We start from the raw sequence: 57671 nt of genomic DNA, 5'->3' as shown, positions 1-57671 counted from the left end.
CCGCCGAGAACCTCGCCCGCCTCAAGGGCATCTCGCGCCAGGAGATGGACGAGTTCGGCGTGCGCTCGCAGAACCTCGCCGAGGAAGCCATCAAGAACGGCTTCTGGGAGCGCGAGATCACCCCGGTGACGACGCCGGACGGCACCGTGGTCAGCAAGGACGACGGCCCGCGCGCGGGTGTCACCGTCGAGGGCGTCCAGGGTCTCAAGCCCGTCTTCCGCCCGGACGGACTCGTCACCGCCGGCAACTGCTGCCCGCTGAACGACGGCGCCGCGGCCCTCGTGATCATGAGCGACACCAAGGCGCGCGAGCTCGGCCTGACCCCGCTGGCCCGCATCGTCTCCACCGGCGTCACGGGCCTGTCGCCCGAGATCATGGGCCTCGGCCCGGTCGAGGCGTCCCGCCAGGCGCTGAAGCGCGCCGGGCTCACCGTCGACGACATCGACCTCTTCGAGATCAACGAGGCCTTCGCCGCCCAGGTGATCCCGTCCTACCAGGACCTCGGCATCCCGCTGGACAAGCTGAACGTCAACGGCGGCGCCATCGCGGTCGGCCACCCCTTCGGCATGACCGGCGCCCGCATCACCGGCACGCTGATCAACAGCCTCCAGTTCCACGACAAGCAGTTCGGTCTGGAGACCATGTGCGTCGGCGGCGGCCAGGGCATGGCGATGGTCATCGAGCGGCTCAGCTGAGACCTCGGCCGAACTCTTGACCGGGGTCTCGACCGGAACCTCGGCCAAAGAGGCCCCGGACGGCCGGAGCGCTGCGTTGACGCGTGGTCGACGCAGCGTTGACGCCCCGGCCGCCACAGGTTGAACGCACAGCGCGACCCTCGGCTCCCTGACCTGGGCTCCCGCGTCCCACAGGCCACGCACAGCCAATCGTTCCGCGTCCTAACCGTGACCGAATCTCCCCCAGGATGTGACGTATCTCCTGCGGGGAACGCGTTCTCCCAGGTCAGGGATGGTATGCCGGTAAACCTGAGGCCCAAAGACCTGTCCATTTCGTGACGTAATGCACTGACACCGGGAGCGGGCTCACGACAAGCTGATGTAGGAAGTCGGGGAATCGTTTGAATCCGGGAGTAAGTCAGTGAGCGCCATGCCTCTTGCCCTGCTGCTGACCACGGCCGCTGCCACGGCCGTGGGCGCCGCTGCCCTGCACGCTGCCCACGGGCTGCGCAAGCAGGTCGTGGCTCTGCGCGAAGACCTGGCAGCCGCCCGTGCCGAACACCGCGCCGACCAGAGCGTCTCCCTGCCCCAGCAGGCCCGCTCCAGCGCGACCCCGGCCGCCGAAATACGCGCCGCCGTCGCCGAGGCCCTCGCCGAGGAGCGGGAGCGCGAGCTGGCCGAGGCGCGCGCCTTCTGGGCCGCCCAGGAGGCCAGGGACGCCGCCGACGCGCCCTCCCCGATGCTGGGCGGGCTCGCGGGGCTCGGCGAGGACGCCGCGTTCTTCCTGCCCCGCCAGGCGGACTTCACGGGCCTGGAGGCCGAGGCCCTGGAGATGGCCGAGGCCCTGGAGACCGCGGAGGAGTTCCCCGAGGACTCCCCCGAGCTCGCCGCGGCCCGCCGACGCCACCCCTCGCACCCCGACTTCGTACCGGTCCAGACGCCCGTCGTCGCCGACCACGAGGCCACCGTCTCCCGCCTGGAGGAGCTCGCCGAGTCCCGTACCGCCCTCGCGGACGTGCGCCCGGGGCCGCTCGGCACGCTCGACGTGTACGTCTTCGCCGACGGCACCACGCTCTGCATGACCCCGGGCCACCGCGAGACCGCGGAGCGCCTCGCGGACGCCCTGCGCGACGGCGACGCCCCGGTGCTGCTCGGTGGCTCCGGAGTGTCCGGCGCGTACGCGCTGACCTTCTCGTGCGGCCAGGAGAGCGTCTACATCCTCGCGGACCGGGTCATCGCCTCGCTCTGACGGCGACGGCCACTCCCGGGGGCGGCTAGCCGAAGGCCCGCGCCCCCGCGGCTTCCACCAGCTCCACGGCCCCGTCCGGCTCCCCGCCGGGCGGGGTCTTCGCCGTGCGGAGCGCCTGCGCCAAGTCCCGTCCGGCGACCATGACTTGGTCCGCGACCGCGAACGCGCCGGCGTCCGGCATGATCCGCGGCTCGCGCCCGGGGTCCTCGACGCGCTGCGCACGGACCGCCAACTCCCGGGCCAGCGCCAGCCCTTCGGCCGCCGCGCCACGCCGCAGCCGGCTCTCGGGAGCGGCACGCAGCCGGTCGGCGAAGCGGTCCACGGCCAAGATCAACGGGTTCACATCGAGCACGCCGCGACCCTACGCGCCTCCCCCGCACTGTTGCCAATACGCGAACCCTCAGGCACGGTGCAGTGAAGGACCAGTAAGCGCAATGCCTCCGGAGGCGCCGATGTCCCAAGTCTTCTCCGAAGAGACCCATCGCAACCTGCTTTCCCGCATCCCCCATTGCACCGGTCGTGAAGTGTCCGACTGGCTCCGCACCGTCGAGGAAGGCCCCTCCCTCTTCCGTTTCGAGGAGAAGGTCAGCTGGCTCCGGAGCGAGCACGATCTCGCCTATGGGCACGCCAAGGCGATCATCCATGAGTACGACCTGAGGCGGGCCGCGCGCCGCCTGCTCTAGCTCCGGGAGGAACTCCGCCGCCAGGCTTCCCGCAGGGAAGCGCACCGCCCCTTCGCCCCGCCGATGACCGGTCGGCGGGGCGAAGTGCTGCCCGGATGCCTCCCGGCGCCCGGTCCGGATGCCCCCGGTCCACACCGGCGCGAGCTCTCCCGCCCCACCGCCCTCACGCGCCTGCACGCGCCTTCAGTAGGTGAACTCCCCATCCCTGCAAGGGCTTTCACCGCTTTACCTCTTGACGCTCCGGACGACGGGGAGCACAGTGACCGCGCAGCCCGTCGTTGAGAGCGCTCTCAGAGCGCTCTCTTTCCGAGAGAGGCACCCCCCACATGCACCCGACGCCCCACAGACGCAGCCCGGCCAGGCGAGCCGTGATCGCCGTGCTCTCCACCCTCGGCCTCGCCGCGGCCTCCGCCGCGGTGGTCGCCCTGCCCGCCAGCGCCTCCGCCCCGCAGCCCCCGGCGGGCTGGACCACGGTGTTCACCGACGACTTCAACGGCCCGGCCGGGTCCGGCGTGAACACCGCGAACTGGCAGTACACGACCGGCACCAGTTACCCCGGCGGCCCCGCCAATTTCGGCACCGGCGAGGTCGAGACGATGACCTCGTCCACCAACAACGTGTCCCTGGACGGCGCCGGGAACCTGCGCATCACCCCGCAGCGCGACGCGGCGGGCAACTGGACCTCCGGCCGCATCGAGACCAAGCGCTCCGACTTCCAGCCCCCGGCCGGCGGCAAGCTCCGCATCGAGGCGCGCCTGCAGATGCCGGACGTGACGGGCGCCGCCGCCAAGGGCTACTGGCCGGCCTTCTGGGCCCTCGGCTCGCCCTTCCGCGGCAACTGGTGGAACTGGCCCGGCATCGGCGAACTCGACGTCATGGAGAACGTCCAGGGCCTCAACAACAACTGGTCCACCATGCACTGCGGCACCAGCCCCGGCGGCCCCTGCAACGAGACCACCGGCATCGGCGGCCAGAAGGCCTGCGACGGAGCCACCTGCCAGAGCGGCTTCCACACGTACGCCGTCGAATGGGACCGCTCGGGCCCCACCGAGCAGATGCGCTTCTACCTGGACGGCGTCAACTTCCACACCGTGAACCAGAACCAGGTCGACGCGACGACCTGGACGAACGCCACCAACCACGGCTACTTCGTCATCCTGAACGTCGCCATGGGCGGCGGCTTCCCCGACGCGTTCGGCGGCGGCCCCGACGCGGGCACCCAGCCCGGCCACCCGCTGGTCGTCGACTACGTCACCGTGCAGCAGGCAGCCGGCTCCGGCACCACCACCCCGCCCACCACACCCCCGGCCGGCAACCGTGACGCCTACGGCACCATCCAGGCCGAGTCGTACGACCAGCAGTCCGGTGTGGTGAAGGAGACCACCACCGACAGCGGCGGCGGCCAGGACATCGGCTCCCTCGCCAACGGTGACTGGGCGCTCTACAAGGGCGTGGACTTCGGTACGACAGCGGCCAGGCAGTTCTCCGCGCGAGTGGCGAGCGGCGCGGCCGGCGGGGTCAGCGGCCTGGTGGAGGTGCGCCTGGACAGCCGGAGCAGCGCGCCCGTCGGCAGCTTCGCCGTGGCCAACACGGGCGGCTGGCAGAGCTGGCGCACCGTCCCGGCGAACATCAGCGGCGTGACCGGCACGCATGACGTGTACGTGACCTTCACGAGCGGCCAGGGCGCGGACTTCGTCAACGTGAACTGGTTCACCTTCGGCCACTGATGAGGAGGCAGGCATGAAGACCGTACGGCTCCTCCTCGCGGCCGCGACCGCCGGCGCCCTGATGTTCCTCGGCGCGGGCGGCGGCACGGCGACGGCCGCCAACACCCCGGCCGCCGCGGCCGGATTCCCGATCGTCTTCCAGAACAACACCCACGGCGCGTACGCCGACGCGCAGATCTACGTCACCGTGCTCGGCCAGATCACCCCCGGCCAGTGGTCGTACCTCAAGCCCGACGGCAGCACGGCCCACATCAACCACCTCGACGCGAACGCGCCGGGCCACCTCTCCAAGCACGGCGTGAACTACCCGAACATGTCGTTCACCCTGGCCCAGGCGGGCGGCCGGGTCGCCTCCCCGTCCTCGATCCGCGGCGGCCGCGTCTACCTCTCGCTCGGCTCGCCGCTCTACATCCCGGTCTCGCCGGACGACCAGGGCTGGGGCGGCCCCGACCCGAACAACCCGTCCGACCCCAACAACGACGTCTACTACGACTGGTACGAGTACACCTTCGTCAACGGGCAGGCGGCGTACGGCGGGAACACCACCCAGGTCGACCAGTTCGGCTTCCCGATGACCTCCCGGCTGCGCCAGACCTCCAGCGGCTACGACACCACCCGCGGCATCACCAGGACCCGCGCCCAGGTCATGTCGGCGTACGCGGCGGGCGTCGGGGCGGCCTTCGAGCCGCTGCGGTCCACCTACCGGATCGTGGCCCCGCGCTCGGCCGCCGGCTTCCCGGCGGACTACCTGACCGCGACCATCGACCAGACCTGGAGCTACTACGCGTCCCACCCCTTCACCCTGAGCCTGCCGGGCGAGACGTTCTCCGGGCGGGTCGCGGGCGACACCCTGACCTTCACCAGGAACGGCGCGGGCCCCTTCACCCTGCACAAGCCGACCTCGCGCGAGGTCATGGCCTGCTCGGGCGCGCTCGCCTCGGGCGGCGACGAGGAGAAGCGGCTCGGCGCGGAGTTCTGCGCCGCGTTCAACCGGGGCGTGGCCCAGAACACCGCGCTGTGGCACACCCCGTCCGCGTACTACCAGGGCACGGCCGCCAAGAACGACTACGCGGCCTTCTTCCACACGGTCGGCCTGGACGGCCGCGCGTACGGCTTCCCGTACGACGACATCAATGACCAGTCCTCGGTACAGATCCTGGGCAACGCGAACCCGCCCACCGATCTGACGCTGTCGATCGGCTGGTGAGCACACGACGAGGGGCCCCGCCCGGCGGTGTGCCGGGCGGGGCCCCTCGTGACGTTCACCGTCGCCGGTGTCAGTCGTTGCCCTGCAGGATGGAGATCAGCCGCAGCGCCTCCAGGTAGATCCACACCAGGGTCATGGTGAGGCCGAAGGCCGCCAGCCAGGACTCCTCGCGCGGGGCCCCGTACGTGATCCCGTCCTCGACCTGCTTGAAGTCGATGGCCAGGAAGCAGGCGCCCAGGATGATGCCGACGATCCCGAAGAGGATGCCGAGGCCGCCGCTGCGGAAGCCGAGGCCGTCGCCCCCGCCGATCGCCGAGAACAGCAGGTTGACCAGCATCAGCAGCATGAAGCCGATGGCCGCGGCCATGACGAAGCCGGTGAAGCGGCGGTTGACCCGGATCAGCCGGGTCTTGTAGGCGATGAGCACACCGGCGAAGACCGCCATGGTGCCGAGCACCGCCTGCGGTACCGCACCCGCCGACACGTGCGTCGTGACGGCCGAGCTGATCACGCCGAGGAAGACGCCCTCGAAGGCGGCGTACCCGAGGATCAGCGCCGGAGTCGGCTTGCGCTTGAAGGACTGGACCATGGCGAGGACGAACGCGACCAGGGCCGCGCCGAACGCGATGCCGTACGACTTGCCGATGTGCGCCGCGTCGACCGGCAGCGCCAGCCACGCCACGACCGCACCGGCGACGACCGTGCCGAGCGTGATCGCGGTGCGCGCGACCACGTCGTCGATCGTCATCACACCGGAGCGGGCCGGCGCCTGCTGCGTGTCCTGCTGGGCGTACGGGTTCGTCGCGTACGGGTTCGTGGGCGCCTGCGCGTACGGGTTGCCCCCGGCCTGCGGCGACTGCGCGGTGTTGAAACCGGCGTAGCCGTTGTCGCGGCTGAACCCCCGTCGCGAGAAGACCGGGTTGCTGCTCCTCATCTCACTCCTCCATGGCCACCGTGCGCGGCCTTGCCGTCAAGAGTAATAGGCTCGCAAAGAAACCGACGTAATGCCTAGGGAGGATCTTCACGCGTGGAGGAGGGGGGTGCAAGGGTCCGACGACCCGACGCGCGGGAAGCCGGAACCTGCATGAGTGCCCGGAGCCGGACTCGAACCGGCACGGCCCGAAGGCCAGCGAGGTTTAAGCTCGCCGTGTCTGCGTTCCACCATCCGGGCAAGGGCGCGCGGCTCCGCGTTTCGCGGGACGAGCCTAGCCCGACGCATCCCCCGAACAGCGGAACAACCACCCGATGTTGTCTTATTTTATTGACACCTGAGGGTGCGTCAGCACAGCTCGGGGCGGTGTTGGCACATGCCGGAGGCGGTTGGCAGGGCGTCCGGGGTACCCCGATATGCGGGCCCGGAATGACGGAAAGTCGATGCCCGATTCCGCCTCGCACCTGACGCTGGCACAGCTCGCCGGAGTACGCCTTGAGCGGCGGCGGAGTCCGCCTCGATCCCGTGCGCGTCTCAGGGGTGCCGTCATACCTCAGGAGGACGGCGGGGGTTCTTCCGTCCGACTCAAGAGGGCCAGCGAACGGGCACAGGGACTGACGATGTGCCGCCGTACGGCGGCAAGGATGGAGAAGTCCCCGAAAGCCGTTCGACAGGAGTACCTCCGTGACCACCATCCCCACCGCACACCGCGCGACCGCGGTGGCCGCCCGCGCCATCGAGCTGTCGAAGGTCTACGGCACGGGCGAGACCCAGGTGGTCGCCCTGGACCAGGTCACGGTCGACTTCCGGCAGGGCGAGTTCACCGCGATCATGGGCCCGTCGGGCTCCGGCAAGTCCACCCTGATGCACTGCGTCGCGGGCCTCGACTCCTTCAGCTCCGGCTCCGTCCGCATCGGCGAGACCGAGCTCGGTTCGCTCAAGGACAAGCAGCTCACGCAGCTGCGCCGCGACAAGATCGGCTTCATCTTCCAGGCGTTCAACCTGCTGCCCACGCTGACCGCCCTGGAGAACATCACGCTGCCCATGGACATCGCGGGCCGCAAGCCCAACAAGCAGTGGCTCGACCAGGTCATCTCCATGGTGGGCCTGGCCGACCGGCTCGGCCACCGCCCCACCCAGCTCTCCGGCGGCCAGCAGCAGCGCGTCGCCGTGGCCCGCGCGCTCGCCTCCCAGCCGGAGATCATCTTCGGTGACGAGCCGACCGGAAACCTGGACTCGCGCTCCGGCGCCGAGGTCCTCGGCTTCCTGCGCAACTCGGTGCGCGAGCTCGGGCAGACCGTCGTCATGGTGACCCACGACCCGGTCGCCGCGTCCTATGCGGACCGGGTCATATTCCTGGCCGACGGGCGGATCGTCGACGAGATGCTCCGGCCCAGCGCGGACGGGGTGCTCGACCGCATGAAGGCCTTCGACGCGAAGGGCCGCACCAGCTGACCCGGAGCCGTCGGGGGCTTCGCCCCCGAACCCCCTAGCCCTGCGCCGCCAGGCCCCCGCGCCCGTACCCGGTACCTCTGGGGGCCCTGCCCCCAGACCCCCGCTCCTCAATCGCCGGAGGGGCTGATTTTGGCCCCCGGCGTCCAAACGTCGCCGGAGAGGCGTCCAACGCGTCGGAGGGGCTGAGTTTCCGGCGCCCAGAGTCGGAGGGCTAGCCGCCCGCTGCTTGCCGACTGGCCCTCGATCACCCAGGACTGAGAAGAAATGTTCAAGACCGCCCTGCGCAACGTGCTCGCGCACAAGGCCCGGCTGTTGATGACGGTGCTCGCCGTCATGCTCGGCGTCGCCTTCGTCTCCGGCACGCTCGTCTTCACCGACACCCTCGGCAACGCCTTCCGCAACCAGTCGTCCAAGAGCTACGACAAGGTGGCCGTCGCCGTCACCACGTACGGCAGCCGTGACGACGTCGAGCGGGAGCCCGGTGTCAGCAAGCAGACCCTGCAGAAGATCGAGAAGCTCGACGGGGTCGCCTCGGCCACCGGCCGGGTGGACGGCTTCGCCGGTGTGGCCGGCACCGACGGCAAACTGATCGGCCAGGGCTGGGCCAACAAGGGCGGCAACTTCGCCCCCGGCCAGGACGGCAAGGACCCGGCGTACACCTTCACGCAGGGCTCGGGCCCGGTGCGGGACGACCAGATCGCCCTCGACAAGGACACCGCCGCCAAGGGCGAGTACACGGTCGGCGACACCGTGCGGGTGGCCACCAACGGGCCCGTCAAGCAGTACAAGCTCGCCGGCGTCTTCACCACCGAGGACGGAGCGGTCAACGCGGGCGGCAGCCTCGTCCTGTTCGACACCGCCGTCGCACAGCAGCTCTACCTCAAGCCGGGCTACTTCCAGAAGGTGAGCGTGGCCGCCGCCCCCGGCGCCGACGCCCAGAAGATCCTCACCGAGGTCAAGCCGCTGCTCCCCAAGGACGCCGACGCCAAGACCGGCAAGGCGCTCGCCGACCAGGAGGCCAAGGACATCGAGCAGGGCCTCAGCGGCCTCAACCAGACGCTGCTCGCCTTCGCCGCGATCGCACTGTTCGTCGGCATCTTCCTGATCTCCAACACCTTCACCATGCTGGTCGCGCAGCGCACCCGTGAGCTCGCCCTGATGCGTGCCGTCGGCGCCTCGCGCGGGCAGGTCCGCCGCTCGGTGCTCGCCGAGGCCCTGGTGGTCGGCACCATCGCCTCCGCGATCGGCTTCGCGCTCGGTCTCGGCCTCGCGACCGGGCTGCGGTCCGCGATGGGTGCCTTCGGCGCCAAGCTGCCGGACGGCCCGCTGATCGTCTCGGCGACGCCGGTGATCGCCGCCCTCGCCGTCGGCGTCCTCGTCACCCTGATCGCCGCCCTGCTGCCCGCCTGGCGCGCCGCGAAGATCCCGCCGGTCGCCGCGATGAACAGCGTGCACGGCGTGGCCACCACCAAGTCCCTGGTCGTACGGAACTCCATCGGCGGCGTGATCACCCTCGCCGGTGCGGGCGCGGTCATGGCCGGTGCCGCCGCCGGCAAGGACGGCAAGATGCTCATCGGCCTCGGCGCCTTCCTCGCCCTGGTCGGCATCATCATCCTGATCCCGCTCCTGTCCCGCCCGATCATCGCCCTCGTACGGCCCGCGCTCAGCAAGGCGTTCGGCGTCTCCGGCAAGCTCGCCAGCCAGAACGCGGTGCGTAACCCGCGCCGCACCGGCGCCACCGCCTCCGCGCTCGCCATCGGCCTCACCCTGGTCACCGGCCTGTCCGTGCTCGGCGTCACGCTCGGCACCGCCATCGACAAGATGACGACCGACAACATCAAGGCCGACTACATGGTCCAGATGGCGGCCAACGGCTCCGGGCTCGACAAGGACGTCCTGTCCGCGCTGCGCAAGGCCCCGGGCGTCTCGGCGGTCTCCCCGAAGGAGTCCTCGTACCTCCAGCTCGACGGCCACGACCAGTCGGTGGCGGGCGTCACGCCCGGCGACATCGAGAAGGTCATCAACGTCGAGCCGGTGTCCGGCTCCCTCGCCACCCTCGGCCAGGGCCGGATAGCCGTCGACGACAAGACCGCCGCCAAGCACAACTGGAAGCCCGGCTCCAAGGTCGCCGTCGAGTTCGCGGACAAGAAGAAGGGCGAGCTCACGATCGGCGCGACGTACAAGGAGAACGAGTTCCTGGACTCGGTGCTCGCCCCGACCTCCGTGCTCGACCCGCACGAGACCAAGCCCTACATCCCGCAGATCTTCGTCAAGACGGACGGCGGCGCCACCAGCGCCAACGAGAAGGCCCTGGTCAGCGCGCTCGGTGACAACCCGGCGATCAGCATCATGGACCAGCAGGACATCCGCAACGAGTTCGGCGGCATGATCAACACGCTGCTCAACATCATGTACGGCCTGCTCGCGATGGCCCTGATCATCGCGGTCCTCGGTGTCGTCAACACGCTCGCGATGTCGGTGTTCGAGCGCCAGCAGGAGATCGGCATGCTGCGGGCGATCGGCCTGGACCGCCGCAAGGTCAAGCGCATGATCCGCCTGGAAGCCGTCGTCATCTCGATGTTCGGCGCGGTGATCGGCATCGGCCTCGGCTCCTTCCTCGCCTGGGCCATCGGCCAGACCATCAAGAAGTCCATCCCGAACTACGCCCTGGTCATCCCGTGGGACCGCATCGGCATCTTCCTGCTGCTCGCAGGGCTGGTGGGCGTGCTCGCCGCGATGTGGCCGGCCCGCAGCGCCGCGAAGCTCAACATGCTGACGGCCATCAAGACGGAGTAGTCGTCAAGTACCGCCGCACGCAAGCGAGTTGAAGGGCCCCGGGAGTTCGCCTCCCGGGACCCTTCGACGTCCTGCGGTCAGTTCCAGGTGCGGGACCTCAGCGGCATTCCCGAGGCGCCGCCCACCGGGGTCTTCACCGCCAGGATCTGGTTGACCCCGATCCGGTTGCGCTCGAAGGAGAGCGCGGAGGCCGCCATGTAGAGCCGCCAGATCCGGGCCCGGCCGGGGCTGGTGTACCGCACGGCGCGGGCCCAGTCGGACTCCAGGTTCGCCACCCAGTGACGCAGCGTCAGGGCGTAGTGCTCCCGGATCGGTTCGACGTCGCGGGCCTCGAACCCGGCCTCCTCCAGGGTGGCGAGGGTGCGGCCGAGCGGGGCCAGCTCGCCGTCGGGGAAGACGTACTTGTCGATGAACTCGTCGACCTGGTACGCCGATTCGTCCCGCTCGGGGCGCCGGGCGATCTGGTGGTTGAGCAGCCGTCCGCCGTCCTTGAGCAGGGCGTACAGGATGTCGGCGTACTCCGCGTACCGCACCGTGCCGACGTGCTCGGCCATGCCGATGGAGGAGATCGCGTCGAACGGGCCGTCCTTGACCTCCCGGTAGTCCTGGACGCGGATCTCTATCCGGTCGGTGAGCCCCTCCTCGGCGATCCGCTTGCGGGCGAACGCGGCCTGTTCGCGCGACAGCGTGATGCCGACGACGTGGGCGCCGTACTCGCGGGCCGCGTGGATGGCCATCGAGCCCCAGCCGCAGCCGACGTCGAGCAGCCGGTCGCCCTCCTTCAGGGCCAACTTGCGGCAGATCAGGTCGAGTTTGTCGCGCTGGGCGTCTTCGAGGGTGGCCTCGGGGGACTCCCAGTACGCGCACGAGTAGACCATCGACGGGCCGAGCACCAGCTCGTAGAAGTCGTTGCCGACGTCGTAGTGGTGGCTGATCGCCTCTTTGTCGCGGCGCTTGGTGTGCAGTCGGCCGGTGCGGCGCCGCATCTCCTCGGCTGGCGGGGGCGGCGGGGGCAGTGCGCCGCCCAGCTTCACCAGGGCCTTGGCGGCGGCCCGCAGCCTCGGGTCGCGCACCGGGTGGAGGGTGTCCTTGGGCTCGCCGCCGCGCTCCCAGATCAGCCCGGCCAGCAGGTCGAGGGCCGCGTACAGGTCGCCCTCGATGTCGACCTCGCCCGCCACCCAGGCGCGGGCCAGGCCCAGTTCGCCCGGCTTCCACAGCAGTCGGCGCAGCGCGCGCCGGTGGCGTACGACGAGAACCGGGGCGCCGGGCGGGCCCGCCTCGCTGCCGTCCCACGCCCGGATGCGTACCGGGAGTGCCTCCCCCAGCAATTCCTCGGCAAGAGCGGTCAGCCGCAGCGCCGCGTCGGCCATGGTGCACACCTCCGTGCCTCGCAGAAATGTCTCAGCACCCCCGTCAACAGTGCCCGGGCGCGGGGCAATCCCGCTACCGCGCATGAGAGTGACAGGATGTCTGCATACACCATCTTCTTGGCCGGAAATCGATCATGAAGCAGCCCGGACTGCCGGGTACGCCGAAGGGGCCGCCCGCACCACGGATGGCGGACGGCCCCTTCGGGGTAACGCTGGTGGGGCTAGGAGGCCTTGGCCTTCGCGTCGGCCTTGTCCTCGGCCTTGGCCGCGGGAGCCGGAGCGGGCTTGGCCGCCTCGTAGAACTCCTCGCGCGGCGTCTCCATCGCGCCGAGGGAGACGACCTCGCGCTTGAGGAACATCGCGAGCGTCCAGTCGGCGAAGACGCGGATCTTGCGGTTCCAGGTCGGCACGGCCAGACCGTGGTAGCCACGGTGCATGTACCAGGCGAGACGGCCCTTGAGCTTGATCTTCATCTTGCCCATGACGATCATCGCGACGCCCTTGTGGAGGCCGAGGCCCGCCACCGCACCCTTGTTGGAGTGCGAGTACTCCTTCTGCGGGAAGCCCCGCATGCCGGAGACCACGTTGTCGCCGAGCACCTTGGCCTGACGCAGCGCGTGCTGGGCGTTCGGCGGGCACCAGGCGCGCTCGGCCGGAACGCCGGCCTTGATCGAGGCGAGGTCCGGGACCTGGGCGTTGTCGCCCGCGGCCCAGATGTAGTCGGTGCCGGTGACCTGGAGGGTCGGCTGGGCGTCCACGTGGCCGCGCGGGCCGAGCGGGAGGCCGAAGCGGGAGAGCGCCGGGTTGGGCTTGACGCCCGCGGTCCACACGATGGTGTTGGAGTCGACCTCAAGGCCGTTCTTCAGCACGACGTGGCCGTCCACGCAGGAGTCCATGGAGGTCGAGAGGTAGATCTCGACGCCACGGCCCTCAAGGTGCTCCTTGCCCCAGCGGCCGAGCTCCGGGCCGACCTCGGGAAGGATCTTGTCGGCGGCGTCGACCAGGATGAAGCGCATGTCCTCGCGCTTGACGTTGGTGTAGTACTTGGCCGCGTCGCGGGCCATGTCCTCCACCTCGCCGATGGTCTCCGCGCCGGCGAAGCCGCCGCCCACGAAGACGAAGGTCAGCGCCTTGCGGCGGACGTCCTCATCCGTGGTGGAGTCGGCCTTGTCGAGCTGCTCCAGAACGTGGTTGCGCAGGCCGATGGCCTCTTCCACGCCCTTCATGCCGATGCCCTGCTCGGCGAGACCGGGGATCGGGAAGGTGCGGGAGACCGCACCCATCGCGATGACCAGGTAGTCGAAGGGCAGCTCGTAGGCCTCGCCGACGAGCGGCGCGACCGTGGCGACCTTGCGGTCCTGGTCGATGCTGGTGACCCGGCCGGTGAGCACCTCGGCTCCACGCACGACGCGTCGCAGCGGGACGACGACGTGACGCGGCGAGATGCTGCCTGCGGCGGCTTCGGGGAGGAAGGGCTGGTACGTCATGTACGAGCGCGGGTCGACGACCGTGACGGTCGCTTCCGCGTAACGCATCTTCTTCAGAATGCGTCGCGCTGCGTACAGGCCTACGTACCCGCCACCTACTACGAGGATCCTGGGACGCTCCGTGGTGCTCATGCCATCGAGTATCCACCCGCCGATGGACCCCCGCTCGTGCGCCCCTTCACAAGGTTCGCAGGGGGCTCTGCTACACTGCGCGGCCCACGTGACCGAGGTCATGGCGCGATGAGGGAACCACGGTATAGGGGAGAACGTTGTTCACCCCTCCTGAACTGGCCTGCACGGCGCCGGGCCCGCTGGACCACTGCCGTATGAAACGCAGGCGTAACACGGCAACCACCGTCTGGAATGCGCACGGAAGGGGCCCCTGAGCCTCGGAAAGCGGTCCCGGGACCACAAACCTCGGCCCGGGGGCCCCAATTCCTTGTGAAGAACTTCACGAACTTTCTCGCGCGGCCGGGCCCAAAGGCCCTCCCAGGACCGCGATCAGGCGACCGACCAGGCGATTCCGTCCAGAATGTCGTGCTCGCTGACCACGACCTCACGGGCCCCGGTCCGCTCCATCACGGCAAGGAGCACCAGCGCACCGGCCGCGATGACGTCGATCCGGCCCGGGTGCAGCACGGGGATGCGGGTGCGCTCCTCGTGGGTGGAGGCGAGCAGCCGCTCGGTGACCGCGGCGACGTCGTCGTGAGAGATACGTGAATGATGGATGGCGGCCGAGTCGTACGCGGTCAGGCCGAGCGCGATCGCGGCGACGGTGGTGACCGAGCCCGCGAGGCCGACCAGGGTGCGCGGCTCGCGCAGCGGCACGGTCTGCTCGGCGAGGTCGAGGGCCGCCTCGATGTCGGCGCGGATCGCGGCGATCTGCTCGGGCGTGGCCGGGTCGCCGGGGTGGTGGCGCTCGGTCATCCGCACACAGCCGATGTCGACCGAGCGGGCGGCCTCCACGGTCCGGGAGCCGACCACGAACTCGGTGGAGCCGCCGCCGATGTCGACGACCAGGTAGTCGCCGTCGGCGTGCAGTTCCTTGGTGGCGCCGGTGAAGGAGAACTCGGCCTCCTGGTCGCCGGAGATCACCTCGGGCTCGACGCCCAGGATGTCGAGGACGCCGCGTACGAAGTCGTCCCGGTTCTCGGCGTCGCGCGAGGCGGAGGTGGCCACGAAGCGGATGCGCTCGGCCCCCAGCTCCTTGATCACCGCGGCGTACTCGCGGCACGCCGCGAACGTCCGCTCCAGGGCCTCGGGGGCGAGCCGCCCGGTGCGGTCCACGCCCTGGCCGAGCCGGACGATCGTCATGCGCCGGTCCAGGTCGACGATGTCCCCGGTAGCCGGGTCCGCGTCCGCGACCAGGAGGCGGATCGAGTTCGTACCGCAGTCGATCGCGGCGACGCGCGTCACTTGGTGTCCTCCCCGCCGCACGGCGTCACGCACGGGCCCTTCGCCCACCACTCGGGCAGCATCGCGATCGCCTCGTCGCCGAGCGGGTTCACGCCCGGGCCCGCGGCCAGCGAGTGACCGACGAGGACGTGCAGGCACTTGACCCGGTCCGGCATGCCGCCCGCGCTCGGGAAGCCCTCCAGGACGTCGATGGCGTCGCGGCGCGCGATGTAGTCCTCGTGGGCCGCGCGGTAGGCGGCGGCGAGCTCCGGGTCGCTCGCGAGGCGCTCCGTCATCTCCTTCATGACGCCGTTCGCCTCAAGCGTGCCGATCGCGGAGGCCGCGCGCGGGCACGTCAGGTAGTACGTCGTCGGGAAGGGCGTGCCGTCCTCCAGGCGCGGGGCCGTCTCGACGACGTCCGGGTTGCCGCAGGGGCAGCGGTGCGCGATCGCGCGCAGCCCGCGCGGGGGGCGGCCCAGTTGCTGCTTGAAGGCGGCGATGTCCGCGTCGGTGGGCTCGGTGCGTTCGGTCTGGGGCGGGGGCGTTTCCATGCCTGGGTCAGTCTCTATCGCTAGCAGGTGGTCAGTTGGCGGGGCGGTCGGCATTGTCGACGCCGTCCCAGAGGTTGTAGTGCCAGGCGCGGCTGGTCGCGGCCTTGTCCTCACGGTGCTTGTTCGCCGTGCCCGGGTCGACCACGGTGAAGCTGGTCTCCCCCGGGAACTGCATGTGCAGGTGCTCGCGGGCCAGTTTCTCGATGTACGCGTCGTCCTGGAGCCGCGCCTTCTCGTCCCGCAGCTCCTCGACCGCCTTCTGGGCCTCGGCGGCCCTGCGCCGCTGGTCGGAGATGTCGGCGCGCTGCGAGACGTACTGCCGCATGGGGTAGGCGAGCGCCACGATCAGCGAGCAGAGGACCAGGGCGAGCAGCGCCGCCCGGCCGGTGAGCCGGGAGCGGCGGGCCTGGCGTTTGCTCTGCGAGCGGTAGACCCGGGCGGCGGTCTGCTCGCCCAGCACCTTGAGCCGGGCCGCGGTGGAGAACCGGTCGCGGTCCGTGGCCTTGGCGTTCTTGCCCATCGCTCTCCCGCCTCCCCTTACACACGTACGTCCCCGGACACGGTACGGGACCGCGGCCGGGGACGTACGTACGACTGGCTAGGGCTTTAGCCCATCAAATGTCAGCCCTTGAAACGCGGGAAGGCGCTGCGGCCGGCGTAGACCGCGGCGTCGTCGAGGATCTCCTCGATGCGCAGCAGCTGGTTGTACTTGGCGACGCGGTCCGAGCGGGCCGGGGCGCCGGTCTTGATCTGGCCGCAGTTCACCGCGACGGCGAGGTCGGCGATGGTGACGTCCTCGGTCTCGCCGGAGCGGTGGGACATCATGCACTTGAAGCCGTTGCGCTGGGCCATCTCGACGGCGTCCAGGGTCTCGGTCAGCGAACCGATCTGGTTGACCTTGACGAGCAGGGCGTTGGCGGAGCCCTCCTCGATGCCGCGCGCGAGGCGCTCGGGGTTGGTGACGAACAGGTCGTCGCCGACGATCTGGACCTTCGAGCCGAGGCGCGAGGTGATGGTGTTCCAGCCGGCCCAGTCGTCCTCGAACAGCGGGTCCTCGATGGAGACCAGCGGGTACGCGGAGACGAGCTCCTCGTAGTACTCGGTCATCTCGGCGGCCGAGCGGGACTTGCCCTCGAACTCGTACTTGCCGTCCTTGTAGAACTCGGACGCGGCGACGTCGAGCGCGAGCGCGATGTCCTTGCCCGGGGCGTAGCCGGCTTCCTTGATGGCCTCGACGATGAGGTCCAGGGCGGCGCGGTTGGACTCCAGGTTCGGCGCGAAGCCGCCCTCGTCGCCGAGGCCGGTGGAGAGGCCCTTGCGCTTCAGGACGCCCTTGAGCGTGTGGTAGACCTCGGCACCCCAGCGAAGGGCCTCGGAGAAGGACTCCGCGCCGATCGGGGCGATCATGAACTCCTGGATGTCGACGTTGGAGTCGGCGTGCGACCCACCGTTGAGGATGTTCATCATCGGGACGGGCAGCAGGTGCGCGTTGGGGCCGCCCAGGTAGCGGAACAGCGGCAGGTCGCTGGCCTCGGAGGCGGCGTGCGCGACGGCGAGGGAGACGCCGAGGATGGCGTTGGCGCCGAGCGAGCCCTTGTTGTCCGTGGCGTCCAGGTCGAACATGGCCTGGTCGATCAGGCGCTGCTCGGTGGCGTCGTAGCCGACGAGCTCCGGGCCGATCTGCTCGATGACGGCGAGGACGGCCTTCTCGACACCCTTGCCGCCGTAGCGGTTGGGGTCACCGTCGCGGAGCTCGATGGCCTCGAAGGCACCGGTGGAGGCGCCGGACGGAACTGCAGCACGGCCGGTGCTGCCGTCGTCGAGGCCGACCTCGACCTCGACCGTGGGGTTGCCTCGGGAGTCCAGGATTTCCCGGGCTACGACGACGTCGATGGACGGCACGAGCATCTCCTTCTGGGATGTGACGCTAGATGTGACGCAAGCAGTGCAAGGTCGTGCGGGGTCGCGTTCGCCTTGCGACAAGAGCCTAACCGGCTCTGGGGCTCCGGCCAGCCGAGTGCCCGCCTCCTGGGACGAAAAAGGGACCAAGGACCCTTAATCCCGGGCAAAGGACCACAACACTACTGCTGGGTAACAGCGAAAACCCCGGCCCGGCGCGTACGGGGGAATGCGCGCCGGGCCGGGGCGACCTGGGGGTGGGTCAGTCTCAGCCGAGGTGCAGCTTCTGGCCCGGGAAGATCAGGTTCGCGTCCTTGACGATGTCCTTGTTCAGCTCGAACAGCTTCTGCCAGCCGCCCTTGACGCCGTTGGCGGCCGCGATGTTGCCGAGGGTGTCGCCGGACTTGACGGTGTATTCGCCGTTGCCCTGCTTGACCGGCTCGGTGCGCTGCTGGTCGCGGCTGGCCGGCGCGGACTCGGTGCGCTCGGACTTCTGCGCCTTCGGCTGCGACTTCTGCTGGGGCTGGGCCTGCTGCTTGGGCGCCGCGGGCTTCGAGGCCTTCGGCTTCGAGGAGGACGAACCGGAGGTGTCCACGTCGGCCTTGCTGCCGCCCGCGGTCAGGTTGCCGGCGCCGGCGCAGCCCCAGGCACCCGGGCCCTGGATGGCGAGCAGCTTCTCGGCGGTGGCTATCTGCTGGCCCTTGGTGGCCAGGTCGGCGCGCGAGGCGTACTGGGTGCCGCCGGCGGCGGCCCAGGAGGACTGCGAGAACTGCAGGCCACCGTAGTAGCCGTTGCCGGTGTTGATGGACCAGTTGCCGCCGGACTCGCACTGGGCGACGGCGTCCCAGGTCTGGACGGAAGCGGCGGAGGCGTTGCCCGCCGCCATCAGCGGGGCGGCCACGGCGGCGCCGGTGACACCGGCCAGCGTGGCGACACGGACGGCCTTGGACGGGCGACGGTGCTTGCCCTTGCCGGAAAGCAGCATGGAGGTTCTCCTCACCGACGCCTGCGAGGTGAGCTGTCGGGTTCGGGCGTGAGCTGCCCGGCCGAGCGTCGATGCGCCCGTCTTCACCCCAAGCCGTTGCGGCAGTCGCGTGAACTGCCGGGCCCGGCACTTACCTTGGGTCCCCCGCTCCTGCCTACGGCGCATAAGCGTCGACTGTTCCCGTCGGCCGACGGCAGGATTCGGCGTGCTCGGTCGACGGGGCTCGTGGTGACGAGCGAGTCCGACGAAAACACACGCCCCGCCAATGTTCAAAGACGCACATCGGGGAGAAATCCCCCCTACTTGCCGATACAGAAGGGATGTTTCCGCAGGTGAGGGGCGGGGCGGACGGACCGGGCAGACGGGACACGCCAGTTGAGGCGAAGAGACCCATGTCTCATTTGCACAGAACGGACATAGGCCCGCGAACTAACCCTGCTTCGGTGCCGAGTTCGGGGCCGTCAGAGCCGCCGCCGCATCCTTCAGGTCCAGGCTCTGGCCAGGCAGGATGAGGTTGGGGTCGGTGCCGATCAGCTTCTCGTTGGCGTGGTACAGCGCGGGCCAGCCGCCCTGGACCTTGTTCGCCTCGGCGATGGCGGACAGGTTGTCGCCGGGCCGGACGGTGTAGTCGCCGTTCGCGGCGGGGGTGTTGCCGGACTCACGTGAGGCATCGTCACCTCGCGAGGCATGCCGCCCGGAATCACGGCTATCGGATGAGTTGCCCGAATTGTTCGAACCACTCGTACCGGCCGGAGTGCCCGGTTCGGCCTGACCGGCCGTCGGGGCGGACGAGGACGTTCCGCCCGCAGCCGTGCCCGCGCTCTCCTCCGGCGAGGGCGCCCCGCGGTGCTTGCCGGGGCTCGCCGGGGTGGACGCGGAGGGCGTCGGGGACTTGGCCGGGTCGCTCGGCTTCGTGGCACCCGGGGCCGGCGTGGCGGGCGTGGAGCCGCCCGGCGCCGGGGCATCGGGCGCCTTGGTCGGCGGGGCGGTGGGGGTCGCGGGAGCGGGCGTGGGCGTCCCGGTCGACGTGTCGGGCGCGCCCGGGTCGACGTTCGCCGAGCCGCCGCCCTTGGTGAGCCCGGCGCCGCTGCCGCAGTTCGCGAAGGCCCCCGGGCCCTTGGCCGCGAGCAGCTGCTCGGCGACGGCTATCTGCTGGGCGCGGCTGGCGAGGTCGGCGCGCTGGGCGTAGTCCGTACCGCCGTACGCCTCCCAGGTGGCCTGCGAGAACTGGAGCCCGCCGTACAGGCCGTTGCCGAAGTCGGCGCTCCACATCCCGCCGGACTCACAGGCGGCCACCTGGTTCCAGGTGTTCGCGTCCGCGGCGTTCGCGCCGGTCGCGGCGAGCAGAGGAAGGGCGATGGCCGATCCGGTCACTCCTGCCGCGACGACGAGAGCGGGTGCCTGGCGGGGTCGACGATGCCGTCCATTCCCGGAGCGCATGCAAAAGGCCTTCCGTGTGACTGCTGAGCCGAATGAACGGTGAACGTAGCCGTACTCGAACGCTTGTCACAAGTCGATGCACCCGAGATCACATAAAAGTCACAGTCTTGACGGTCCGTCAGATGCGGGTGATCGTCATGGGCTGGTGAACTCGACCGGCAGGGTGCGCAGTCCGCGCATGATGAGCCCGCCGCGCCAGCGCAAATCGTCAGGTTCCACCCCGAGCCGCAGGTCAGGGAGGCGCCGCAGCAGGGTCGCCAGAGCGGTCTGCCCTTCGAGCCGGGCGAGCGGGGCACCGAGGCAGTAGTGGATCCCGTGCCCGTACCCGAGGTGCTGGTTGTCCTTGCGGCCGAGGTCGAGGGTGTCCGGGTCGGCGAAGCGCTCGGGGTCACGGTCGGCGGCGGCGAGCACGACGAGCACGGGGTCGCCGGCCGCGATGTCCTGCCCGCCGAGCGTCAGCGGCCGGGTGGCGAACCGCCAGGTGGCCATCTCGACGGGCCCGTCGTAGCGCAGCAGCTCTTCGACGCCGGTTTCGAGGAGGTCGCTCTCCCCCGCGGCGAGGGAGTCCTGGAGCCGCTCCCGTTGGCCGGGGTTGCGCAACAGGGCATAAACCCCATTGCCGATCAGATTGACCGTCGTCTCGAATCCGGCGAAGAGCACGATGAAGGCCATGGCCGCGACTTCGTTCTCCGACAGGTGCTCGCCGTGGTCGCTGGCCTCGATGAGCCGGGAGATGAGGTCGTCGCCGGGGTTCTCGCGCTTCTTGTGGATGAGCTCGGCGAGGTAGGTGCGCATCTTCTTGACCGAGCGGGCGACGCCACCGCGAGGGCCGCCGCCGTGTCGGATCATCATGCCCGCCCAGTCGCGGAAGTCGTCCTGGTCCTCGCGGGGTACGCCGAGCAGGTCGCAGATGGCGTAGATGGGAAGCGGGAAGGCGAACTCGTGGATGAGATCGGCCGCTCCCCTGCCCTCGAAGGCGTCGATGAGCTGATCCGTCAACTCCTGTACCCGGGGCGCGAATTGGGCGACGGTACGCGGAGTGAACGCCTTGGAGACGAGGCGGCGGAGCCGGGTGTGGTCCGGCGGGTCGATGTTGAGCAGGTGCGTCATCAGCTCGGCCTTGCGCTCGCCCGGGATGCCCGTCCTGCCCTTGGCGTGGGCCGGCTCGTCGTGGTGCGCGGGGTTCTTGGAGAGCCGCTGGTCGGCGAGGGCCTGCTTGGCGTCCCCGTACCGCGTGACCAGCCACGCCTCGACGCCGCTGGGCAGCCGGGTGCGGTGCACGGGGGCGTGCTCGCGCAGCCAGGCGTAGGCCGGGTACGGGTCGGTGGCGAACTCCCAGGTGAAGAGTTCGGGGGCGGGCGGGGCGGGCGGAATGGGGTCGTTGTCCTGCACCTCTCGACCGTATCCCGCCCTCTCCCCTACATTCACGCGGTGGATCAAGAGGACCAAGAGGTGCTGAGGGCCGGCTTCGCGGTGGTGGAGCGGCGGGCCGAGCATGCGGCCAAATATTTCTATTCCCACCTCTTCTGGAACAACCCGGGCCTGCGAGCGCTGTTCCCGTCCGGGCCGGACGCCATGGAAAGCCAGCGGGACCGGCTGTTCGCCGCGATCACAGAGGTCATGGGCCGGCTCGGCGACCCGTCCCTCCCCTCCTATCTGCGCGCGCTCGGCCGCGACCACCGCAAGTTCCTGGCGGCGCCGGAGCACTACGCGGCGGTCGGCGCGAGCCTGCTCGCCGCGTTCGCCCGGGCGGCGGGCGGGGCGTGGACGGCGGAGGTGGAGAAGGCGTGGTGCCAGGCGTACTCGGTGATGTCCGAGACGATGCTGGAGGGCGCGGCCGCGGCGGCCGCGGCGGGGGAGCCGGCGTGGTGGGGCGCGGAGGTCGTCCGCCATGCCGGGTACGGCCCCGACCTGGCGGTCCTCACCCTGCGCCCGGCACCCCAACTCCCTTATGCGGCAGGGCAGTACGTGAGTGTGGCGCATCCGCGGGTGCCGGGGGTGTGGCGGACGTTCTCGATCGGAAACGCGCCGCGCGCGGACGGCACGGTCGACCTTCACGTCAGCCGGGTGTCCGGCGGGCCGATGTCGACGGCGCTGGTCGAGCGTACGGATCCGGGCGATGCGCTGCGGCTGAGCCCACCGGCGGGCTCCTTATCCCTGGGGCCGGCCCCTGTCGGCCCGCTGACCTTCATAGCGGCGGGTACGGGGTGGGCCCCCATGAAGGCGCTTCTGGAGCAGCTGGCGGGGGCTCGGTTCGACGACGAGGTACGGCTGTTCGTGGTGGCGCGGGACGCGGCGTACCTGTACGACCGGCCGGCCGTGGAGGCGCTGGCCTCCCAACTCCCGTGCCTGCACACGACGTTCATCACTCCGGCGCCGGGCCGTGACCCCCTTCAGGCCACGGAACGTCTGATCACCGCTCTGGGCCATCGGAGTCACTGGGCCCACCATGCGGTCTTCCTGGCCGGGCCGCCGGGGTTCATGGCGGAGGTCCGGGAGGTTCTGGTGGGCCTGGGGGCGGCCCCGTCCCGCATCTTGAGCGACGCGGTCCCTTCGGCGGGCCCGGGCCCCCGCCCCCTCGGCCCGGCGGAGTGGCTGCTGAACCGCCCGCCCCCACGGTGGCACAACCCGGCGGCCCGGGCTTGAATCCCCAGCCCCACCCCTTCCCGAAACCCGCCGGGGGTGAAGGGTCGGCTTGAGGGGCGTTCCCGAGGGCGCTGCCCCCGACCCCCGCTCCTCAAACGCCGGAGGGGCTTGATGTGTTGTTGGCCGGCTGCGGGCCGTCGGTGGCTGGTCGCGCAGTTCCCCGCGCCCCTAGCAGGGTTGGTGCTGGCCAGGACCGGCATCTTCAGGCCGTCAGGGGATCACGGACATGTGCCCACCTTCAGCCCGTCATGGGGGTCCCCCCTGGCCCTTGAGGCCTTGGGGGAGTTTGAGGACGAGCGCCTTTCAGGCGCGAACGGGGTCTGGGGCGGAGCCCCAGGGAACGACCACCGAGCCGCAGCCCAACGACAACCCCCGGAGGGTCTCGGGAAGGGGCGGGGTGGGGGATCAGCTCTCTGCTGAGCGGATCGCCTCTCGGTAGGCGCGCGCCGCAGCCCGCAGGGCCGCCTCCGGGTCGGCGCCGGCCGACTCCGCTTCCACCGCCAGCGCGAGGAGGCGATACCCGACCCCCTCCCCGGAGGGAAGCGGCACCGACAGGCCCGCCGTACGAGCCCGCGCGGACAGCTTCGCCGCCAGGGCCAGGGCCGGCTGGCCCAGCGGAACCCCGTCCGTCACCGACGAACGCCGCTTCTCGACCGCCTTCATCCGCAGCCAGTGCGACTTCACCTCCTCCGGCGTCGAGGCCGTCTCCGAGCCGAAGACGTGCGGGTGGCGGTGGATCAGTTTTTCGACGATGCCGCCCGCCACGTCGTCCACCGAGAACGGCGCCTCCGCGTCCTCCTCCGCGATCCGCGCGTGGAAGACGACCTGGAGCAGCACGTCCCCCAGCTCCTCGCGGAGCTCGTCGCGGTCCCCCTCCTCGACCGCCTCGACCAGCTCGTACGCCTCCTCAAGGGCGTACTTGGCCAGGCCCTTGTGGGTCTGCTGGGAGGACCACGGGCACTCGCGGCGGATCCGGTCCATGACCTGGACGAGGTCGAGCAGGCGGGCGCCCGGCAGGTCGTAGGAGCCGGGAAGCAGTTCCAGGTCCGGCATCTGGACGCGGCCGGAGCCGGCGAGGCGGGCCAGGCCGTCCGTCAGGCGACGGTCGCCCTCGCCGGAGGGGAGGACGACGACGGTCCGGCCACCCGCGCACGCCGAGACGAGTTCCTGCGCGTCCGGCGCCGAGATCTCCACCGGCACGCCGGCCTCGCGCAGATACGGCAGCTGCGGGTGCCCGGCGTCGGGGCACAGCACGAGGTCGGCGTCGCGCAGGGTCTCCCACGCGGGCCAGGAGAGCAGGCCCGGGGCGACCCGGTGGCTCGCGGTGAGCAAAACGATTCGGCCGGGTTCTTCAACAGCAGTCACCCGTCGAACCTACCCGCTGGCTCAGCCGGTCGAGACGGAGTCCCCGGGGTCGCCCTGCTGCTCGTTGGGGGCGGGCTGCGGGGCCGCGGGCTGCTTGGCCTTGGCGATCCAGGGGGCCTGGTAGTCGGCGAGCTGGATCTGGCTCGCGTTCCAGCTGCCGTAGCGCGGGTTCACGTCCACACGGAGGTCCTTGGACGCCTTGACCAGCGCGGGCAGCAGGTCCTGCTGGGTGCGGGCGCCGATCGCGGCGGCCAGCTTCTCCTCGGTGACCTGCCGCTGGACGTACGCGTCGATCTGGTCCGGAGCGAGCCCGCCATTGGTGAGGGCCTGCTCGCGCAGCTGGTCCTCGCCGCCGGCCTGCTGGACCATCGCGGCCCGCGCGCCCTCGATCTCCTTGCGGCTGACGCTCACCCCGGCCTGCGAGGCCGCGTGCCCGAGCACGCGGTCGAAGATCATGTTGCTGAGTTTGACCTTGCCGAGCTGGCCCGAGTCCTTGATCAGCTGGGCGGACTGCGGGGACTTCTCCTGCGCCGTCCGTACGTCCTTGACCTCGGCCTGGAGTGCGGAGACCTCGATCCGCTGCCCCCCGACGACGGCCGCGGCCCCCGGGTGGGCCGTACTGCCGCAGGCCGCGAGGAGCGGGCCCGCGGCGAGCAGGGCGACGGAGACGGAGAGCGCGGTGCGACGGCGGCGGTGCAAAGGAGCCTCCCGGCGGAGCAGATACGTGCGGCGTGGCGACGAACCTTGCTAAGACCTTGCGGTGATCGATGTTAGGCAGTCGACGTGGCCTGGGCCACTGATTCGCCCAACGATTCGCGACCGTCATCGGTCGCGGGGGTGAAGCCGGGTGAAGCCGCGCCGTCCATTGCGTGAACTGAGTTCCCGGCCCACTGCGTTGCCCCCGGGGGTCCGGCATATTCGACGGCAGCGCACAGCAAAGGACCTCGATGCCGACCCTCGAAGCCGCCCCCGCCCCGCCGGTGGCCCCGGTGCGGACCGCGGCCGCCCGCCGACCGGCCACCCGGGCCGCCGCCCTCTCCGCCCTGATCACCCTGGTCGCGGTGTGCGGCGCGGACGCGGTCGCCGGGGTCGTCCCGCTCGGCCCGCTCCAGCGGCACACCCGCAGCATCAACGACCTGGGCAACCAGTTCATCCCCTTCCACGAGCACCTGTGGGACCTGCTGCACGGCCGGGCCGAGGGCGGCCTCCTCCTCAACTGGCAGTCCGGGTACGGGACTTCGTTCCTGCCCGACCTCGGCACGTATCTCGGCAGCCCGTTCGCGCTGCTCGTCGGGGTCTTCCCGCGCGACCGGATCGACCTCGCGGTGTATGTGATCACCGTCCTGAAGATGGCGGCCGCGGCCGTCGCCATGACGGTGCTGCTCCTCGCGCTGCGCCCGGCGGTCCGGCACCGCTGGGCGGCGGGAGTGCTCGGCGCCTCGTACGCGCTGTGCGGCTGGTCGGTCCTGGAGTCGATCTACAACCCGATGTGGCTGGACGGCCTGATCGCCTTCCCGCTGCTCTGCCTGGTCGGCCACTGGGCCAGGACGGGCCGGCGGCCGGTGCTCGGCCCGCTGGTCGTGGCACTCGCCTGGATCGCCAACTTCTACACCGCGTACATGGCGACGCTCGGGGCCGGACTCGTCCTGCTCCTCCTGCTGTACGTGGACCGCGACATGGACCGGCGCGGCCGGGTACGGGCGGTCCTGCTCGCCACGCGGTCGTTCGTGATCGGCATCGGGCTCTCGGCACCGCTCCTCTTCACCATCTATCTGGGCACGAAACACGCGCATCCGGGCTGGGTGCGGGAGTTCGCGCCGGTGTCCTGGCCGGACTACCTGGCCCGCACCCTGCCCGGCACGTACTCCTTCTCCTCCCCCGCCGTCTTCCTCGGCACCGGCGCACTGCTCCTCGCCTGCACGCTCGCCTTCCACCGCGCGGTCCCGCGCCGCGAGCGGTACGCGTGGAGCGGGCTCGCCCTCGCCGTCGCGCTCTCCTTCCAGTGGAAGCCGACCCACCTGGCCTGGCACGCCTTCGTCACCCCCAACGGCAGCCCCTACCGGCAGACCTTCATCCTGTGCGGCATCCTCGTGATCGCCGCCTGGATCTGTCTGTCGTACGGAATCCCCGGGCGCCGCGCGCTGCTCGGCGGGGGCGGCGTGCTCGCCCTGATCGCGGCGGGCGCGGCCTTCAGCGAGCTGGTCTCGGCCTGGACGTACCCCCTGTTCGCCCTGGGCCTTGCGGCCATGACCGGCGGTCTGCTCCTGGCCCGCCGGGCTCGGCGGGGACTGACCCTCCTCGCCCTCGCCCTGCTCGCCGGGGCGCAGATCGCGCAGGCGGGCGTGACGGTCGCGTACGGGGACCAGCAGCGGGCGGCCCGCATGGACGGCTATCCCGCCTGGGGCGCCGAGCACTCGGCGCGCGCCGCCCTTGAGTCGGACGCCTCGGGCTGGCCCGCCTACCGCACCGACCCCGGGCAGCGCCAGATCACCAACAACGACCCGCTGCTGCTCGGCGGCGAGGGCGGCGCCTACTACTCCAGCCTCACCCCGGAAGTCCTCAACCGCACGATGACCGCGCTCGGCGGCGGCTGGACCTCTCGGGGGCGGGCGATACAGAGCCTCGACAACCCGGTGACGGACGCGATCTTCTCGGTGGGCGCGCGGGTGCGGGTCGCCCAGAAGGGCGGCGACCCCACCCTCGTCCGGGCCGCCGCGACCCCGCCGCTGGTCACGCTGCGGCCGTCCGGGCCCCAACCGGCTTACGGGAGCAACCCGTTCCGCAACCAGGAGTCGCTGCTCGGCGCCCGGGTCTACACGACCCGCACCCTCACACAGGGCTGCCCCGCCGGGACCGACATCTTCCTTTGGGCGCCCGAACACTTCGGGTCCGCGCGCCTGGGTGACGGCCCGGTCGTCGAGATGCGCGGCGGCGCGCCCAGCCGCAGGGCCCCGCTGATCCCGTTCGGCACCTCGGCGGGGCCGGGCCGCGCTTCCCACATCACCCTCACCCCCGCGGATCGCTCCGCGGAGCTGGGGTGCCTGGACCGGGGGGCGCTGGCCCGTGCGGTGGACCATCTGCGGGCGACGGGCGCGGCCCGGGTCTCGGTCTCGTCCAGCTCGGTGCACGCCGAACTCCCTGCGGGCGCGGCCGGGACCGCGGTGTTCGCGATGCCCCGTATCGCGGGGTGGAGCTGCGCGGTGAACGGTGCGGGTTCGGCCCCGGCGGGCGACTATTTGGGCCTGGTCGCCGTCCCGCTGCCGGCCGGGGCTCGCACGGTGGACTGCGGCTTCCGGCCGCCGGGTCTGCGTTCGGGCTCGGCGGTGGGGGTGGCCGCGCTGCTTGCCCTGGCGGGGGTGGGTGCGTGGGGGCCGGCGCGGCGCCGGTTCCGGGCGCGGGGAATGTAGCTGCGGCTCCGCCCCAGACCCCGATCGCGCCTAAGGGCGCTCGTCCTCAATCGCCGGACAGGCTAAAGATGCCGGTGCCGGCCAGGATCGATGCCGCTAGGGGCGCGGGGAACTGCGCAAACCCGGCCCGCACTCAAAACCGCACCCGCACCCAGCGGAACAGGGCTCAGCCTCCCCGGACCTCTCGCTGGCGGGCGAGGGCGCGGCGCAGTTCGGTGGGGTAGGGGTGCTGCGCGCCGTACCGCCGCTCCGCATCCCACAGCAGGGACTGCAATTGGTGATGACCCGCCGCATGGTCGCCCACCGCGAGCAGCAGGTGCCCGATCCGGTGGCGGATGCCGAACACCCGGGACGGGTCGGCGGCCGCGTACCGCGCCTCGAAGCCGGGCAGCACCGCCCGGTACTCCGCCAACGCCGCACCCGCCTCGCCCAGTTGCTCCAGGCACTGGGCCACGTCGTGCCGGAAGTCCAGGGCCTGCGGGTCGACGGGGCCCGCCTCGGCCGCCCGGTCGGCGGCGAGCCGGCGCAGCTCGGGCAGGGCGCGCCGGTACTGGCCGTCGTCCATCAGCGTCGCCGCGTACTGCTTGCGCAGGATGCGTACGACCGGCGACCGTTCACCGTGCTCGGCCGCCGCGGCGGGCAGGATCGAGCCGAGGATGTCGACGGCCTGGGTGATGCGGCCCTCGCCGAGCAGCCACTTGACCTCGTCGACCGCGCCGGCCACATCGGGCCGCGGTGGTACAGGTGGTACCGGCGGGGTGACCGGCCCGGGCTCGGGGGCCGTGGCGCGGTCCGGCCAGGGCGCGTGCGGACGCAGGAACGGCCGGGTCGGGTCGAGCGGCCCCGCGGGCCCCGGACCGCCCCGCGCCGGAAGCAGCGGCACCAGCGCCTCGTACACCTCCTGCGCACACCTCGGCCTGGATTGCGGGTCCTTGGCCAGGAGGCGGAGCACGAGGGCTTCCAGGGGTTCGGGGACCTCGGGGCGCAGTCTGCGCACCGGGACGGGCGGTTCGTACAGGTGGCGGTGCAGGACACCCAGCGCGGTGGACCCCGCGAACGGGACGTCCCCGCTGAGCAGTTCGTGCAGCAGCACCCCGAGCGCGTACAGATCGGTGTACGGGCCGACCGCGCCGCCCATCGCCTGCTCGGGCGCCATGTAGGCGGGCGAGCCGATCGGCGAACCGGTGTGCGTGAGCCGGGTCGTGTCGGAGTCGAGGACGGAGGCGACGCCCAGGTCGAGCACGGTCACCGTGCCGTCCGGCCGCACCATCACATTGCGCGGCTTCAGGTCGCGGTGGACGATCGGCACCGCGTGCACGGCCGAGAGCACCGCGCACAGCTGGGCAGCGACCGCCACCGTCCACGGCCAGGGGTACGGCTCGTGCTCGGCGAGGTGGTCGGCGAGGTCGGCCCCCTCGACGTACTGCATGACGAGGTACAGGTCGTCGCCGTCGCTGCCCGCGTCGTGCACGGTGACCAGCCCGGGGTGGTCGACCTGCGCGGTCACCCGGCACTCGCGCACGAACCGGCGCCGCAGCTCGTCCACCTCTTCGGCCGACCCGACGCCCGCGACCCGGTCCGGGCGAAGGAGCTTCACCGCGACCCGGCGGTCCAGACGTTGGTCGTACGCCGTCCACACCTGGCCCATGCCGCCCTGGCCGAGGAGCGCCGCCAGCTCGTAGCGCCCGGCGACGACCCGCCCCTCGGTCACCTGGCCTCGCCCTCGGTCCCCTTGCGCAGGTACTGCGACAGCTCGTCGAGCTCGGCCCTGACCTGCTCGATCCTGGGCGCGGCCGGGGCATGCGGCTGCGGGGGCACGGGGGCCGGGGGCTGGCTCGGCACGGGGGTGTCGGCGTACGGGTTCACGTACGGCCCGAACTGCGGGGCCGTGGTCCCCGGTATGTGCGGCGGGCCGTAACCGGCGGGCGCCCCGTACTGGCCGAACGGGTGCACGACGAACGGCGCCTGCGCCGCGTGGCGGATGTCGGCGTACAGGAAGTACGCGGTGCTGGCCACGGCGAGCGCGAGCAGGCCCATCATCCCGACGTCCATCCGCCAGTCGTTCTCGTCGGGGGCGGCCACGATGAAACTGAAGAAGAAGACGAATACGGCCAGTTGGGCCCAGAACAGCGCCCAATGCGCCCCGCGCCGGGTCACGATCGCGAGCCGCAGCAGCGCGGCCCACGACAGCATTCCGATGCTGACCAGCGGCAGCATCGCGAACAGCACGCGCAGCACGATCGCCCCCGCGCCCGAGGGGCGGGGCTGCGGCGGTCCATAGCCGGGGCCGTGCATCGCTGCTCCTGGAACTGAGACTGGGACGGACAGGGGACTGATACGGGACCGGGACTGGTCAGGGATACGAGCGTATACACCGGCGCTGACAACGGGCCGGGCGATCCCCCGGCCGGTATCCAACCGTCACCGGAGACCGGCCGGAACCCGGTTTCCCCGGATCACCCCGGACGCCGACCGCACCGCCACACCGCCGCCCCGGCCTGCCTCACTCGGGCCCGACGGAACCGTCCGTCAGGCCGTCGTGCAGGCCCTGTACGAGCTGCTCGCCGAGCCGGCCCGCGAGGCGCAGCGCGTCCTCGAACGCGGCGAGCGCCCGGAACCGCTCGCCGTAGCGCCGCTGTTCGGCGAGCGGGAGCCGGGGCAGGTGCAGCCTGCGCACGTCGAGCCGGGAGGCGGTGGTGGCGTAGCTGCTGGCCTGGCGGTTGTTGGCGGTGCCGCGCAGGAACCCGGCGAGGAACCACGCGTCCAGGGCCGCCGGTTCGGGGCGCAGGAGCTGGAGGTTGCGACCGAGGGCGGCGCCCGCACTCGCCTCGTCGACGACCCGGGCTACGGCGCCGCCGCCGAGCACGGGCACCACGACGTCGCCGGTCCTGGTCAGGACCGGGTCTTCGGCGGGCCCTTCGGGCAGGGTGCCCGAGGGCGCGGTGCCGGCCAGTACGTCGTGCTCGGTGAGGACGGCGCGCCCGTCGATCCCGGCGCCGGCGCCGCCCGCGCGCAGCACGAGGGCGCCCGCCCGGGCGAGTTCACCGACGGTGGTGAGCGGCCGGCGGGCGCCCTCCGCGGCGGCGGGTGCGGCGGGCGGCGGGGCCAGTTCGGCGGCAAGGCGCAGGGTGGCGTCGAGGCGTTCGCGCACCGCGTCGAGCGCGGCCGTGCCGCCTTCGGCGGCGGGCGGCGGCAGATGGCGGGCCGGGGCGAGGTCCACGTCGTCGTCGAGGAGTTCGATGACCGGCACCGACCGGCTGACCCCGGGCTGTTCGGCGACCGTCCCGTCGCGGTCGAACGGGGTCCAGGAGTCGAGCACGGCGGCTTGGAGCGCGGGCCAGGGCAGCCGGTCGCGGCCGCCGTCCACCGCGACGCCATCGATCCCCGCGGTGTCGACGAGGAGCAGCTCGGGCGCGGGCCGGGTGGCGGCGCCCGGCCTGCGCAGCACCCACAGGTGCAGCGGGATGCCATACGGCGGCGCGGCCCCGGCGGGCAGCGCGACGACCGCGCGCAGGGCGCCGCGGCGCAGCAGATCGGCACGGATCCGGCGCCCGGATCGACGCGAGGCGGCGGCGGGCGGCATTAGAACGACGGCGGTGCCGCCCTCGCACAGCCGGGCCAACGCGTGCTGCACCCAGGCGAGTTCGGACTCGGTACGGGCCGGGAGGCCGTACTCCCAGCGCGGGTCGTAGGCGAGTTCGTCGTGGCCCCAGGCCCGCTCGTTGAACGGCGGGTGGCACAGCACGGCGTGGGCGGTGAGGGTCGGGAAGGCGTCCGCGCGCAGCGAGTCGGCGGCCGCGGTACGGATGGCGGCGGAGCCGGCGAGGGCGAGCCGGAGCCCGGTGAGGGCGGCGAGGTCGGGGTCGGCGTCCTGGCCGTGCAGGGTCACGGCTTCCGGCAGCGCGCACAGCAGCGTGCCGGTGCCGCAGGCCGGGTCGAGAACGCTGCCCACCGCCCCGACGAGCGCGGCCATGAGCTCGGCGGGCCCCTGAGGAGTGAGCGTGTACTGACGGGGGTTGGCGTCGAGGTGGCGCCCGAGCAGAAACTCGAAGGCCTCCCGGGCCCCGTCTTCGGCGGCGAGCTCGGCGGCCCCGCGGAGCAGCGGCACGGAGGGGGCGAGCTCGGCGGCGCCGGGGGTATTCACGGAGCGGCTGTGAACAGCGGGGCCAGGGTCGCCGTCCCCGAACCGCTCCCCCAGCACCTCACCAATCAGTCCCGGCAGCCCGTCGGCGAGCCCCGCGTCCGAAAGCACGGCCAGCTTGCGCCACTTGGCGGGGTGGTCCCGTACGGCCAGCAGGGCGCAGCCCGCGTGGACCAGGGCCGTGACCGCGCCCGCGGGGTGGGTCGAGAGCTGTTGCCAGACGCGTTCGCGCAGCGGGACCTCGGCCAACTTGCCCTGGGTGCGCAGCCATTGCTCGACTTCGTGAAGCGCGAAGGACGGGCTGGTCTCGGTGCCGCCGACCGGCTTGGGGAAGTCGGCATGCCTGCGGCGCCAGTTGCTGACGGCCGCGCGGCCCACCCCCGCGAGCCGGGCGATGGTGGCCGCGGTCACCTCCGCTGCGTGCTCCGGCACCTGACTGCTCCCCTCGTCCGCGTGATGCCGACCCTACCGAACGGCACCACAGCACTCCATACACGCCGTGAACAATCACGATTCCGGCACTCGTGTTGACTCGGTTCACAGGACTCTGCTCTGATGTGCCCGGCCCCGCCACACCTGCCGTCCCGCCCGCCCAGCATCAGCACCCCCAGGGGGAGTTCACGCCATGCGCCGCCGCACCATCGCCATCCTCTTCGTCTGCGCCACCACGGTCCTGACGGCCTGTTCGGGCTCGGGCTCCGGCACGGCCGCCAAGGACTCGGCCGCCCCTCGCACGCCCGCCGCCGTGAGCCCGGCCGCGGCCGCACCGAAGGGCTCGGACGCGGATCCGACCGGTGGCCAGATACTCACCGACTCGCTCAAGGTCACCCGCCAGGCCACCTCGCTGCACCTCAAGGCGGACATCGCCGACCCCAAGGAGGGCGCCACCAAGATGGACCTCTCGCTGAACTCCAAGGGCGACTGCACCGGCACCATCGCGCAGGGCAAGGACACCATCGGCATCATCAAGATCGGCAAGACCGTCTACCTGCGGCCCCAGGGCACGGGCAAGTGGACGAAGACGAACACCGCCTCCGCCGACGGCAAGGACCTCGCCTCGGTCTGCGACCTGAACAACTTCCTCGGCGGCTTCCAGGGCGAGGACACCGCGGCCGAGAAGGGCGCGACCACCAAGGTCGACGGCCACCCCGCGATCGTCCTGACCGAGAAGGACGGCGACGAGAGCTACACGATGGACGTGGCGACCTCGGGCAAGCCGTACCTCCTGAAGATGGTCACCGTGGGCGGCGACAGCCCCGGCACGCTCGCCTTCTCGCACTTCGGCGAGCCGGTCCACGCGGTCGCCCCGACGCGGTCCTCGATCGCGGCCTGACGCACCGTCACAGCTCCCGGGCGGCTCAGCCCGCCGGGAGCTTCTGGTCCGGGCACTCGGCCAGGACCGTCTTCATGGCGGCCTTCTCGGCATCGGTCAGCCACACGCCGTACTTCCTCTTCACGGCCACCTGGTCCGCCACATACGTACAGCGGTACGCCTGGTACGGCGGCAGCCAGGTCGCCGCGTCGCCGTCGCTCTTGCGGCGGTTCGCGCTCGCGTCGACGGCGATCAGGTTGAGCGGGTCGTTGGCGAACTCGGCCCGCTTCTGCTTGTCCCACTGCTGGGCACCCTTCTGCCAGGCGTCGGACAGGGCCACCACATGATCGATGTCGATCTTGCTGGCGCCACGCGTGAACTGGATGGACTGCCCGGTGTACGGGTCGTGGACGAGCGTCCCGGACGCCACGTCGCACTTGTCCTTGAACTTCACGTCCTTGAGGTCCCGCTTGAGTATGTCCTCGCGGGTCTGGCAGCCGTTGTGGTCCGTGTCGGTCCAGCCCTTGCCGAACTGGTCACGGCTGTATCCGGTCTTCGGCGCCCGCCCCTTGACGGTGAGCGAGTCGACGGCGGCGAGCGCGGAGCCGGCCGCACCCTTGGGTCCGGGGGCACCGCTCTTCTTGGCGCCGTCGCCACCGCAGCCGGTGAGGACGAGCGACGCCACGAGGGCGGTCGCGGGCAGGGCAATTCGGTAGATACGCATCAAGGCGGGCCGTCCTGGGAGCAGTTGGCGGAACCTCGCAATCCTAGGTAGTCCTACCCGTCGGCCCGCGGGCCGACGGTCCCGAAAGGGGCAGCCGACCGCCCTTGATCACCACGGCACGACCGGCGTACGGGACCGGGCGCGGCCCGCACGGCCGGGCACGCCCCGGGATCCGACCGGACGCCGGGCACGGAAAGGGCGGGCGGCGCCGAACGGCGCCACCCGCCTTCCCTGCTCCTCAGGACCCCAGGATCGTGGTCAGGAACTCGCCCGTCCACGCCAGCAGTTCCCGCCCCACCACCGGCTTGCCGCCGATCTTCCCGGCGGTCGGGCGCGGCACCAGGATCTGCCGGGTGGGCGCCTTGATGACCGTACGGGGGTAGAGCCGCTTGAGGCGGAGCTCCTGGGACTCCCTCAACTCCACCGGTGCGAAGCGGATGTTGGGACCCTGGAGCACGATCTCGCCGACCCCGCAGGCGCGCGCCAGCATGCGCAGACCGGCCACCAGGAGCAGGTTCTCGACCGGCTCGGGCAGCTTGCCGTACCGGTCGGTCAGCTCCTCGCGCACCGCCTTGATGTCCTCCTCGGAGTTGGCCGAGGCGATCGCGCGGTAGGCCTGGAGGCGCAGCCGCTCGCCCGGCGCGTAGTCGTGCGGGACGTGCGCGTCGACCGGCAGCTCGATCTTGACTTCGAGCGGCGCCTCCTCCTGCTCGCCGCCCTCCATCTGCGCCCGGTAGTCGGCGACGGCCTCGCCGACCATGCGGACGTACAGGTCGAAGCCGACGCCCGCGATGTGCCCGGACTGCTCGCCGCCGAGCAGGTTGCCCGCGCCGCGGATTTCGAGGTCCTTCATCGCCACGTACATGCCCGCGCCCATCTCGGTGTGCTGGGCGATGGTGGCGAGCCGCTCGTGCGCGGTCTCGGTCAGCGGCTTCTCCGGCGGGTACAGGAAGTAGGAGTAGCCGCGCTCGCGGCCACGGCCGACCCGGCCGCGCAGCTGGTGGAGCTGGGAGAGGCCGAAGTTGTCGCCGCGCTCGACGATCAGGGTGTTGGCGTTGGAGATGTCGATGCCGGACTCGACGATCGTCGTCGAGACGAGCACGTCGAACTTCTTCTCCCAGAAGTCGACCACGACCTGTTCGAGCTGGCTCTCGCCCATCTGGCCGTGCGCGGTCTGGATGCGCGCCTCGGGCACGATCTCGCGCAGCCGGGCGGCCGCCCGGTCGATGGACTCGACCCGGTTGTGGATGTAGAAGACCTGACCCTCGCGCAGCAGCTCGCGCCGGATGGCGGCGCCGATCTGCTTCTCCTCGTACGGCCCGACGAAGGTGAGGACGGGGTGGCGCTCCTCGGGGGGCGTGGTGATCGTCGACATCTCGCGGATGCCCGTGACGGCCATTTCGAGCGTACGGGGAATGGGCGTCGCGGACATGGTCAGCACGTCCACGTTGGCGCGGAGCTTCTTCAGCTGCTCCTTGTGCTCGACGCCGAAGCGCTGCTCCTCGTCGACGATGACCAGGCCGAGGTCCTTGAACTTGGTCTCGGACGAGAACAGGCGGTGCGTGCCGATGACGAGGTCGACGGAGCCGTCCTTGAGCCCTTCGAGCGTGGCCTTGGCCTCGGTGTCGGACTGGAAACGGCTCAACGCCCTTACGTTGACTGGGAATTGGGCGTAGCGCTCGGTGAAGGTGCCGAAGTGCTGCTGGACGAGGAGCGTGGTGGGCACGAGGACGGCGACCTGCTTGCCGTCCTGGACGGCCTTGAAGGCGGCGCGCACCGCGATCTCGGTCTTGCCGTAGCCGACGTCGCCGCAGATCAGCCGGTCCATGGGGACCGTCTTCTCCATGTCCTCCTTGACCTCGGCGATGGTCGACAGCTGGTCGGGGGTCTCCGCGTACGGGAAAGCGTCCTCCAGCTCGCGCTGCCAGGGGGTGTCGGCGCCGAAGGCGTGACCGGGCGCGGCCATGCGCGCGCTGTACAGCCGGATGAGGTCGGCGGCGATCTCTTTGACGGCCTTCTTGGCGCGCGCCTTGGTCTTGGTCCAGTCGGCGCCGCCGAGCCGGTGCAGCGTCGGGGCCTCACCACCGACGTACTTGGTGACCTGCTCCAGCTGATCGGTGGGAATGTAGAGTCGGTCGCCGGGCTGGCCACGCTTGGCGGGCGCGTACTCGACCAGCAGATACTCGCGGGTCGCGTTCTGCACGGTGCGCTGCACCATCTCGATGTAGCGGCCCACGCCGTGCTGCTCGTGCACGATGTAGTCGCCCACCTCCAGGGTGAGCGGGTCGATGGTCTTGCGGCGGCGGGCCGGCATGCGGCCCAGGTCCTTGGTGGCGGTGCGCTGGCCGGTGAGGTCGGTCTCGGTCAGGACGGCGAGCTTGAGCGCCGGGTCGATGAAACCGTAGTCGATGGCGCCGCAGGCGACCTGCACGACGGACGGCGTCAACTCGCCCAGATCCACGGCCAGTCGGGCCGCGATGCCCTCGCCACCGAGGACCTCGACGGTGCGCGAGGCCGGGCCGTGGCCCTCCGTCACGTACACCGTGCGCCAGCCGTCGGCGAGCCACTGCTTGGTGTCGGTGAGCGCGCGCTGGGTGTCGCCGCGGTACGTCTCGGGGGCGTGCATGCCGAGCTTGAGGGTTTCCTCGTCGAAATCTGCCTCGTCGGCGGCGAACGGCGAGACCGACCACCACATCATGCCGAGCTCACGGGCCCGGTCGCGGACGTCCGCGATGCCCCACAGGGAGGCGGCGTCGACGTCGATGGGCGCCTGCCCCCCGCCCGCGCTCGCCGCCCAGGACGCCTGGAGGAACTCCTGGCTGGTGGCGACCAGGTCGGCGGCTCTGGTCCGCACCCGCTCCGGATCGCACACGACCGCCATCGAGCCCTTGGGCAGGACGTCGATGAGCAGCTCCATGTCGTCGACCAGGACCGGGGCGAGGGACTCCATGCCCTCCACCGCGATGCCCTCGGCGATCTTCCCGAGCAGCTCGCCGAGCTCGGGGTGCTCCTCGGCGAGGGCGGCGGCGCGGGTGCGCACGTCGTCGGTGAGCAGCAGCTCGCGGCAGGGCGGCGCCCAGAGCCCGTGCTCGGCGATTTCGAGGGAGCGCTGGTCGGCGACCTTGAAGTACCGGATCTCCTCGACGTCGTCGCCCCAGAACTCGACGCGCAGGGGGTGCTCCTCGGTGGGCGGGAAGACATCGAGGATGCCACCCCGCACGGCGAACTCCCCGCGCTTCTCGACGAGTTCGACGCGGGAGTACGCGGCGGCGGCGAGCCCTTCGACGACGGTGTTGAGGTCGGCGGACTGCCCGATGCGGAGCGCGACGGGTTCGAGATCCCCGAGCCCCTTGACCTGAGGCTGAAGCACGGACCTGATGGGGGCGACCACGACGCTGACCGGGCCGGCCGACGGGTCGTCCTTGCTGGGGTGGGTGAGGCGGCGCAGTACGGCGAGCCTTCGGCCCACGGTGTCACTGCGGGGCGAGAGCCGCTCGTGCGGCAGCGTCTCCCACGACGGGTACTCGACGATCTCCTCGGCGGGCAGCATCGAGCGCAGCGCCGCCGCCAGGTCCTCGGCCTCCCGGCCGGTCGCGGTCACGGCGAGCACGGGGCGCCCGGCCTCGCGCGCGAGGCCCGCGATCGCGAAGGGACGGGCGGCCGGGGGGCCGACCAGGTCGACGTGCATCCGGTGGCCGTCGGTGGCGGCCTTCACCGCTTCGGCGAGCGCGGGGTCTCGTACAACGGCGTCCAGCAGACCGTGCAGGCTCATGAAGGGCATCCATCCCGGGGAGTGGGCAACGCGAACCGCCCGACACGTCGTACGGGCCGGGGCTTCCAGCGTACGACGCCCCACTGACACCTGCCGCCCGCTGCAGCTCAACCCCCTGGGGCTGCGCCCCGGGCCCCGTCACCTTTCGGCCTGCGGACCGTGGACGGCTGGTCGCGCAGTTCCCCGCGCCCCTTAGCAGGATCCGGTGCGGGCTCCCCTGGGCTGTGCCCAGAACCCCTCTCCGCCCCTTCGTCCGCAGGCCGTGCGTGGTTGCTCGCGCAGTTCCCCGCGCCCCTGGCAGGGTCTGTGCTGGCCCGCACCGGAGCATTTCAGCCCGTCCGGCGATTGAGGACGAGCGCCCTTCAGGCGCGAACGGGGTCTGGGGCGGAGCCCCAAGAGCAGCCGACGGGCCGCAGCCGAACGAACTCCCCCGGCGGGTTTCGGGAAGGGGTGGGGCGGGACCCCCGGGGTCTGGGGCAGAGCCCCAGGGCGCCCCCGCCTCGGCGCCCCGAACCGCCACGCGAAAAAGTCGCCCCGGGGTGTCAACCGCGCGCCGCCCCCAGCGCGTATACCCCCTGAGACCCATCCACCCCCCACGGGAGCGCCGCATTGACCGACGAGGAGTTCGAGGAGTTCTACGCTCACTCCGTGAAACCGCTGGTCGGCCAGGTCTACCTGATGACCGGCGACCTCCACGAGGCCCAGGACGTAGTCCAAGAGGCGTTCGTGCGGGCCTGGGGCCGCCGGAGCCGCCTCGACGCGGGGGCCGGGCCGCAGGCCTGGGTGCGGACCGTGGCCTGGCGCCTCGCGGTGAGCCGGTGGCGGCGCGGCCGCAGGGCCGCGGAGGCGTGGCGGCGCCACAACCAGGTGCACAGCGCCGAGGCCCCCGAACCCGACCCCGGAACCGTCGCCCTCATCGACGCCCTGCGCGGCCTCTCCGACCGCCAGCGCCGTGTCGCCGTACTGCATTACGTGTGCGACCTGAGCGTGGACCAGGTCGCACACGAGACCGGCATCAGCGCCGGCACCGTCAAGACCCACCTTTCGCGCGCCCGGGCCGCCCTCGCGCCCCGTCTCCTGGAGGAGGAACACGGTGTCTGACTTCCACTCTGACTTCCACCGGGACGAGGAGTCCCTGGCCCGCGCCCTGAAGCGGGCCGCCGACGCGGGCGGCCGCGGCATCGTCCCCGAGCCCGCCGAACGCGTCGCCGCACGCGGCCTGCGGCGCCGCCGCCGCAACATGGCCGCGCTCGCCGCCTGCGCGGTGTGCCTGCTCGCCGGGTCCGGCGCCGCGCTCGGCCTGCGGCTCCAGCAGAGCCCGCCGGTGCTGCCCGCGTCCACCCCGGACGCCGGCACGCCCTCCGCCGTGCAGGGCTCGGGGACGCCGTCCGAGCGGCCGAGCCCCTCCTACCCCGCCCCGCCGACGACCGGCTCCGCCACCCCTTCGCACGCCGTGCCCTCCGGCTCGCCGTCCCCTACCCCGTCCCCCTCCTTCTCCCTCTCCGACGGCTCCGGATCCGTCACCCCCACCGCCCGCCCCCACTGATCCAAGGAACCCCACCGTGTCCGGAGCTCTCCTCACCCTGCCCGAAAACTCCTCCCATATACCCGCAAAACAAAAGAAACAGGACGGACCTCGGCCCCGAATATCCCCGCCCCCGGCAGCCGATCCCCACCTCCTCGCCGCCGCCCTCTTCCTCGCCTACGCCGCCCTCGGCGTCCTGCGCTACCGGCGGATGGAGACCCTCTCCTGGGACCTCGGGATCTTCGAGCAGGTCGTGCGCGCCTACGCCCACCTCCAGGCGCCCGTCGCCGATCTGAAGGGGCCCGGCACCGACATCCTCGGGGATCACTTCAGTCCGGTGACCGCGCTGCTCGCCCCCGCCTACCGGCTGTTCCCCACCCCGGTCACCCTGCTCGTCGCCCAGTCCGCCCTGTTCGCGCTGGCCGCGGTCCCGGTGACCCGCGCCTCGGCCCGGCTGCTCGGGCGGCGGCGCGGGCTCGCCGTCGGCGTCGCGTTCGGGCTTTCGTGGGGGATCCAGCGGGCCGTCGACTTCGACTTCCACGAGATCTGCTTCGCCGTCCCACTGATCGCCTTCGCCCTGGAGGCGGTGCTGCGCGGACGGTGGCGCGCGGCCCTCCTGTACGCGCTGCCCCTCGTCCTCGTGAAGGAGGACCTCGGCCTGACGACGGCCGCGCTCGCCGTCGTCGTCGCGGTACGCGCCCGCGCCACCTCGCCCCGCGCCGTGCGGTACGCCGTCGCCGTGGCCGCGTTCGGCGCCGTGGCCACCCTGGTCACCCTCACCGTCGTCATCCCCGCCTTCAACTCCTCGGGGGCGTACGACTATTGGGGCAAGGTGAACGGCGGCGCGGGCCCGCTGGCCGGCTGGGACGTCAAGGGCCGCACCCTGCTGTGGACGCTGCTCCCCACCACCGGGCTCCTCGCGCTGCGCTCCCCGCTGCTGCTCGTCGCGCTGCCCACCCTCGGCTGGCGCCTCCTGTCCTCGGACGACCACTACTGGTCGACGGACTGGCACTACAGCGCGGTCCTGATGCCGGTCCTCGCGCTGGCCCTCGCCGACGCGGTGGCCACCGCGCGGCACAGCCAGCGCGCCTGGCTGCGTTCGTACGCCCGCGACCTGCCGGCCTGCGCGGCCGCGGCGGCCCTCGCCCTGACGCTCTCGCTGCCGCTGGCCGCGCTGACCGACCCGGCCGCGTACCGCAAGAGCCCTCAAGTGGCCGCTGTGGAGCGCCTGTTGGGGACGATTCCGGACGGGGCGACCGTCGAGGCGAACATCGGGCCGATCGCCCGGCTCACCTCCCGCTGTCGCGTCTTCTGGGTCGGCGCAGCGCGCCCGGTGACCCCGGCCTACATCGCGCTCGACAACTCCGACGGCTGGGCGGGCGACCCCGTCCGGTACGCGACAGCACTGCACCCCGGCGCCGTCTACACGGTCGCCGGGGTGGCAGGGGGTTACGTACTGCTGAAGCTCGGCTAGGGACTAATCCGTCGCGATCGCGTTCAGGACGTTCATCCGTCCCGCCCTGAACGCCGGGATCAGCGCCGCGAACAGGCCCACGAAGGCCGAGGCCACGAACACCGTGATGATGGTCGGCCAGGGGATTTCCAGGACGCCCATGCCCTCAAGGGCGAGCAGTTTCTGGGCGGTCGTGCCCCAGCCCATGCCGAGCCCGAGGCCGAGCAGCGCGCCGAACAGGGCGATCACCACCGACTCCAGGCGGATCATCCGGCGCAGTTGCCGGCGCGAGAGGCCGATCGCCCGCATCAGGCCGATCTCCCGGGTCCGCTCGACCACCGACAGGGCCAGCGTGTTCACCACACCGAGCACCGCCACGATGATCGCGAGGGCGAGCAGGCCGTACACGATGTTCAGGAGCTGGCCGATCTGGTCCTTCAGGTCCTGCTTGAAGTCGGCCTGGTTCTGCACCTTGTACTGCGGATACGCCTTCAGCGAGTCCTTGAGGGACGCGTACGCCTCCTTGGCCTTGCCGTCGTCCGCCTTCGCGAACATGATCACGTTCTTGGGCATCCGGTCGGCGGGGACGTAGCTCGCGGCCGTCGTGATGCTGGTGTACATCGCGGCCTTGTCGACGTTGGTGTCGTCCGAGGTGATCGCCGCGACCTTCAGCCGGGCGGTCCCGCCGTCCTTGAAGGCGACGGTCATCGAGTCGCCGACCTTGACGTGGTGCGCCGTGGCGTAGGTGTCGCCGACCGACATCGCGTTCTTGCCGTACGCGGCGGCCAGGTCGCCGGAAACCACCTTGCGCCGCAGGTCCTGCTGGTACGTCGGGTCGGCGGCGATCAGGTTCTCGCCCTTGGAGGTGCTGCCGTCGGGGGCGGTCACCTTCGCGTCCATGTCCTTGTAGTTGGTGACGTGCTCGATGCCCGGGGTCTTCTTCAGGGCTTCGGCGGCCTGCGGCACGATCGGCTGGCCGGTGCCGGAGGACACGATGAAGTCCGCGCCGACCGACTTGTCGAGCTCGCTGGTGGCCGAGGCGACCATCGAGGAGCCGACCACCGAGAGGCACGCCACCAGGGCGAGGCCGATCATGAGGGCCGCGCCGGTCGCCCCGGTACGCCGCGGGTTGCGCAGCGCGTTGCGCTCGGCCATCCGCCCGACCGGGCCGAACATCCGCAGCACCAGGGCGCTGATCACCCGCACGACGCCGCCCGCGAGGAGCGGGCCGACGACCACGAAGCCGATCAGGGTGAGGACGACGCCGAGGCCGAGCAGGCCCGAACCGGCCGCCGCCTTCGATGAGTTGGCGCTGGCGAACAGGGCGGCGGTGCCCGCGCCGGTCAGGACCAGGCCGATGGCGGCCCGGATGGCGCCGGCCTTGCCGTCGGCCGGGGTGCCGGCGTCGCGCAGCGCGGCCATCGGCGAGATCTTCCCGGCCCGCCGGGCCGGGACGTAGGCGGCGACGACGGTCACCACGACACCGAGGGCCAGGCCGATCACGGGCGTCGTCCACTTGACGGTGAGGTCACCGGTGGACAGCTCCATCCCGATGGAGCCCATCAGCTTCATCAGGCCGACCGCGAGACCGACTCCCGCGCCCACACCGAGGATCGAGCCGAACACGCCGAGCAGCAGCGCCTCCAGGAGCACCGAGCGGTTGACCTGCTTGCGGCTGGAGCCGATCGCGCGCATCAGGCCGATCTCGCGGGTGCGCTGGGCGACCAGCATCGAGAACGTGTTGATGATCAGGAAGATGCCGACGAGGAAGGCGATCCCGGCGAAGCCGAGCATCGCGTACTTCATCACGTCGAGGAACGAGCCGACGCTGTCCCTACTGGCGTCCGCGGCCTCCTTCGCCGTCTGGAGCTTGTACGGGCCCGAGCCGAGCGCGGCCGCCACGTTCTGCTTGAGCTGGGTGTCGCTCACGCCGCTCGCCGCGGTGACGTTGATCTGGGTGAACTGGCCGGTGGCGCCCAGGAGTTCCTTCTGGGCGGTCGCGGTGTCGAAGTAGACGATGGCCGCGCCAGGGTTGGTCACCTTGAACGTGGCGATGCCGGTGATCTTGGCGGTGAAGTCGCCGGTGACGGCGATGGTGCGCAGCGAGTCGCCGATCTTGAGGTGGTGCTTGTCGGCGGTGTCGGCGTCGACCATCATCTCGGTCGGCCCGCGCGGGGCGTGCCCGGAGGTGATCTCCATCGCCTTGAGGTCGTTGTCGGTCCAGTTGCCGGCGATGGTCGGGGCGCCGGTGGAGGAGCCCATGTTCTCGTTCTTGGCGTTGACGACCGTGACGCTGGTGCTGCCGACGCCGCCCTCGGCCTTGCCCACGCCGGGCGCCTTCTCGACCCGCTGGATCAGGGATGCGGGCAGCGCGTCGGGCTTGCCGGTCCGCGAGGGGGCGCCGTCGTCGGAGGCCGACTTGGGGCTGACGGTGACGTCGGAGGAGGTCGCCGCGAACAGCTTGTCGAAGGTGGTGTTCATGGTGTCGGTGAACACGAGCGTGCCGCACACGAACGCCACCGAAAGCAGGACCGCGACGGCGGAGAGCGCCATCCGCCCCTTGTGCGCGAGGAAGTTGCGCATCGAGGTCTTGAACACGCTCACGAGGTCCGCCCCCGCGCGTCGAAATCCTTCATGCGGTCGAGGACCGCGTCCGCGGTCGGGCGGAACATCTCGTCCACGATGCGGCCGTCCGCGAGGTAGAGCACCCGGTCCGCGTACGAGGCGGCCACCGGGTCGTGGGTGACCATCACGATGGTCTGGCCCAGCTCGTCGACGGACTGGCGCAGGAAGCCAAGCACCTCGGCGCCGGCCCGCGAGTCCAGGTTCCCGGTCGGCTCGTCACCGAAGATGATCTCCGGCCGGGCCGCCAACGCCCGTGCCACGGCGACGCGTTGCTGCTGGCCGCCGGAGAGCTGGGTCGGCCGGTGCTTGAGGCGCCCCGCCAGGCCCACCGTCTCCACGACGCGCTCCAGCCACTTCGCGTCCGGCTTGCGGCCCGCGATGTCCATCGGCAGCGTGATGTTCTCCAGCGCGTTCAGCGTCGGCAGCAGGTTGAAGGCCTGGAAGATGAACCCGATCCGGTCCCGGCGCAGCTGGGTGAGCTTCTTGTCCTTGAGCCCGGTGATCTCGGTCTCGTCCAGGTAGATCTGGCCGCCGGTCACCGTGTCGAGCCCCGCCAGGCAGTGCATCAGCGTGGACTTGCCGGAACCCGAGGGGCCCATGATCGCGGTGAACTGGCCGCGGGCTATGTCGACATCGACATGGTCGAGGGCGACCACCCGGGTCTCCCCCGATCCGTACGCCTTCACGACCTGCCGCGCCCGGGCCGCGACCGCCGTGCGCCCTCCAGTGTCCCCGTGCCTGGGAATCGTCACAGCCGTTGTCACGGTAATTCTCCTAGGTCAATTTCAGCCAGTCGCTGACGTACGCATCGAGTGTCGGGCCATGCAGGGCCCCCGCGCCCTGGTGCCAGGCGCAGTCTTGAGGTGGGGCTTTCCCCACCCCCGGCCGCGCGCCTCGACGTAAAACCAAGGTAAGGACCGAAGGGATACCGCCACCTCCTCCGCCGGGACGAACGCCCCCTGCCCCCAAGTAGGGCCCGACCCTTAGGGGTCTCCACCCGTGGGCGGAGTGCGTGTCGGGGCCGCCTCCACCCCTGCCGCGACTCCAGGCCCGGGTGAGAAGGTGGGTCCCCCAGATGCATGCACAGTGAAGGGATCTCGGTGAGCGTCTCCGACGAAGCACCCGGCACCGGAGCGGCGATACCCGGCGCGGCACCGGACGCCGCCCCCACGCGCGGGCGCGGCCCGGTCGTCGCGGCCCTCATGATGGGCATGGCCCTGGCCGCCCTCGACGGCACCATCGTGTCGACGGCCGTCCCCCAGATCGTCGGCGACCTCGGCGGATTCGCCGTCTTCTCCTGGCTGTTCTCCGGCTATCTGCTCGCCGTGACCGTCACCTTGCCCGTCTACGGCAAGCTCTCCGACACCTTCGGCCGCAAGCCCGTCCTCATCGCCGGCGTCATCGTCTTCCTCACCGGCTCGGTGCTCTGCGCGTTCGCCTGGAACATGGCCGCGCTCATCGCCTTCCGCGTCGTGCAGGGCCTGGGCGGCGGCGCCCTCCAGGGCACCGTCCAGACGATCGCCGCCGACCTGTACCCGCTCAAGGAACGCCCCAAGATCCAGGCCAAGTTGTCCACGGTCTGGGCCGTCTCCGCGGTCGCCGGACCCGCCCTCGGCGGCCTCCTCGCCACGTACGCGGACTGGCGCTGGATCTTCCTCATCAACGTGCCCGTCGGCGCGGTCGCCCTCTATCTCGTCGTACGGCACTTCACCGAACCCGCCCGGCCGAGGCCCGCCGCCCGGCCCCGCATCGACTGGGCGGGCGCGCTGTGCGTCTTCGCCACCGGCGCCCTGCTGCTCACCGCGCTCGTCCAAGGCGGCGTCGCCTGGCCCTGGCTGTCGACGCCCTCACTCGCCCTGCTCGCGGGCAGCGCCGCGCTCGCGGCGCTCACCGTGTACGTGGAGCGCCGAGCCGCCGAGCCCGTCATACCCGGCTGGGTGTGGCGCCGGCGCACCATCGCCGCGGTCAACCTGGCGCTCGGCGGGCTCGGCCTGCTGATGGTCGCCCCGACCGTGTTCCTGCCCACCTACGCCCAGTCCGTCCTCGGCCTCAACCCCACCGCCGCCGGGTTCGTCCTGTCCGTGATGACGCTGAGCTGGCCGCTGTCCGCCGCGCTCTCCAGCCGCGTCTACACCCGCATCGGCTTCCGCAACTCCGCGATCACCGGCATCGCGCTGGCCGCGCTGATCCTCGCCGCCTTCCCGCTGCTGCCCTTCCCCGGCCGGGCCTGGCAGCCCGCGCTGCTCATGCTGCTGCTCGGCGGCGCGCTCGGCCTGTTCCAGCTCCCGCTGATCATCGGCGTCCAGTCGACGGTGGGCTGGGCCGAGCGCGGCACCACGACCGCGTCCGTGCTGTTCTGCCGCCAGGTCGGCCAGTCGGTCGGCGCGGCCCTGTTCGGCGCCATCGCCAACGCCACCCTCGCCGCCCGCCTGGCCCACGCCCCCATGCCGGGCCTGCCCGGCGACCTCGACTCCGTCTCGCACGCCCTGCAACACCCGGCGTCCCTGACCGCCGACGCCGCCGACTACCTGCGCCGGGCGGTGGCGAGCGCGGTCGGCCACGTCTACGTCGGCGCCGCGCTCGCCGCCGTCCTGTCCCTGCTGGTCCTGCTCTTCCTGGCCCCGCGCCGCTTCCCGGTCCTCGCCGAGCCCGACAAGGACCAACTCCCTTAGAGATAAGGCGAGTTGGCGGATCAGCCCTCGTCCGGCGTGCGGCCCGTCAACGTCGCCAGGCTGTTGCGCACGTGCGTCATGTGCGCCTGCACCTCCTCGCGGGCCCCGGCGTGCTCGCGCAGCAACCGCTCCGTCTCCGCCTCGATCCGCTCCTCGGCGGCGCGCGCCTCGGCCACCAGCTCGGCCGCCCGCTCCTCCGCGTCCTCCTGGTCGCGCCGCGCGCTCTCCTCGGCCTCGGCGAACGCGCGCCGCGCCTCCTCCAGGCCCGCCTCGGCGGCGGCGGTCAGCTCGGCGACGGAGGCGTCCAACTCGGCCTCCCGCGCGGCCCGTTCACGCTCGGCGGCTTCGAACGCCTCGGTGCACTCCTGTTCCTGCCCGGCCAGGAACTCCTCGCAGCGCCGGCGCATCTCGTCGAGCGCGTCGGCCGCCTCCTCACGCTGCTCCTTGGCCTCGACGCGGGCCGCGACCCGCAGCTCGTCCGCCTCGGTACGCGCCGCGAGCAGCGTCTGCTGCACCCACGCCTCGGCCGCCGCGAGCACCCCCTCGCTGTGCGCCCGCGCCGCGTCCCGGATCGCCCGGCCCGCCTCCTCGGCGGCACGCATCCGCCCGGCCGCCGCTTCCTCGGCCCCGGCCCGCAGCGCGTCCGCCTCCTCGACCGTCAACGCGAACAGCACCCCGGCGCGCCCGCCGAGGCCCTCGTACGTCTGCGGGGAGAGCGCCGTGACCTGCTCGCGCAGGACGGCCGCCTGGGCGCCCATCTCCTTGGCGAGCACGGTGAGCCGGGCCGCCCGCTCCCAGGCCGCGTCCCGCTCCTGCGAGGTCCGCGCCAGCGTCCGGTCGACCTGATCGGGACGGTAGCCACGGCCCCGGCTGTAGCCGAACGGCTCCGCCGACGGCGGCGGTGGCATCGATGCTGCGCTCATCCTGAAGCCTCTCCTTGGCACCCACGGGCGACCCGGCGTCCCCGTCCTGGCTGGTCGGCGCTCACTCACTCACCCTGATCGATCGAATCCTGACCGATCGAAGCGAAGTGGTCATAACGCGACACTCCGCCCACACCGCACGCCCAAGGATGCGCCAATTGGCGTCAGAAGCCGGAATCGCCCAGGTGACACACGCCAGAGGCGCCCACCGCGACCCGCACGGTGAGCGCCTCGGCACGGCGAAAGGCAACGGTCAGAGCAGCCCGTCCCAGAACTGCTCAAGCAGCACCGACCACCAGCTCTCCGGCGAGGCCAGGGCCGCCGGGTCCAGCGCCGCGAGCTGCGCCTGGAAGTCGACCGTCCAGCGGCCCGCCTGCTCGGGGTTGAGCCCGAACCGCAGCCGCCACATCCGGCCGAGCAGCGCCAGCGAGCGTACGAACTCGGGCAGCCCCGAGTTCACGAACTGCGGCGGCACCGACTGCCCGCCCGGCCCCGCCTCCACCGGCACCGCCACGATGTTCGCGGTCCCGTACTGGACACAGATCGCCCGCCCGAAGTCCGAGCCCATCACCAGGTACGAGCCCGCGTCCGCGGCCGGCTGCACACCGCGCTGCTGGGCGAGCTCGGCCAGCGTCGGCACCGGCTGCCCGGGCGCGGCCTGCGCCCAGAAGAACGGCCCGAAGTCCACCGGAAGACCCGCCCACACCAACGTGACCGCCACGACCTCCGGCACGCCCTGCCGCGACACCGCGCGCTGGTCGAAGCGGAACACGCCCTGCGGCCCGAACGCGCCCGCCAGCTCGTGCGCCACCCCCTCCGGCGGCAGCGGCGGCACCGGCTGCACCGCCGGGATCGGCGCCCGCACCGGCTGCGGCCTGGCCGGACCGTCCGCCACCTGCGCCAACTCGCCCTGGTGGGTGAGCAGATGCTGCACACCCTGCCGACGCGAGCCGTGATCCTTGCCGTACGGGGCGACATGCGTGATCCGCACCTGCGGCCACTGCTCACGGATCATCCGCGCGCAGTAACCGCCCGGAAGCTCGCACGACTCCAGCTCCGTGTGCAGTTCGAGCACATGGTCGGCGGGCACGTTCATCGCCCGCAGCTCATGGAAGATCTGCCACTCCGGGTGCGGAATGCCCGGCGCCGAACGGCGGATGAGCTGCTGCTCGGACCCGTCGGGCGCGCGGTAGCGCAGCACCGCCTGATAACCCGGGCCGACCGTCGGCGGCCCCGCCGGGGGCTGCTGCGGATAGCCGTACGCGGGCGACGCCTGCGGTACGGGACCACCCGGCGGCATGCCGGGAGGACCGGGCGGCATCGGAGCACCCGGGCCACCGGGACCCATCTGCGCGGGCCCCGCCAGCATCGTCGCCGCCTGGTGCACGCCGCCACCGGGAGCACCGGGCGCACCCGGAACCGCGGGCGGCTGCGGGCCACCGGGCGGACCGGGCGGCATGGGCGCGCCGGGAGCGCCCGGGGCTCCGGGCGGGCCGGGCGGCATCGGGGCACCAGGAGTGCCGGGCGCCCCAGGAGGACCGGGAGGCACCGGGCCACCGGGACCGCCGGGGCCCATTTGGCTCGGGTCCGCGAACATCGTCGCGGCATAGTGCACCCCGCCGGGCGGGGTGCCGGGCGCACCGGGCGGGCCCGGAGGCATCGGGGCGCCGGGGGCGCCCGGAGGGCCCGGAGGCGCCGGAACGCCCTGGCCACCCTGGCTGGCCGGGCCCAGCTGACTCGGGTCCGCGAACATCGTGGCCGCCTGGTGCACCCCGCCCTGCGCGGGCGGCGGTGTCGGCGGGCCGGGCGGCTGGGCGCCCTCGGGGCCAAGGTGTGAGACCAGCTGCGTCGGCAGATAACCGCCCGCGGGCGCACCCGGCGGCGGAGTCGAACCCGGCGCGGGCGGCGGCACCGGCGCGCCCGGACGGGCACCCGGAGTACCCGGCGCACCGGGCGGCGGCGGAGTCGTCGAAACCCCGCCGCGCGCGGCCCGCGCACCCGGCGGCGGCCCGACCGCCTTGCTGGTGGCCGCGTCCGCGATGTCCCCGGCGCCCGAAGACGCGGGGCCGGTGGAGCGGGCGGGCGGGACGGGAGCGGGCGCGACCGGCGGCGGGGTCGACCCCGCCGGCGGCCCGGCCTGCGGGTCGAGCGCCGGCGCAAGGGCCGTCGGCGGAAGCTGACTGCCCCCCGCCATCAGCGCGGTCTTCGCCTCGGGCAGCGCCCTCGGCGGGGCCGCGTCCTCCTCGTCCGAACCGGACAGCGCGGGCGCGAACACCGTCGCGGGCAGCGGCACCGAACCGTCGTCCGAACCGGCGTTGGTGTCCGTCCCCGCCCAGGGCGTGGCCCCGGCAGGAGTCCCGGCGGCCGGACCGCCCTCCGAGGCGGCGGGCGCCGGCCACGCGGGCTCGGGAGCAGCGGGAGCGGGGGCGCCGGGAGCCGCCCCGGCACCGGGCACACCGGCACCCTGAGAAACACCGGCCCCCTGCGACGCACCGGAACCAGCGCCCTGAGAGGCACCCGAAGCGGCGCCCTCGCCCCGCCGGTCCGGAATCCCCAGCTTGTCCGCCGCCTCCTGCAACCACTCCGGCGGACTCAGCAGGAACGACGTCTGGTTCAGATCGATCCGCGCCGGGGGCTCCGGCGCGGGCGGCGCGCCCTCGGGCACCCCGTACTCCTCCTCGTACCGGCGGATCACCTCACCCACCGGCAGCGCCGGCCACAGCGACGCCTCGCCGCTGTCCCGGGCGATCACCAGACGCTGCGCGCCACCACCGCCCGAAGGCCCGTTCTCGCGGTCCTCCGCCCACACCACGAAACCCAGCTCGAACTCCCGCACCCGCACCTCACGGTGCTGATACGCGGGCACATCGCCGTTGATCCACTCTTCCGCGCGCTCCTGCGCCTGAGCGAAAGTCACCATCGGCCGGCTCACTCCCCTACCGAGGTCGTCTCGACGGCGCGCGCGAAGCCGCCGTCCACCATCAGGTTCGCCACGGTCTCCAGCTCCGGCGGATTGCCCGCGAGCCGCGCCAGGAACGCATCGAAATCGTCCCCACAGGGCAGCAGCAGCTGCTCCACCCGCTCGTGCACGCTCAGCCCGTCCCGGTCCCGCGCGTCGTCGTACGCGCAGAACCACACCGAACCGACCGCCGAACCCCGCACCTTCACCGCGAGGATCCCGCCCTGGACGAACGCGACGCCCAGATAGTCCTTGGTGAGGTGATCACGCAGACACTTGTTGATGTACACCAGGTCATTGACCGCGGCCTCCTCACGCACCGTGAAGAACGGCTGGTCCACCAGGAGCCCCAGCTCGGCGTCGAGCGCCGCACCCACCGGGGCACAACCCCCCGCCGCCTTCAGGAACGACCGGTAGGCACCCGGCAGCCGGTACCCCAAGTCCTCCTCCACACCCAGGAGTTGGGACTCCGTCACCGACACCGAACCCTTCGGCAGACCGAAATGCGCGGGCCGCGTCTCCTGCAGCGGACGCGTACCCCGCTTGCCGTGCTCGACCTGCGCCGTCGCGAGACCGCCGTAATGCCGCAGCAGCGCCTTCACCTCGACCGGCACCAGTTCGAGACGGCGGCCGCCCGGCACGTGATGCCACGTCCAGCCGTGCGGCGTCGCCACCGGAGCGATCGTGTCCCACAGCTCGTGGCCCGCCGCGGCCAGTGCCGCGTTCGCCGACACGTAGTCGGTCAGCCGGAGCTCGTCCACCCCGAAACCCTCGGGCGGCTCCGCGATCTCCGCCGCCGCACGGGCGTACGCCGAGAAAACCGGGAAGCCGTTCTCGTCCACCCGCACCCCTCTGGGATGCCGGGAGGCCCGGACCGGATCCGGGAAGTGCACGACCTGCCCGGCATAGGCCGCGTTCGGTGGCGCGGCATGCTGCCCGAGCCGACCTGTCGTCATGGCGGTTGCCCCCTGCTGCGTGCTCTGCGTCTGGCTGGTGAGGACCAGACTATGCGGTGAGGCAATACCGGGTCCCGGCCCCGCATATCGGTCACCAACCGTCACAGCCGCATCACCCTGCGCCCGCGACGCGCGGCTTATCACGCCCCAGCTTCCGTACCAGTACGCACATTTGGCAGGCTGTCCCCGCAACTCGGGGGCGCTGACACGTGCGGCTGAAGCCGCGGCCAGTGGGAGGAACACAGCACCATGCACACCGCACCAGGCGAAACATCAGCAACAAGCGCGATAAATGAGACACCGGGCGACCCACGCCTGGGGTGGAGCGCCACGACCACCACCGCCGCACCCTTACTCCGCCACCGCCGCGACGGCATCCTCCCCGCCATCGCCGCCGCCCTCTCCGTACGCGGCGAAACCCTCACCTGCACCGCCGGCAAGGGCGAACAGCCACCGATCCTGCACACCCTCGTACAGGACTACCTCGACACCCTCACCAGCAGCCAACGCGAACGCTTCACCGGCCGCTGCCCCGAAGCCATCCTGCTCTCCCGACACCTGACCGCCGTCGAAACAGGACGCTCCAAACGCGCCCAGCGCAAACCCCTCACCCACGGCGAGGCCCGCCGCGCCCTCAAACACGCCAAACTCACCGCCCGCCGCATACGCGAGGACGGCGACCCCCTCCACGGCAGCTACGCACCCCCCTGCCGCTCCTGCACCGCCCTGCTCGACCACTTCGGCGTCCGCAGCGTCGAACCCTGAGCCGACCCCACTACCAAAACCTCACGGAAAGGCCGCGGCCGATGCCGGACATCTCCACCACCCGCTTCCCCGTCCCCGTCGACGCCGCGCTGCGCACCGCCGGCTGGCAGCCCGGCCGCTGGGACATCCGCCAGGCCGAAGCCTGGGCCGACGTCCTGCGCGGCCACACCTCGCCCGCAGGACACCGCCACACCGTCTTCCCCGCCGCCGTCGAAGCCTGGGCCGAATTCGGCGGCCTCAGCCTCACCGCCCCGGGCCCCGGCCGCCGCAACGCCCCCGCCGCCCTGCGCTTCGACCCCCTCGCCGGCCTCCACCTCGCCCGCACCCTCGCCGACCTCGGCCGCGCCCTCGAAACCGACATCGCCCCCCTCGGCGAAGAAGGCGACCAACAGGCCGTACTGGCCATCGACACCGAAGGCCGCGTCTACTCCCTCGACCACACCGGCGACTGGTACCTCGGCCCCGACATCGACCACGCCCTGAACACCCTGCTCACGGGCACCCAGCCAATCCGCCTGACATCGGGCTGACCCGAACCCCGGACCTGGCCAGCCGCGCCCCAACAGGATGGTGCTGGGCCGGACCGGCATCTTCAGCCCGTCCTCAATCTCCCCCCCCTGGCCCTTAAGGCCTTGGGGGAGATTGAGGACGAGCGCCCTTAAGGCGCGAACGGGGGTCTGAGGGCGGAGCCCCCAGGGCCAGGGTGGGGGCGCACCCGGGGTCTGGGGCGGAGCCCCAGGGACGCTACGACACAACCGGAGCCCGGTCCGGCAGCACCGCCGACACCCGGAACCCACCCGCATCCGTCGCCCCCGACACGAACACCCCGCCCAGCGCCGTCACCCGCTCCCGCATCCCCACCAGACCATTGCCGCCGGACGGCAACCCCGCATCCTCCGTAACCCCGTCCGCAGGACCGTTCTCCACCTGCATCGCCACCTCGGCCTCACGCCGAGCCAGCCGCACCATCACCTTCGCGCCCGCCGCATGCTTGTGCACATTGGTCAGCGCCTCCTGGACCACCCGGTACGCCGTCTGCTCCACCAGCGCGTCATACCCGCGCACCTCCCCCTGCACCATCAGCTCCACCACCATCCCGGCCTCCCGGGACTGCCCCACCAACGCCTCGATGTCCGCCAGACACGGCCCCTCCTCCGCGGCAGCGGCGGCAGCCGCGGCAGCCACCCCCACCGCCGCCAACGGCACCGGATCCACCCGCACCGCCACCGGCTGCTGATCCGCAGCCCGCAACACCCCGAGCATCTCCCGCAACTCCGTCAACGCCTGCCGCCCCATGTCACCGACCAGCGCCGCGTTCTTCACCGCCTTCTCCGGATCCTTACGCGCCACCGCCTGCAACGCCGCCGCGTGCACCACCATCAACGACACCCGGTGCGCCACCACGTCATGCATCTCCCGGGCAATCCGCGTCCGCTCCTCCGTACGCGCCCACTCCGCCCGCTCCTCGGCCCGGTCCGCGAGCAGCGACAACTCCCGCTCCAACGAATCCGCCCGCTCCCGCAACGACTCCATCAACCGCCGCCGCGCCCCTATATACAACCCGTACAGCAGCGGCGGACCCGTGATCCCGAGCGACATCACCAGCGACACCAGCGGCACGTACCAGCGCCCCGGGTCGTAATCACCCCGCGCCACGCTCTGATGCATCCGCACGAACGTGACGATGAAGGTCCCCGCCACCGACATCCCCGCCAGCGCCGCCGTGATCCGGCGCGGCACATCCGACGCGGCCAGCGTGTACAGCCCCACCACGCTCAGAATGAAGCCCATGCTGGCCGGCGTCACCGCGATCGACACCAGCACCACGGCGATCGGCCACCGCCGCCGAAGCACCAACGACGCCCCCGCGGCAAGCCCGAGCAACACCCCGGCCGGCACGGGCAACCCCGCGTCCCCCGCGAAACTCACACCCTCCAGCGCACACTCCAGCGCGGAGATCACCCCGAGCAGCACATCCAGCACCGCGCTGCGCCTGCGTTCCCACCACCACCAGCCACGGGAGGTCAACCCCGTGGCTTCCTGGTAAGCCCCCGTTGCGGTCATAGCACCCAGACTACGGGCGAGCGCGAACGTTTTTCCGTCGGCGTGCGCAGCACGAAATCCCCTCGAACACGCCAGAAATCGTCGATCATCCCCTGATGTAGTGAATCGACCGCCTATTCGAGCGGACATCCGCATTCCGGACGAGCGTGTCCGTATGACATCGACCACACCCGGCAAATACGCCGACTTCGAGGCCCTGCGCGAGCAGGCCGTCGCCCTGCGCCGAGAAGGCCTCAGCCGCCGCCAGATCCGCGACCGCCTGTTCGTCGACAACAACGACCTCCTGAACCGCCTCCTGAACGGCGAACCGGCCCCCGAGTGGACCAAGCGCCCCAACGCCAAGGACGACCTCCGCGACCGGGCGAGAGAGCTCCGCTCGCAGGGCATGACGTACGACCAGATCCAGGTCGAGCTCGGCTGCTCGAAGAGCTCTATATCCCTGTGGGTCCGCGACCTCCCCAAGCCGGACCGCACCCGCACCCCGGAGGAGGCCTCGGCCATAGCCCGACGGGGCTGGGAGGCGACGCTTCAGCGGCGCGAGGAGGAGCGGCAGGCGACCAAGCAACGCGCAGCGGACGAGATCGGCACCATGACCGACCGCGAGCTCTTCCTGATCGGCGTCGGGCTCTACTGGGCGGAGGGGACCAAGGACAAGCCGCACGCTCGTAGGGAGCGGGTCGCCTTCGTGAACAGCGACCCGGACATGGTCCTGCTCTTCCTGGCTTGGCTCCGGCTACTCGGCGTCGAACCGCACCGCCTGAAGTTCCACCTCATGATCCACGAATCGGCCGACGTGCAAGGAGCAGAGCGGTACTGGGCAGACTTGGTCCAGACGGACCTCGCCCACTTCGGCAAGACAACCCTGAAGAAGCACAACGCCAAGACGGTTCGCAAGAACGTGAACGAGGCTTATCGGGGTTGCCTGGTCATCCACGTCCAGCAAAGCGCCGACCTCTACCGTCGCATCGAGGGCTGGTGGTGCGGCATAGTAGTCGGCAGCGTTTCGAGCGAAGGGCGACCTTCTGCTCCATGACGCGTGTTCCGCCGTAGTGTAATTGGCAGCACGGCACCCTTTGGAGGTGTTCGGTCTAGGTTCGAGTCCTAGCGGCGGAGCTGCCCTACTTTGTCGGGTCCTGACTGCACCAGTCAGGACCCGCCGCGTTTTCCGGGCCACCCACCCCGATTTCATCCGCGAAACCCCCCGGTATCCTTCGGGTGTCCACCCCCCGAAGCCGAAGGGCACCTCCGTGAGCGCAACCCGCCCGGCCGCCGTCGTCGTCCTCGCCGCGGGTGAGGGCACCCGCATGAAGTCGGCCACTCCCAAGGTTCTGCACGAGATCTGCGGGCGCTCGCTCGTCGGCCATGTCGTGGCGGCCGCTCGTGAGCTGGACCCCCAGCACCTCGTCGTGGTCGTGGGCCACGCCCGCGAGCAGGTGTCCGCCCACCTCGGCGCGATCGACGCCGAGGTGCGCACCGCGGTCCAGTACGAGCAGAACGGCACCGGCCACGCCGTCCGGATGGCGCTGGAGGAGCTGGGCCAGACCATCGAGGGCACGGTCGTCGTGGTGTGCGGCGACACCCCGCTGCTGACCGGCGCGACGCTGGCGGAGCTGACCCGTACGCACGAGGCGGACCGCAACGCGGTCACCGTGCTGACCGCCGAGGTCGCCGACTCCACGGGCTACGGCCGCATCGTGCGGGACAACGTCTCGGGTGCGGTCACCGCGATCGTCGAGCACAAGGACGCGAGCGAGGCGCAGCGCGCGATTCGTGAGATCAATTCGGGTGTGTTCGCGTTCGACGGCGCGTTGTTGGCGGATGCGTTGGGGAAGGTGCGGACGGACAACAGTCAGGGTGAGGAGTATCTGACTGATGTGCTGGGGATTCTGCGTGAGGCGGGGCATCGGGTCGGTGCGTCGTTGGCGGGGGATTTCCGGGAGATTCTGGGGATCAACAATCGGGTGCAGTTGGCCGAGGCGCGTCGTTTGTTGAATGACCGGTTGCTGGAGCGGGCGATGCTCGCGGGTGTGACGGTGGTGGATCCGGCGTCGACGTTCGTCGATGTTCAGGTGACTTTCGAGCAGGATGCCGTGGTGCTTCCCGGTACTCAGCTGCTGGGGACGACTCATCTGTCTTCGGGTGCCGAGGTGGGTCCCAATTCGCGTCTGACGAACACGGTCGTGGGCCGGGACGCTCGGCTCGACAATGCGGTGGCGTACGACTCGGAGGTGGGTGAGGGTGCGACGGTCGGCCCGTACGCCTATCTGCGGCCGGGTACGCGCCTCGGGGTGAAGGCCAAGATCGGTACGTACGTCGAGACGAAGAACGCGACGATCGGTGAGGGGACGAAGGTTCCGCATCTGTCGTACGTGGGGGACGCGACGATCGGTGAGTTCACGAACATCGGCGCGGCCAGTGTGTTTGTGAATTACGACGGTGAGGCCAAGCATCACACGACGATCGGCTCGCACTGCAAGACGGGTTCGGACAACATGTTTGTTGCTCCTGTCACAGTGGGGGACGGTGCTTACACCGCTGCGGGTTCGGTGATCACGAAGGATGTGCCGCCGGGTTCGTTGGCTGTCGCCCGTGGCCAGCAGCGGAATATTGAGGGTTGGGTGGAGCGCAAGCGTCCGGGAAGTGCTGCCGCGCAGGCTGCTCAGGCTGCGGCCGAGCAGTCGAGCGGGGAGAACTGACCGGATCCGGGCGCGTCTTTCACGGCGTACCGTGATAGATGCGACAGGTGCACATATTCGGCTGGCTCGCCGCGACAGGGACCGCGCGGGTGCAGCGGCATCGAACACGTCTGAGGAGACTGTGCTGTGACCGGGATCAAGACGACCGGCGAGAAGAAGTTGATGCTCTTCTCCGGCCGCGCCCACCCCGAGCTGGCCGAGGAGGTTGCGCACCAGTTGGGTGTGGGCCTCGTGCCGACGAAGGCCTTCGACTTCGCGAACGGTGAGATCTACGTTCGTTTTCAGGAGTCGGCGCGTGGTGCGGACTGCTTCCTGATCCAGAGCCACACGGCTCCGATCAATAAGTGGATCATGGAGCAGCTCATCATGATCGACGCGCTGAAGCGCGCGTCGGCCCGCTCGATCACGGTGATCGTGCCGTCCTACGGCTATGCCCGTCAGGACAAGAAGCACAAGGGCCGTGAGCCGATCTCGGCGCGTCTGGTGGCCGATCTGCTGAAGACGGCGGGTGCGGACCGCATCCTCACCGTCGACCTGCACACGGACCAGATCCAGGGCTTCTTCGACGGTCCGGTGGACCACCTCACCGCGCTGCCGGTGCTGGCGGACTACGTGGGTGCGAAGGTCGACCGCTCGAAGCTGACGATCGTGTCTCCGGACGCGGGTCGTGTGCGGGTCGCCGACCGTTGGTGCGATCGTCTGGACGCGCCGCTCGCCATCGTGCACAAGCGTCGTGACAAGGACGTCGCCAACACGGTGACGGTGCACGAGGTCGTCGGTGATGTGAAGGGCCGCGTCTGTGTCCTGGTCGACGACATGATCGACACGGGTGGCACGATCTGCGCCGCTGCCGATGCGCTGTTCGCGCACGGTGCGGAGGACGTCATCGTGACGGCGACGCACGGCATCCTGTCGGGTCCGGCCGCGGACCGTCTGAAGAACTCCAAGGTGAGCGAGTTCGTGTTCACGAACACGCTGCCGGATCCGTCGGATCTGGAGCTCGACAAGATCACGGTGCTTTCGATCGCTCCGTCGATCGCCCGCGCGGTGCGCGAGGTCTTCGAGGACGGCTCGGTGACGAGTCTGTTCGAGGAGAACTAGCTTGTAGTTGTTGGGAGTTGGGGCCGCGTCCGGTTTCGGGCGCGGCCCCTTCTTCATGCTCTGGTGGGTGTGGCCCGTAGCGCGTCGACGGCGATTCTGGCGGCGCGTCCGATGGCGGCGTCGGCGGCGGGCAGGGTGGCGGCGGTGGAGGCGGCGCGGGTGAAGGCGGCGACGGCGTAGCGCCCTCCGTCGGGGTATTCGACGACGCCGGCTTCGTGGCGGAGCGTGGGCAGGGTGCCGGTTTTGCCGCTGACGTGTACGTCGTCGAAGGGGAAGCCGGAGGCGAGGCGGTGGCTCCAGGCCTGGACGCCGAGGATGGCGCGTAGTTCGTCGGCCCAGGGTTCTTGGCAGAGCTCGTCGCGCCAGATGGCGGCGAGGAGGGCGCAGATTTCTCGGGGGGTGGAGCGGTTGGTGCGGGTGGGGTCGAGGACGGTGAGGCGGGCGACGGCGGCGGGGTCGACGAGGGCTGCGGGGCCGCTGCGGCCGGTGTCGGTGACCATCGTGGCGTAGAGGGCGGCCTGGTTGTGGACGGCGATGGTGCGGGTGAGTCCGAGGGCGTTCATGGTGGCGTTGACGGTGTCGAGGCCGAGGTGGTCCCAGAGGAGGTCGGCGGCGGCGTTGTCGCTGACGGCGATGGCGAGGGAGGCGAGGTCGCGCAGGGAGAGGCGGGCGGCGTCGCGCATGACGGCGAGGCCGGTGGGGCCGGGGGCGCGCCC

General features: G+C 71.4%; 44 protein-coding genes, 2 tRNA genes and 1 riboswitch (1 of these 47 running past the window's edge). Of the genes, 20 read left to right on the top strand and 26 right to left on the bottom strand.

The features are described 5' to 3' along the window. A protein-coding gene (locus tag ADK54_RS09210) for an acetyl-CoA C-acetyltransferase (protein ID WP_053725056.1) crosses the window boundary here: on the top strand, nucleotides 1-695 show its 3' portion. It extends 526 nt beyond the left edge of the window; only the last 695 of its 1221 coding nucleotides appear in the window; its start codon lies off the left edge, out of view; the stop codon is at nucleotides 693-695. Nucleotides 696-1104: 409 nt separating this feature from the next. Then, nucleotides 1105-1923 carry a hypothetical protein gene (locus ADK54_RS09205; RefSeq protein ID WP_199826911.1) on the top strand — a complete coding sequence of 273 codons (819 nt, stop codon included), beginning with the start codon at nucleotides 1105-1107 and terminating at the stop codon, nucleotides 1921-1923. A gap of 25 nt (nucleotides 1924-1948) precedes the next feature. On the opposite strand, the gene ADK54_RS09200 is transcribed toward ADK54_RS09205, so the two are convergent. Next, nucleotides 1949-2275: a hypothetical protein gene (locus ADK54_RS09200; RefSeq protein ID WP_053725055.1), complete on the bottom strand. Its 327-nt coding sequence runs from the start codon at nucleotides 2273-2275 to the stop codon at nucleotides 1949-1951. A gap of 100 nt (nucleotides 2276-2375) precedes the next feature. On the opposite strand from ADK54_RS09200, the gene ADK54_RS09195 reads away from it, so the two are divergent. The 3 genes from ADK54_RS09195 (at nucleotide 2376) to ADK54_RS09185 (ending at nucleotide 5540) form a co-directional block, all read left to right on the top strand. Next, nucleotides 2376-2606, top strand: a complete 231-nt coding sequence (locus ADK54_RS09195) for a DUF4287 domain-containing protein (protein WP_053725101.1) — start codon at nucleotides 2376-2378, stop codon at nucleotides 2604-2606. A 326-nt stretch (nucleotides 2607-2932) separates the two neighbouring features. Further along, nucleotides 2933-4333: a glycoside hydrolase family 16 protein gene (locus tag ADK54_RS09190; protein WP_053725054.1), complete on the top strand. Its 1401-nt coding sequence runs from the start codon at nucleotides 2933-2935 to the stop codon at nucleotides 4331-4333. Nucleotides 4334-4346: 13 nt separating this feature from the next. Beyond that, nucleotides 4347-5540, top strand: a complete 1194-nt coding sequence (locus tag ADK54_RS09185) for a glycoside hydrolase family 64 protein (protein WP_053725053.1) — start codon at nucleotides 4347-4349, stop codon at nucleotides 5538-5540. Nucleotides 5541-5610: 70 nt separating this feature from the next. On the opposite strand, the gene ADK54_RS09180 is transcribed toward ADK54_RS09185, so the two are convergent. Both ADK54_RS09180 and ADK54_RS09175 read right to left on the bottom strand, forming a co-directional pair. Further along, nucleotides 5611-6474 carry a Bax inhibitor-1/YccA family membrane protein gene (locus ADK54_RS09180; protein ID WP_053725052.1) on the bottom strand — a complete coding sequence of 288 codons (864 nt, stop codon included), beginning with the start codon at nucleotides 6472-6474 and terminating at the stop codon, nucleotides 5611-5613. Between the two features lie 155 nt (nucleotides 6475-6629). Beyond that, nucleotides 6630-6711 (bottom strand) — tRNA-Leu (locus ADK54_RS09175). A 444-nt stretch (nucleotides 6712-7155) separates the two neighbouring features. On the opposite strand from ADK54_RS09175, the gene ADK54_RS09170 reads away from it, so the two are divergent. Together ADK54_RS09170 and ADK54_RS09165 are read left to right on the top strand one after the other, a co-directional pair. Continuing rightward, the gene (locus ADK54_RS09170) at nucleotides 7156-7926 is read left to right on the top strand and encodes an ABC transporter ATP-binding protein (protein ID WP_053725051.1); all 771 of its coding nucleotides are present in this window, start codon (nucleotides 7156-7158) and stop codon (nucleotides 7924-7926) included. A gap of 264 nt (nucleotides 7927-8190) precedes the next feature. Then, nucleotides 8191-10722: an ABC transporter permease gene (locus ADK54_RS09165; protein ID WP_053725050.1), complete on the top strand. Its 2532-nt coding sequence runs from the start codon at nucleotides 8191-8193 to the stop codon at nucleotides 10720-10722. A 77-nt stretch (nucleotides 10723-10799) separates the two neighbouring features. Here ADK54_RS09165 and ADK54_RS09160 read toward each other — a convergent pair whose 3' ends face one another. From ADK54_RS09160 to ADK54_RS09120, 9 genes are all read right to left on the bottom strand, one after another. Continuing rightward, nucleotides 10800-12092 (bottom strand): SAM-dependent methyltransferase, encoded by a 1293-nt coding sequence (locus ADK54_RS09160; RefSeq protein WP_053725049.1) that lies wholly within the window; start codon nucleotides 12090-12092, stop codon nucleotides 10800-10802. Nucleotides 12093-12313: 221 nt separating this feature from the next. Beyond that, a complete protein-coding gene (locus tag ADK54_RS09155; protein ID WP_078966233.1) occupies nucleotides 12314-13711 on the bottom strand; it encodes an NAD(P)/FAD-dependent oxidoreductase in 1398 nt (465 codons plus the stop codon). Between the two features lie 369 nt (nucleotides 13712-14080). Continuing rightward, nucleotides 14081-14995 carry a Ppx/GppA phosphatase family protein gene (locus tag ADK54_RS09150; protein WP_053725047.1) on the bottom strand — a complete coding sequence of 305 codons (915 nt, stop codon included), beginning with the start codon at nucleotides 14993-14995 and terminating at the stop codon, nucleotides 14081-14083. Next, nucleotides 14992-15525 carry a DUF501 domain-containing protein gene (locus ADK54_RS09145; RefSeq protein ID WP_053725046.1) on the bottom strand — a complete coding sequence of 178 codons (534 nt, stop codon included), beginning with the start codon at nucleotides 15523-15525 and terminating at the stop codon, nucleotides 14992-14994. Before ADK54_RS09145 ends, ADK54_RS09150 begins: the two co-directional genes overlap by 4 nt. A gap of 31 nt (nucleotides 15526-15556) precedes the next feature. Further along, nucleotides 15557-16045, bottom strand: a complete 489-nt coding sequence (locus tag ADK54_RS09140; RefSeq protein WP_053725045.1) for an FtsB family cell division protein — start codon at nucleotides 16043-16045, stop codon at nucleotides 15557-15559. Nucleotides 16046-16146: 101 nt separating this feature from the next. Then, nucleotides 16147-17433, bottom strand: a complete 1287-nt coding sequence (gene eno / locus ADK54_RS09135; protein ID WP_053725044.1) for a phosphopyruvate hydratase — start codon at nucleotides 17431-17433, stop codon at nucleotides 16147-16149. Between the two features lie 259 nt (nucleotides 17434-17692). Then, nucleotides 17693-18409, bottom strand: a complete 717-nt coding sequence (locus ADK54_RS09130; protein ID WP_053725043.1) for a transglycosylase family protein — start codon at nucleotides 18407-18409, stop codon at nucleotides 17693-17695. 3 nt (nucleotides 18410-18412) lie between these two features. Further along, a riboswitch (cyclic di-AMP (ydaO/yuaA leader) is annotated at nucleotides 18413-18581 on the bottom strand. A gap of 257 nt (nucleotides 18582-18838) precedes the next feature. Further along, nucleotides 18839-19849, bottom strand: coding sequence for a transglycosylase family protein (locus ADK54_RS09125; RefSeq protein WP_053725042.1), 1011 nt, complete (start codon nucleotides 19847-19849; stop codon nucleotides 18839-18841). Between the two features lie 135 nt (nucleotides 19850-19984). Further along, entirely contained in the window at nucleotides 19985-21241 is a 1257-nt protein-coding gene (locus ADK54_RS09120; RefSeq protein ID WP_053725100.1) for a cytochrome P450 family protein, read from the bottom strand. Between the two features lie 39 nt (nucleotides 21242-21280). Here ADK54_RS09120 and ADK54_RS09115 point away from each other — a divergent pair, with 39 nt between their 5' ends. After that, complete coding sequence (locus tag ADK54_RS09115) at nucleotides 21281-22495, top strand: globin domain-containing protein (RefSeq protein WP_234391980.1); 1215 nt, start codon at nucleotides 21281-21283, stop codon at nucleotides 22493-22495. A 405-nt stretch (nucleotides 22496-22900) separates the two neighbouring features. Here ADK54_RS09115 and ADK54_RS09110 read toward each other — a convergent pair whose 3' ends face one another. Together ADK54_RS09110 and ADK54_RS09105 are read right to left on the bottom strand one after the other, a co-directional pair. Then, a complete protein-coding gene (locus ADK54_RS09110; RefSeq protein ID WP_053725040.1) occupies nucleotides 22901-23860 on the bottom strand; it encodes a nucleoside triphosphate pyrophosphohydrolase in 960 nt (319 codons plus the stop codon). 21 nt (nucleotides 23861-23881) lie between these two features. Then, the gene (locus tag ADK54_RS09105) at nucleotides 23882-24559 is read right to left on the bottom strand and encodes a SurA N-terminal domain-containing protein (RefSeq protein WP_053725039.1); all 678 of its coding nucleotides are present in this window, start codon (nucleotides 24557-24559) and stop codon (nucleotides 23882-23884) included. A gap of 248 nt (nucleotides 24560-24807) precedes the next feature. Between ADK54_RS09105 and ADK54_RS09100 the strand changes: the two genes are divergently transcribed. Beyond that, nucleotides 24808-27267: a YfhO family protein gene (locus tag ADK54_RS09100; protein ID WP_078966232.1), complete on the top strand. Its 2460-nt coding sequence runs from the start codon at nucleotides 24808-24810 to the stop codon at nucleotides 27265-27267. 166 nt (nucleotides 27268-27433) lie between these two features. On the opposite strand, the gene ADK54_RS09095 is transcribed toward ADK54_RS09100, so the two are convergent. The 3 genes from ADK54_RS09095 to ADK54_RS09085 all read right to left on the bottom strand — a co-directional run bounded on the left by ADK54_RS09095 (nucleotide 27434) and on the right by ADK54_RS09085 (nucleotide 31840). Continuing rightward, on the bottom strand, nucleotides 27434-28978 hold the full coding sequence (locus tag ADK54_RS09095) for a serine/threonine-protein kinase (protein ID WP_324610146.1): 1545 nt from the start codon (nucleotides 28976-28978) through the stop codon (nucleotides 27434-27436). Beyond that, nucleotides 28975-29562 carry a hypothetical protein gene (locus tag ADK54_RS09090; protein WP_053725038.1) on the bottom strand — a complete coding sequence of 196 codons (588 nt, stop codon included), beginning with the start codon at nucleotides 29560-29562 and terminating at the stop codon, nucleotides 28975-28977. The genes ADK54_RS09095 and ADK54_RS09090 overlap by 4 nt, the downstream gene beginning before the upstream one ends. Before the next feature lie 208 nt (nucleotides 29563-29770). Continuing rightward, a complete protein-coding gene (locus ADK54_RS09085) occupies nucleotides 29771-31840 on the bottom strand; it encodes an N-6 DNA methylase (RefSeq protein WP_199826909.1) in 2070 nt (689 codons plus the stop codon). 193 nt (nucleotides 31841-32033) lie between these two features. Between ADK54_RS09085 and ADK54_RS09080 the strand changes: the two genes are divergently transcribed. Beyond that, nucleotides 32034-32741 carry a hypothetical protein gene (locus ADK54_RS09080; protein ID WP_053725037.1) on the top strand — a complete coding sequence of 236 codons (708 nt, stop codon included), beginning with the start codon at nucleotides 32034-32036 and terminating at the stop codon, nucleotides 32739-32741. Nucleotides 32742-32766: 25 nt separating this feature from the next. Here the strand turns inward: ADK54_RS09080 and ADK54_RS09075 are convergent, their stop codons facing one another. Together ADK54_RS09075 and mfd are read right to left on the bottom strand one after the other, a co-directional pair. Continuing rightward, the gene (locus ADK54_RS09075) at nucleotides 32767-33444 is read right to left on the bottom strand and encodes an HNH endonuclease family protein (protein ID WP_053725036.1); all 678 of its coding nucleotides are present in this window, start codon (nucleotides 33442-33444) and stop codon (nucleotides 32767-32769) included. 238 nt (nucleotides 33445-33682) lie between these two features. Further along, nucleotides 33683-37216 carry a transcription-repair coupling factor gene (gene mfd, locus ADK54_RS09070; protein WP_053725035.1) on the bottom strand — a complete coding sequence of 1178 codons (3534 nt, stop codon included), beginning with the start codon at nucleotides 37214-37216 and terminating at the stop codon, nucleotides 33683-33685. Nucleotides 37217-37825: 609 nt separating this feature from the next. Here mfd and ADK54_RS09065 point away from each other — a divergent pair. The 3 genes from ADK54_RS09065 to ADK54_RS09055 are packed head-to-tail and all read left to right on the top strand — an operon-like array spanning nucleotide 37826 to nucleotide 40215. Next, nucleotides 37826-38317, top strand: coding sequence for a SigE family RNA polymerase sigma factor (locus ADK54_RS09065; protein ID WP_053725034.1), 492 nt, complete (start codon nucleotides 37826-37828; stop codon nucleotides 38315-38317). Beyond that, nucleotides 38310-38762, top strand: a complete 453-nt coding sequence (locus tag ADK54_RS45795) for a hypothetical protein (RefSeq protein ID WP_053725033.1) — start codon at nucleotides 38310-38312, stop codon at nucleotides 38760-38762. Before ADK54_RS09065 ends, ADK54_RS45795 begins: the two co-directional genes overlap by 8 nt. A gap of 16 nt (nucleotides 38763-38778) precedes the next feature. Next, the gene (locus ADK54_RS09055) at nucleotides 38779-40215 is read left to right on the top strand and encodes a DUF2079 domain-containing protein (protein WP_420717279.1); all 1437 of its coding nucleotides are present in this window, start codon (nucleotides 38779-38781) and stop codon (nucleotides 40213-40215) included. A gap of 3 nt (nucleotides 40216-40218) precedes the next feature. Here the strand turns inward: ADK54_RS09055 and ADK54_RS09050 are convergent, their stop codons facing one another. After that, nucleotides 40219-42798, bottom strand: a complete 2580-nt coding sequence (locus ADK54_RS09050; protein WP_053725032.1) for an ABC transporter permease — start codon at nucleotides 42796-42798, stop codon at nucleotides 40219-40221. Next, nucleotides 42795-43583, bottom strand: a complete 789-nt coding sequence (locus ADK54_RS09045; RefSeq protein WP_053725031.1) for an ABC transporter ATP-binding protein — start codon at nucleotides 43581-43583, stop codon at nucleotides 42795-42797. Before ADK54_RS09045 ends, ADK54_RS09050 begins: the two co-directional genes overlap by 4 nt. Nucleotides 43584-43898: 315 nt before the next feature. Here ADK54_RS09045 and ADK54_RS09040 point away from each other — a divergent pair, with 315 nt between their 5' ends. Further along, nucleotides 43899-45491, top strand: coding sequence for an MFS transporter (locus ADK54_RS09040; protein WP_053725030.1), 1593 nt, complete (start codon nucleotides 43899-43901; stop codon nucleotides 45489-45491). Between the two features lie 20 nt (nucleotides 45492-45511). Here the strand turns inward: ADK54_RS09040 and ADK54_RS09035 are convergent, their stop codons facing one another. The 3 genes from ADK54_RS09035 to ADK54_RS09025 all read right to left on the bottom strand — a co-directional run bounded on the left by ADK54_RS09035 (nucleotide 45512) and on the right by ADK54_RS09025 (nucleotide 50329). Next, on the bottom strand, nucleotides 45512-46414 hold the full coding sequence (locus ADK54_RS09035; protein ID WP_199826908.1) for a cellulose-binding protein: 903 nt from the start codon (nucleotides 46412-46414) through the stop codon (nucleotides 45512-45514). A 253-nt stretch (nucleotides 46415-46667) separates the two neighbouring features. Continuing rightward, nucleotides 46668-49334: an SUKH-4 family immunity protein gene (locus tag ADK54_RS09030; RefSeq protein WP_053725028.1), complete on the bottom strand. Its 2667-nt coding sequence runs from the start codon at nucleotides 49332-49334 to the stop codon at nucleotides 46668-46670. 8 nt (nucleotides 49335-49342) lie between these two features. Next, nucleotides 49343-50329 carry an SMI1/KNR4 family protein gene (locus tag ADK54_RS09025; RefSeq protein WP_078966231.1) on the bottom strand — a complete coding sequence of 329 codons (987 nt, stop codon included), beginning with the start codon at nucleotides 50327-50329 and terminating at the stop codon, nucleotides 49343-49345. 249 nt (nucleotides 50330-50578) lie between these two features. On the opposite strand from ADK54_RS09025, the gene ADK54_RS09020 reads away from it, so the two are divergent. After that, nucleotides 50579-51094: a YwqJ-related putative deaminase gene (locus tag ADK54_RS09020; protein WP_053725026.1), complete on the top strand. Its 516-nt coding sequence runs from the start codon at nucleotides 50579-50581 to the stop codon at nucleotides 51092-51094. Nucleotides 51095-51135: 41 nt separating this feature from the next. Beyond that, nucleotides 51136-51624, top strand: a complete 489-nt coding sequence (locus ADK54_RS09015) for an SUKH-3 domain-containing protein (RefSeq protein WP_053725025.1) — start codon at nucleotides 51136-51138, stop codon at nucleotides 51622-51624. A 214-nt stretch (nucleotides 51625-51838) separates the two neighbouring features. Here the strand turns inward: ADK54_RS09015 and ADK54_RS09010 are convergent, their stop codons facing one another. After that, nucleotides 51839-53158 (bottom strand): sensor histidine kinase, encoded by a 1320-nt coding sequence (locus tag ADK54_RS09010; protein WP_053725024.1) that lies wholly within the window; start codon nucleotides 53156-53158, stop codon nucleotides 51839-51841. A gap of 154 nt (nucleotides 53159-53312) precedes the next feature. Between ADK54_RS09010 and ADK54_RS09005 the strand changes: the two genes are divergently transcribed. The 4 genes from ADK54_RS09005 (at nucleotide 53313) to ADK54_RS08990 (ending at nucleotide 56955) form a co-directional block, all read left to right on the top strand. Next, a complete protein-coding gene (locus tag ADK54_RS09005) occupies nucleotides 53313-54191 on the top strand; it encodes a hypothetical protein (RefSeq protein ID WP_053725023.1) in 879 nt (292 codons plus the stop codon). 7 nt (nucleotides 54192-54198) lie between these two features. Next, nucleotides 54199-54271, top strand: a tRNA-Gln gene (locus ADK54_RS09000). A gap of 134 nt (nucleotides 54272-54405) precedes the next feature. Next, nucleotides 54406-55854 (top strand): bifunctional UDP-N-acetylglucosamine diphosphorylase/glucosamine-1-phosphate N-acetyltransferase GlmU, encoded by a 1449-nt coding sequence (gene glmU / locus ADK54_RS08995; RefSeq protein WP_053725022.1) that lies wholly within the window; start codon nucleotides 54406-54408, stop codon nucleotides 55852-55854. A gap of 126 nt (nucleotides 55855-55980) precedes the next feature. Continuing rightward, nucleotides 55981-56955: a ribose-phosphate diphosphokinase gene (locus tag ADK54_RS08990; RefSeq protein ID WP_053725021.1), complete on the top strand. Its 975-nt coding sequence runs from the start codon at nucleotides 55981-55983 to the stop codon at nucleotides 56953-56955. Between the two features lie 53 nt (nucleotides 56956-57008). On the opposite strand, the gene ADK54_RS08985 is transcribed toward ADK54_RS08990, so the two are convergent. Continuing rightward, nucleotides 57009-57671, bottom strand: a 663-nt coding sequence (locus ADK54_RS08985; RefSeq protein WP_053725020.1) for a serine hydrolase, incomplete at its 5' end; no start/stop codon positions are given.

This window comes from Streptomyces sp. WM6378 (genome assembly GCF_001279695.1).
GTDB lineage: Bacteria > Actinomycetota > Actinomycetes > Streptomycetales > Streptomycetaceae > Streptomyces.
This window is presented reverse-complemented; position numbering and strand designations above follow the sequence as displayed.

Excerpts from the sequence above, each read along its gene's own strand:
- ADK54_RS09145 (WP_053725046.1), bottom strand. The coding sequence starts at position 15,525 with ATGGAAACGCCCCCGCCCCAGACCGAACGCACCGAGCCCACCGACGCG.
- ADK54_RS09160 (WP_053725049.1), bottom strand. The coding sequence starts at position 12,092 with ATGGCCGACGCGGCGCTGCGGCTGACCGCTCTTGCCGAGGAATTGCTG.
- ADK54_RS09080 (WP_053725037.1), top strand. The coding sequence starts at position 32,034 with ATGCGCCGCCGCACCATCGCCATCCTCTTCGTCTGCGCCACCACGGTC.
- ADK54_RS09125 (WP_053725042.1), bottom strand. The coding sequence starts at position 19,849 with ATGCGCTCCGGGAATGGACGGCATCGTCGACCCCGCCAGGCACCCGCT.
- ADK54_RS09180 (WP_053725052.1), bottom strand. The coding sequence starts at position 6,474 with ATGAGGAGCAGCAACCCGGTCTTCTCGCGACGGGGGTTCAGCCGCGAC.
- ADK54_RS09030 (WP_053725028.1), bottom strand. The coding sequence starts at position 49,334 with ATGGTGACTTTCGCTCAGGCGCAGGAGCGCGCGGAAGAGTGGATCAAC.
- mfd (WP_053725035.1), bottom strand. The coding sequence starts at position 37,216 with ATGAGCCTGCACGGTCTGCTGGACGCCGTTGTACGAGACCCCGCGCTC.
- ADK54_RS09100 (WP_078966232.1), top strand. The coding sequence starts at position 24,808 with ATGCCGACCCTCGAAGCCGCCCCCGCCCCGCCGGTGGCCCCGGTGCGG.
- ADK54_RS09035 (WP_199826908.1), bottom strand. The coding sequence starts at position 46,414 with ATGAGCGCAGCATCGATGCCACCGCCGCCGTCGGCGGAGCCGTTCGGC.
- ADK54_RS09205 (WP_199826911.1), top strand. The coding sequence starts at position 1,105 with ATGCCTCTTGCCCTGCTGCTGACCACGGCCGCTGCCACGGCCGTGGGC.
- ADK54_RS09040 (WP_053725030.1), top strand. The coding sequence starts at position 43,899 with ATGCACAGTGAAGGGATCTCGGTGAGCGTCTCCGACGAAGCACCCGGC.
- ADK54_RS09185 (WP_053725053.1), top strand. The coding sequence starts at position 4,347 with ATGAAGACCGTACGGCTCCTCCTCGCGGCCGCGACCGCCGGCGCCCTG.
- ADK54_RS09020 (WP_053725026.1), top strand. The coding sequence starts at position 50,579 with ATGCACACCGCACCAGGCGAAACATCAGCAACAAGCGCGATAAATGAG.
- ADK54_RS09140 (WP_053725045.1), bottom strand. The coding sequence starts at position 16,045 with ATGGGCAAGAACGCCAAGGCCACGGACCGCGACCGGTTCTCCACCGCG.
- ADK54_RS09195 (WP_053725101.1), top strand. The coding sequence starts at position 2,376 with ATGTCCCAAGTCTTCTCCGAAGAGACCCATCGCAACCTGCTTTCCCGC.
- ADK54_RS09155 (WP_078966233.1), bottom strand. The coding sequence starts at position 13,711 with ATGAGCACCACGGAGCGTCCCAGGATCCTCGTAGTAGGTGGCGGGTAC.
- ADK54_RS09130 (WP_053725043.1), bottom strand. The coding sequence starts at position 18,409 with ATGCTGCTTTCCGGCAAGGGCAAGCACCGTCGCCCGTCCAAGGCCGTC.
- ADK54_RS09075 (WP_053725036.1), bottom strand. The coding sequence starts at position 33,444 with ATGCGTATCTACCGAATTGCCCTGCCCGCGACCGCCCTCGTGGCGTCG.
- ADK54_RS09190 (WP_053725054.1), top strand. The coding sequence starts at position 2,933 with ATGCACCCGACGCCCCACAGACGCAGCCCGGCCAGGCGAGCCGTGATC.
- ADK54_RS09165 (WP_053725050.1), top strand. The coding sequence starts at position 8,191 with ATGTTCAAGACCGCCCTGCGCAACGTGCTCGCGCACAAGGCCCGGCTG.
- ADK54_RS09090 (WP_053725038.1), bottom strand. The coding sequence starts at position 29,562 with ATGCACGGCCCCGGCTATGGACCGCCGCAGCCCCGCCCCTCGGGCGCG.
- ADK54_RS09025 (WP_078966231.1), bottom strand. The coding sequence starts at position 50,329 with ATGACGACAGGTCGGCTCGGGCAGCATGCCGCGCCACCGAACGCGGCC.
- ADK54_RS09010 (WP_053725024.1), bottom strand. The coding sequence starts at position 53,158 with ATGACCGCAACGGGGGCTTACCAGGAAGCCACGGGGTTGACCTCCCGT.
- ADK54_RS09005 (WP_053725023.1), top strand. The coding sequence starts at position 53,313 with ATGACATCGACCACACCCGGCAAATACGCCGACTTCGAGGCCCTGCGC.
- ADK54_RS09015 (WP_053725025.1), top strand. The coding sequence starts at position 51,136 with ATGCCGGACATCTCCACCACCCGCTTCCCCGTCCCCGTCGACGCCGCG.
- eno (WP_053725044.1), bottom strand. The coding sequence starts at position 17,433 with ATGCTCGTGCCGTCCATCGACGTCGTCGTAGCCCGGGAAATCCTGGAC.